58 protein-coding genes (1 of these 58 running past the window's edge) are annotated in these 57,671 nt (G+C 44.7%); 9 read left to right on the top strand and 49 right to left on the bottom strand.

Translation table 11 applies throughout. The features are described from left to right. From kdpB to EGI32_RS02935, 6 genes are all read right to left on the bottom strand, one after another. On the bottom strand, positions 1 to 457 hold the start of the coding sequence (gene kdpB, locus EGI32_RS02960) for a potassium-transporting ATPase subunit KdpB (protein ID WP_255153876.1). Its footprint begins 1,583 nt before the window's first position; 457 of the gene's 2,040 nt are visible here — the first part of the coding sequence; it begins with the start codon at positions 455 to 457; its stop codon lies beyond the left edge, outside the window. A gap of 114 nt (positions 458 to 571) precedes the next feature. After that, positions 572 to 2,281, bottom strand: a complete 1,710-nt coding sequence (kdpA, locus tag EGI32_RS02955) for a potassium-transporting ATPase subunit KdpA (RefSeq protein WP_255153875.1) — start codon at positions 2,279 to 2,281, stop codon at positions 572 to 574. Between the two features lie 18 nt (positions 2,282 to 2,299). Next, positions 2,300 to 2,389 carry a K(+)-transporting ATPase subunit F gene (gene kdpF / locus EGI32_RS02950; protein WP_255153874.1) on the bottom strand — a complete coding sequence of 30 codons (90 nt, stop codon included), beginning with the start codon at positions 2,387 to 2,389 and terminating at the stop codon, positions 2,300 to 2,302. A gap of 381 nt (positions 2,390 to 2,770) precedes the next feature. Further along, positions 2,771 to 4,108, bottom strand: a complete 1,338-nt coding sequence (locus EGI32_RS02945; RefSeq protein WP_255153873.1) for a sigma-54 dependent transcriptional regulator — start codon at positions 4,106 to 4,108, stop codon at positions 2,771 to 2,773. Positions 4,109 to 4,167: 59 nt separating this feature from the next. Next, entirely contained in the window at positions 4,168 to 4,725 is a 558-nt protein-coding gene (locus tag EGI32_RS02940; RefSeq protein ID WP_255153872.1) for a redoxin domain-containing protein, read from the bottom strand. 49 nt (positions 4,726 to 4,774) lie between these two features. Then, positions 4,775 to 5,905 (bottom strand): glycosyltransferase family 4 protein, encoded by a 1,131-nt coding sequence (locus tag EGI32_RS02935; protein ID WP_255153871.1) that lies wholly within the window; start codon positions 5,903 to 5,905, stop codon positions 4,775 to 4,777. 191 nt (positions 5,906 to 6,096) lie between these two features. On the opposite strand from EGI32_RS02935, the gene EGI32_RS02930 reads away from it, so the two are divergent. Beyond that, complete coding sequence (locus EGI32_RS02930) at positions 6,097 to 7,455, top strand: hypothetical protein (protein ID WP_255153870.1); 1,359 nt, start codon at positions 6,097 to 6,099, stop codon at positions 7,453 to 7,455. Between the two features lie 63 nt (positions 7,456 to 7,518). On the opposite strand, the gene EGI32_RS02925 is transcribed toward EGI32_RS02930, so the two are convergent. The 10 genes from EGI32_RS02925 to rfbB form a co-directional block, all read right to left on the bottom strand. Then, positions 7,519 to 8,520 carry a glycosyltransferase family 2 protein gene (locus EGI32_RS02925; RefSeq protein WP_255153869.1) on the bottom strand — a complete coding sequence of 334 codons (1,002 nt, stop codon included), beginning with the start codon at positions 8,518 to 8,520 and terminating at the stop codon, positions 7,519 to 7,521. A 200-nt stretch (positions 8,521 to 8,720) separates the two neighbouring features. Then, positions 8,721 to 9,881 carry a UDP-galactopyranose mutase gene (gene glf, locus EGI32_RS02920; protein ID WP_255153868.1) on the bottom strand — a complete coding sequence of 387 codons (1,161 nt, stop codon included), beginning with the start codon at positions 9,879 to 9,881 and terminating at the stop codon, positions 8,721 to 8,723. Between the two features lie 28 nt (positions 9,882 to 9,909). Beyond that, positions 9,910 to 11,142 carry a glycosyltransferase gene (locus EGI32_RS02915; protein WP_255153867.1) on the bottom strand — a complete coding sequence of 411 codons (1,233 nt, stop codon included), beginning with the start codon at positions 11,140 to 11,142 and terminating at the stop codon, positions 9,910 to 9,912. Positions 11,143 to 11,304: 162 nt separating this feature from the next. Continuing rightward, positions 11,305 to 13,215: an asparagine synthase (glutamine-hydrolyzing) gene (asnB, locus tag EGI32_RS02910; RefSeq protein ID WP_255153866.1), complete on the bottom strand. Its 1,911-nt coding sequence runs from the start codon at positions 13,213 to 13,215 to the stop codon at positions 11,305 to 11,307. Positions 13,216 to 13,316: 101 nt separating this feature from the next. Further along, positions 13,317 to 14,402: a glycosyltransferase family 4 protein gene (locus EGI32_RS02905; protein WP_255153865.1), complete on the bottom strand. Its 1,086-nt coding sequence runs from the start codon at positions 14,400 to 14,402 to the stop codon at positions 13,317 to 13,319. A 46-nt stretch (positions 14,403 to 14,448) separates the two neighbouring features. Continuing rightward, complete coding sequence (locus EGI32_RS02900) at positions 14,449 to 15,654, bottom strand: oligosaccharide flippase family protein (protein ID WP_255153864.1); 1,206 nt, start codon at positions 15,652 to 15,654, stop codon at positions 14,449 to 14,451. Positions 15,655 to 15,744: 90 nt separating this feature from the next. Then, on the bottom strand, positions 15,745 to 16,314 hold the full coding sequence (locus EGI32_RS02895) for an acyltransferase (protein ID WP_255153863.1): 570 nt from the start codon (positions 16,312 to 16,314) through the stop codon (positions 15,745 to 15,747). 14 nt (positions 16,315 to 16,328) lie between these two features. Then, entirely contained in the window at positions 16,329 to 17,189 is an 861-nt protein-coding gene (gene rfbA, locus EGI32_RS02890) for a glucose-1-phosphate thymidylyltransferase RfbA (RefSeq protein WP_255153862.1), read from the bottom strand. 40 nt (positions 17,190 to 17,229) lie between these two features. Next, complete coding sequence (locus EGI32_RS02885) at positions 17,230 to 17,601, bottom strand: four helix bundle protein (protein ID WP_255153861.1); 372 nt, start codon at positions 17,599 to 17,601, stop codon at positions 17,230 to 17,232. Positions 17,602 to 17,781: 180 nt separating this feature from the next. Beyond that, entirely contained in the window at positions 17,782 to 18,831 is a 1,050-nt protein-coding gene (gene rfbB / locus EGI32_RS02880; RefSeq protein ID WP_255153860.1) for a dTDP-glucose 4,6-dehydratase, read from the bottom strand. An 84-nt stretch (positions 18,832 to 18,915) separates the two neighbouring features. Between rfbB and EGI32_RS02875 the strand changes: the two genes are divergently transcribed. Continuing rightward, a complete protein-coding gene (locus EGI32_RS02875; protein WP_255153859.1) occupies positions 18,916 to 20,247 on the top strand; it encodes a hypothetical protein in 1,332 nt (443 codons plus the stop codon). Here EGI32_RS02875 and EGI32_RS02870 read toward each other — a convergent pair. From EGI32_RS02870 to EGI32_RS02795, 16 genes are all read right to left on the bottom strand, one after another. Further along, complete coding sequence (locus EGI32_RS02870; RefSeq protein ID WP_255153858.1) at positions 20,228 to 21,136, bottom strand: glycosyltransferase; 909 nt, start codon at positions 21,134 to 21,136, stop codon at positions 20,228 to 20,230. The two genes, EGI32_RS02875 and EGI32_RS02870, sit on opposite strands and share 20 nt — an antisense overlap. Before the next feature lie 82 nt (positions 21,137 to 21,218). Beyond that, the gene (gene asnB, locus EGI32_RS02865) at positions 21,219 to 23,114 is read right to left on the bottom strand and encodes an asparagine synthase (glutamine-hydrolyzing) (RefSeq protein WP_255153857.1); all 1,896 of its coding nucleotides are present in this window, start codon (positions 23,112 to 23,114) and stop codon (positions 21,219 to 21,221) included. Positions 23,115 to 23,117: 3 nt separating this feature from the next. Further along, entirely contained in the window at positions 23,118 to 24,194 is a 1,077-nt protein-coding gene (locus EGI32_RS02860; protein ID WP_255153856.1) for a glycosyltransferase, read from the bottom strand. An 18-nt stretch (positions 24,195 to 24,212) separates the two neighbouring features. Continuing rightward, positions 24,213 to 25,211, bottom strand: a complete 999-nt coding sequence (locus EGI32_RS02855) for a glycosyltransferase family 2 protein (protein WP_255153855.1) — start codon at positions 25,209 to 25,211, stop codon at positions 24,213 to 24,215. Positions 25,212 to 25,225: 14 nt separating this feature from the next. Next, positions 25,226 to 26,770: a lipopolysaccharide biosynthesis protein gene (locus tag EGI32_RS02850; RefSeq protein ID WP_255153854.1), complete on the bottom strand. Its 1,545-nt coding sequence runs from the start codon at positions 26,768 to 26,770 to the stop codon at positions 25,226 to 25,228. Between the two features lie 4 nt (positions 26,771 to 26,774). Then, a complete protein-coding gene (locus tag EGI32_RS02845; RefSeq protein WP_255153853.1) occupies positions 26,775 to 27,536 on the bottom strand; it encodes a cephalosporin hydroxylase family protein in 762 nt (253 codons plus the stop codon). Next, complete coding sequence (locus EGI32_RS02840; protein ID WP_255153852.1) at positions 27,529 to 28,332, bottom strand: NAD(P)-dependent oxidoreductase; 804 nt, start codon at positions 28,330 to 28,332, stop codon at positions 27,529 to 27,531. The genes EGI32_RS02845 and EGI32_RS02840 overlap by 8 nt, the downstream gene beginning before the upstream one ends. Before the next feature lie 3 nt (positions 28,333 to 28,335). Continuing rightward, positions 28,336 to 28,824: a DapH/DapD/GlmU-related protein gene (locus tag EGI32_RS02835; RefSeq protein ID WP_255153851.1), complete on the bottom strand. Its 489-nt coding sequence runs from the start codon at positions 28,822 to 28,824 to the stop codon at positions 28,336 to 28,338. A 1-nt stretch (position 28,825) separates the two neighbouring features. Beyond that, the gene (locus EGI32_RS02830; protein ID WP_255153850.1) at positions 28,826 to 30,052 is read right to left on the bottom strand and encodes a class I SAM-dependent methyltransferase; all 1,227 of its coding nucleotides are present in this window, start codon (positions 30,050 to 30,052) and stop codon (positions 28,826 to 28,828) included. Continuing rightward, the gene (rfbC, locus tag EGI32_RS02825; RefSeq protein WP_255153849.1) at positions 30,049 to 30,600 is read right to left on the bottom strand and encodes a dTDP-4-dehydrorhamnose 3,5-epimerase; all 552 of its coding nucleotides are present in this window, start codon (positions 30,598 to 30,600) and stop codon (positions 30,049 to 30,051) included. The genes EGI32_RS02830 and rfbC overlap by 4 nt, the downstream gene beginning before the upstream one ends. Next, entirely contained in the window at positions 30,600 to 31,667 is a 1,068-nt protein-coding gene (gene rfbG, locus EGI32_RS02820) for a CDP-glucose 4,6-dehydratase (protein ID WP_255153848.1), read from the bottom strand. The genes rfbC and rfbG overlap by 1 nt, the downstream gene beginning before the upstream one ends. 2 nt (positions 31,668 to 31,669) lie before the next feature. Beyond that, complete coding sequence (gene rfbF / locus EGI32_RS02815; protein WP_255153847.1) at positions 31,670 to 32,449, bottom strand: glucose-1-phosphate cytidylyltransferase; 780 nt, start codon at positions 32,447 to 32,449, stop codon at positions 31,670 to 31,672. A 103-nt stretch (positions 32,450 to 32,552) separates the two neighbouring features. Further along, on the bottom strand, positions 32,553 to 33,485 hold the full coding sequence (locus tag EGI32_RS02810) for a GDP-L-fucose synthase (protein ID WP_255153846.1): 933 nt from the start codon (positions 33,483 to 33,485) through the stop codon (positions 32,553 to 32,555). 6 nt (positions 33,486 to 33,491) lie between these two features. After that, complete coding sequence (gene gmd, locus EGI32_RS02805) at positions 33,492 to 34,598, bottom strand: GDP-mannose 4,6-dehydratase (RefSeq protein WP_255153845.1); 1,107 nt, start codon at positions 34,596 to 34,598, stop codon at positions 33,492 to 33,494. 231 nt (positions 34,599 to 34,829) lie between these two features. Continuing rightward, complete coding sequence (locus tag EGI32_RS02800; RefSeq protein ID WP_255153844.1) at positions 34,830 to 35,225, bottom strand: hypothetical protein; 396 nt, start codon at positions 35,223 to 35,225, stop codon at positions 34,830 to 34,832. 69 nt (positions 35,226 to 35,294) lie between these two features. Next, the gene (locus EGI32_RS02795; RefSeq protein ID WP_255153843.1) at positions 35,295 to 35,447 is read right to left on the bottom strand and encodes a hypothetical protein; all 153 of its coding nucleotides are present in this window, start codon (positions 35,445 to 35,447) and stop codon (positions 35,295 to 35,297) included. Between the two features lie 375 nt (positions 35,448 to 35,822). Here EGI32_RS02795 and EGI32_RS02790 point away from each other — a divergent pair, with 375 nt between their 5' ends. Further along, positions 35,823 to 37,736, top strand: a complete 1,914-nt coding sequence (locus tag EGI32_RS02790; protein WP_255153842.1) for an ABC-F family ATP-binding cassette domain-containing protein — start codon at positions 35,823 to 35,825, stop codon at positions 37,734 to 37,736. A 174-nt stretch (positions 37,737 to 37,910) separates the two neighbouring features. Next, positions 37,911 to 39,119, top strand: a complete 1,209-nt coding sequence (locus tag EGI32_RS02785; RefSeq protein ID WP_255153841.1) for an acyltransferase family protein — start codon at positions 37,911 to 37,913, stop codon at positions 39,117 to 39,119. 104 nt (positions 39,120 to 39,223) lie between these two features. Here EGI32_RS02785 and EGI32_RS02780 read toward each other — a convergent pair whose 3' ends face one another. Together EGI32_RS02780 and nagA are read right to left on the bottom strand one after the other, a co-directional pair. Further along, entirely contained in the window at positions 39,224 to 40,111 is an 888-nt protein-coding gene (locus EGI32_RS02780) for a DMT family transporter (RefSeq protein ID WP_255153840.1), read from the bottom strand. Positions 40,112 to 40,204: 93 nt separating this feature from the next. Further along, complete coding sequence (gene nagA, locus EGI32_RS02775) at positions 40,205 to 41,320, bottom strand: N-acetylglucosamine-6-phosphate deacetylase (RefSeq protein WP_255153839.1); 1,116 nt, start codon at positions 41,318 to 41,320, stop codon at positions 40,205 to 40,207. Positions 41,321 to 41,480: 160 nt separating this feature from the next. Here nagA and EGI32_RS02770 point away from each other — a divergent pair, with 160 nt between their 5' ends. After that, positions 41,481 to 42,101, top strand: coding sequence for an HAD family hydrolase (locus tag EGI32_RS02770; protein WP_255153838.1), 621 nt, complete (start codon positions 41,481 to 41,483; stop codon positions 42,099 to 42,101). On the opposite strand, the gene galK is transcribed toward EGI32_RS02770, so the two are convergent. Both galK and EGI32_RS02760 read right to left on the bottom strand, forming a co-directional pair. After that, complete coding sequence (galK, locus tag EGI32_RS02765; RefSeq protein WP_255153837.1) at positions 42,096 to 43,247, bottom strand: galactokinase; 1,152 nt, start codon at positions 43,245 to 43,247, stop codon at positions 42,096 to 42,098. The two genes, EGI32_RS02770 and galK, sit on opposite strands and share 6 nt — an antisense overlap. 3 nt (positions 43,248 to 43,250) lie before the next feature. Then, a complete protein-coding gene (locus EGI32_RS02760) occupies positions 43,251 to 44,207 on the bottom strand; it encodes an aldose 1-epimerase (RefSeq protein ID WP_255153836.1) in 957 nt (318 codons plus the stop codon). Positions 44,208 to 44,487: 280 nt separating this feature from the next. Between EGI32_RS02760 and EGI32_RS02755 the strand changes: the two genes are divergently transcribed. Beyond that, the gene (locus tag EGI32_RS02755; RefSeq protein WP_255153835.1) at positions 44,488 to 45,618 is read left to right on the top strand and encodes a glycoside hydrolase family 16 protein; all 1,131 of its coding nucleotides are present in this window, start codon (positions 44,488 to 44,490) and stop codon (positions 45,616 to 45,618) included. A 74-nt stretch (positions 45,619 to 45,692) separates the two neighbouring features. Here EGI32_RS02755 and EGI32_RS02750 read toward each other — a convergent pair whose 3' ends face one another. From EGI32_RS02750 to EGI32_RS02740, 3 genes are all read right to left on the bottom strand, one after another. Continuing rightward, positions 45,693 to 45,965, bottom strand: a complete 273-nt coding sequence (locus EGI32_RS02750; RefSeq protein WP_255153834.1) for a hypothetical protein — start codon at positions 45,963 to 45,965, stop codon at positions 45,693 to 45,695. A gap of 171 nt (positions 45,966 to 46,136) precedes the next feature. After that, positions 46,137 to 46,661, bottom strand: coding sequence for a hypothetical protein (locus EGI32_RS02745; protein WP_255153833.1), 525 nt, complete (start codon positions 46,659 to 46,661; stop codon positions 46,137 to 46,139). Between the two features lie 504 nt (positions 46,662 to 47,165). Further along, positions 47,166 to 47,567, bottom strand: a complete 402-nt coding sequence (locus tag EGI32_RS02740; protein WP_255153832.1) for a DUF1801 domain-containing protein — start codon at positions 47,565 to 47,567, stop codon at positions 47,166 to 47,168. Between the two features lie 61 nt (positions 47,568 to 47,628). Here EGI32_RS02740 and EGI32_RS02735 point away from each other — a divergent pair, with 61 nt between their 5' ends. Continuing rightward, complete coding sequence (locus tag EGI32_RS02735; protein WP_255153831.1) at positions 47,629 to 48,144, top strand: hypothetical protein; 516 nt, start codon at positions 47,629 to 47,631, stop codon at positions 48,142 to 48,144. 59 nt (positions 48,145 to 48,203) lie between these two features. Here the strand turns inward: EGI32_RS02735 and EGI32_RS02730 are convergent, their stop codons facing one another. Then, positions 48,204 to 48,968 carry an SDR family NAD(P)-dependent oxidoreductase gene (locus tag EGI32_RS02730; RefSeq protein WP_255153830.1) on the bottom strand — a complete coding sequence of 255 codons (765 nt, stop codon included), beginning with the start codon at positions 48,966 to 48,968 and terminating at the stop codon, positions 48,204 to 48,206. Positions 48,969 to 49,171: 203 nt separating this feature from the next. Between EGI32_RS02730 and EGI32_RS02725 the strand changes: the two genes are divergently transcribed. Further along, positions 49,172 to 49,537: an AraC family transcriptional regulator gene (locus tag EGI32_RS02725; RefSeq protein ID WP_255153829.1), complete on the top strand. Its 366-nt coding sequence runs from the start codon at positions 49,172 to 49,174 to the stop codon at positions 49,535 to 49,537. A 1-nt stretch (position 49,538) separates the two neighbouring features. Here EGI32_RS02725 and EGI32_RS02720 read toward each other — a convergent pair whose 3' ends face one another. The 7 genes from EGI32_RS02720 to EGI32_RS02690 all read right to left on the bottom strand — a co-directional run bounded on the left by EGI32_RS02720 (position 49,539) and on the right by EGI32_RS02690 (position 55,008). Further along, a complete protein-coding gene (locus EGI32_RS02720) occupies positions 49,539 to 51,215 on the bottom strand; it encodes an ATP-binding protein (protein WP_255153828.1) in 1,677 nt (558 codons plus the stop codon). Beyond that, positions 51,208 to 51,522: a circadian clock KaiB family protein gene (locus tag EGI32_RS02715; protein ID WP_255153827.1), complete on the bottom strand. Its 315-nt coding sequence runs from the start codon at positions 51,520 to 51,522 to the stop codon at positions 51,208 to 51,210. The genes EGI32_RS02720 and EGI32_RS02715 overlap by 8 nt, the downstream gene beginning before the upstream one ends. A 4-nt stretch (positions 51,523 to 51,526) precedes the next feature. Beyond that, the gene (locus tag EGI32_RS02710) at positions 51,527 to 51,808 is read right to left on the bottom strand and encodes a circadian clock KaiB family protein (protein ID WP_255153826.1); all 282 of its coding nucleotides are present in this window, start codon (positions 51,806 to 51,808) and stop codon (positions 51,527 to 51,529) included. Positions 51,809 to 51,813: 5 nt separating this feature from the next. Continuing rightward, positions 51,814 to 53,544, bottom strand: a complete 1,731-nt coding sequence (gene kaiC / locus EGI32_RS02705) for a circadian clock protein KaiC (RefSeq protein ID WP_255153825.1) — start codon at positions 53,542 to 53,544, stop codon at positions 51,814 to 51,816. A gap of 89 nt (positions 53,545 to 53,633) precedes the next feature. Then, on the bottom strand, positions 53,634 to 53,846 hold the full coding sequence (locus EGI32_RS02700; RefSeq protein ID WP_255153824.1) for a hypothetical protein: 213 nt from the start codon (positions 53,844 to 53,846) through the stop codon (positions 53,634 to 53,636). Positions 53,847 to 54,012: 166 nt separating this feature from the next. Continuing rightward, complete coding sequence (locus tag EGI32_RS02695) at positions 54,013 to 54,222, bottom strand: hypothetical protein (protein WP_255153823.1); 210 nt, start codon at positions 54,220 to 54,222, stop codon at positions 54,013 to 54,015. A 156-nt stretch (positions 54,223 to 54,378) separates the two neighbouring features. Then, a complete protein-coding gene (locus tag EGI32_RS02690) occupies positions 54,379 to 55,008 on the bottom strand; it encodes a DUF4142 domain-containing protein (protein ID WP_255153822.1) in 630 nt (209 codons plus the stop codon). A 265-nt stretch (positions 55,009 to 55,273) separates the two neighbouring features. Here EGI32_RS02690 and EGI32_RS02685 point away from each other — a divergent pair, with 265 nt between their 5' ends. Further along, positions 55,274 to 55,522 carry a DUF4342 domain-containing protein gene (locus EGI32_RS02685; protein WP_255153821.1) on the top strand — a complete coding sequence of 83 codons (249 nt, stop codon included), beginning with the start codon at positions 55,274 to 55,276 and terminating at the stop codon, positions 55,520 to 55,522. Positions 55,523 to 55,882: 360 nt separating this feature from the next. On the opposite strand, the gene EGI32_RS02680 is transcribed toward EGI32_RS02685, so the two are convergent. Both EGI32_RS02680 and EGI32_RS02675 read right to left on the bottom strand, forming a co-directional pair. Beyond that, on the bottom strand, positions 55,883 to 56,305 hold the full coding sequence (locus tag EGI32_RS02680; protein ID WP_255153820.1) for a DUF6799 domain-containing protein: 423 nt from the start codon (positions 56,303 to 56,305) through the stop codon (positions 55,883 to 55,885). Between the two features lie 183 nt (positions 56,306 to 56,488). Beyond that, on the bottom strand, positions 56,489 to 57,559 hold the full coding sequence (locus EGI32_RS02675; RefSeq protein ID WP_255153819.1) for an aldose epimerase family protein: 1,071 nt from the start codon (positions 57,557 to 57,559) through the stop codon (positions 56,489 to 56,491). Positions 57,560 to 57,671: the final 112 nt, after the last annotated feature.

Raw genomic sequence — 57,671 nt, 5'->3', positions numbered from 1 at the left:
CTATCCCTTGTATTATTTCGCCATCCATGGGTATCGTATCTCCTGCTTCGCATAAAAAGATATCGCCTTTAAGCAATTGAGAAGAAGATACCAGTGTGATCTCTTTACTACCGATCCCATCCGCCAGTTTTTTGGCGGGCGTATCTTCCCTTGTTTTGCGCAGGCTGTCGGCCTGTGCTTTTCCTCTTGCTTCCGCGATGGCTTCCGCAAAATTCGCGAACAGCAAAGTGAAAAATAAAATGATGAACACGGTGAGGTTGTAAGCAAGAGAGCCCTGCGAAGCCTCGCCCATGGCGATCCACATACAAACAGCCGCCATGATGAACGTACCGATGTATACGGTGAACATCACCGGATTTTTCAGCATGGTACGGGGGTTCAGTTTGATGAACGATTGTTTGAATGCCTGTTTTAAAAGCGTTTTTTCAAAAAGAGAAGTTGATTTATTTGTAGACATAATTTGTTTTTTTATTACACGAATTCCAGCGGATTACACGAATCAGCGAACCTTAGAACATGTTCACCCGCAGTTAAATCTTCAAAGGTTTCACTCTTGACTATTCACTATTCACTAACCCAGCCATTCTGCAATCGGGCCGAGCACCAGCGGCGGAAAATAAGACAGCGCTGTAATGATGATGATGATGGCAAACGTGAGTACACCAAACGTAAGCGAATCTGTTTTTAATGTTCCTGCCGTTTCGGGCACATATTTTTTCTTTGCCAGCAATCCGGCGATAGCTACCGGGCCAATAATGGGAAGAAATCTTCCGAAGATCATGGCCAGGCCTGTAGTGAGGTTCCAGAAAATATTATTATCGCCCAATCCTTCAAAACCGCTGCCGTTGTTGGCATTGGCGGAAGTGAACTCGTAAAACATTTCGGAAAAACCGTGGCTGCCGGGATTGTTGAGCCAGGCTTCGGGTTTCACCGCCCAATCCGCATGGCCATGGCTGGTAAAATAATAGGCTGCCAATGCTGTTCCGCCCTTGATGATGAAAGCCGATAATAAAGTGACGAGTGCCGCTATCTTCACTTCGCGGGCTTCTACTTTATGCCCGAAAAATTCCGGCGTACGTCCCACCATCAATCCACCGATGAAAACGGCGATGATGATGTAGATGTAATAGTTCAGTAGCCCTACTCCGCAGCCCCCGTAAAATGCATTGATGAGCATCGCCAGCATTTGCATGGCACCCGACATGGGCATGGTGCTGTCGTGCATGGCATTTACCGAACCGGTAGAGATAACAGTAGTCATGATGCTCCAGAAACCCGAGAATGCCGCACCGAACCTCACTTCTTTTCCCTCCATGGCTCCATTGGATTGCAGGATACCCATTTTATGCAAAGCCGGGCTACCACTCATTTCCCAGTTGATAGTAGGTACGGCAAGAATGAGTATGCCGATGGTCATGATACCAAATATCATCCAGGCGAACTTTTTCCTTTTGATGTAAAAGCCTAAAGCAAACAACAGTGCAATGGGTATCAGCATTTGCGCAGCGAGCTCCAGCATGCCGGTAAAATACCCTGGGTTTTCGAAAGGGTGTGCAGAGTTGGTGCCAAACCATCCGCCACCATTGGTTCCCAAATGTTTGATGGCGATCATTCCTGCTGCAGGCCCACGGGACACGTTCACCGTATCGCCCTGCAGCGTGGTGATGGTATCCTTGCCATCGAAGCTGGCCGGAGTTCCGTTGAAGGCAAGTACTATCGCTATCACTATGCTGATGGGCAACAGCACACGCGTTATTGCACGGGTAAAGATGCTCCAGAAGTTGCCGAGATTTTCTGTTGTTTTATGTTTCAACCCGTTGAAAAGCGCTACTGCACACGCTATACCCGTGGCGGCACTCACGAATTGTAAAAAAGTTATTACAAATAATTGAGTGAAATAAGTAACGCCGCTTTCACCGGAATAATGCTGCAGGTTGCAATTGACCACAAAACTGATAGCCGTGTTGAAACTCAGGTCGGGCGACATATCCGGGTTGCCATCAGGATTGAGCGGGAGATGCGATTGATTTAAAAAAAGAAAAAATGCATAGAATATCCAGAGGCAGTTGATGGACAACATGGCCATTAAAAACTGTTTCCAGTTCATCGGTTTATTAGCATCGATCCCTGCGATGCGATAGATGAATCTTTCTACCGGATTCATGAAATCCGTGATGGTACGTTCGCCGGCAAACATTTTCGCCATGTACTTTCCCAGCGGAAACGCCAGCAGTACAGTCAGTACGAATGTGAGGATGATGCCTGTTAGTTCAGTGTTCATATTATTACTCTTTGATAATTAAAATTTTTCAGGTTTCATCAATACATACAAGAGGTAGATGAAAATGATGATGGAAAGAATGAATAGTGTAAGTATCATGATGGTCATATTTTTTCAAAGAAGCCGATTGATTTAAAGAAAATGATAAAGCATCCGAGCAGTATCGAGGTGAAGAGGATGGTGTAAAGCATGTTTTTTCGTTTATACGGATATGCCAAAGGGAGAGCCAGTTTTATGGGAGAGCGATAAAAAAGTTGTGGAAGCCAATACTGGCAATGGTTTCAGGATTTTACAAGCAGATTTACCCATTGGCAAAAAAAGAAAGACCCTTCCAAAATGGAAGGGTTGATTTTCAAAAAGGGAAAGTTTTGTTGAACCACAGAGGAAGAGAGAACACGGAGGAACACGGAGGGGGAACACGCCCGCGGAATGTTCCTGTTATATCAAGCTCGGTGTTCCTCTGTGCTCTCCACTCTCTGTGGTTCAAACTCAGCGTAGTTTGTATTCTTCTATTTTCCTGTAAAGCGTAGTAAGGCCTATATCAAGCAGCCGGGCGGTTTCTGTTTTGTTGCCTTTTGTGTGGTTGAGTATACGTTGTATATGTAATTTTTCTACACTGGCAAGCGAGTAGGCAGACATACCTGAAGTTGTATTGGCAGCAATCTCAAAATCAGCGGGGAGGCTGGTAGTCGTCAGTTCATCTCCTTCATTCAATATCACAGCCCGCTCTATGATATTCTTCAGCTCGCGGATATTCCCTTTCCAGCTGTGCTGCTGCAATTGTTGTAAAAAATCTTTGCTGATAGCAGTGATGTTGTTCCCCGTTTTTTGAGCAAACAGTTCCAGGAAATATTGCGCCAGCAAGGGAATATCAGATTTTCTATCGCGGAGTGATGGCAGATGAATGGTAAAAACATTGAGCCTGTAAAAAAGATCTTCGCGGAATTTTTTATCCTCCACTTCCTGTTGCAGGCTGCGGTTGGTAGCGGCTATGATCCGCACATTCACTTTAGTGGTTTTGGTATCGCCTACTTTTATGAATTCATTTGTTTCCAGCACCCGCAACAGTTTGGCCTGCAGATCGAGGTGCATCTCTCCTACTTCATCTAGAAAGAGTGTGCCGGTATCGGCTTCTTCTATCAACCCTTTTTTGTCTTTTGCGGCGCCGGTAAATGCCCCGGCCGTATGGCCAAACAATTCACTTTCGAGCAGTTCTTTTCCAAAAGCACTGCAGTTGATGGCCATGAAAGGTTTACCCGCCCGCCTGCTGCCATTGTGTATGGCTTGTGCAAATACTTCTTTGCCGGTGCCGGTTTCGCCGAGCAGCAACACGGACGCATCGGTAGGCGCTACTTTCTTTGCAAGAGTTATCGCATCTTTTATCAGGGCGGATTCGCCTAGAATGTTTTCGTAACCGTATTTCTTACCCAGTTGTTTTTCCAGTTGTACCACCCTTTTTTGCAGCTGCACTTTTTCCATCGCCCTGCTTAGCAGCGGTACTATCTTATCGTTGTCGTCGCCCTTGGTAATATAGTCGAAAGCCCCGTTCTTCATAGCCTGCACAGCATCCGGTATATTGCCGTAGGCAGTAAGCAGGATGATCTCCACAGCAGGATGGCTGACCTTTACATTTTTTGCAAAATCCACCCCATTGCCATCCGGCAATTTTACATCGCATAATAAAATATCGAAAGAATGTTTATCCAGCAAGGCTTTACCGGCTCTGAGGGTAGCAGCTTCCTGTACCTCATACCCTTCCAGCCGGATGATGCGGGCCATGAGGCTTCGTAATCTTTCTTCATCATCAATGATCAATATACTGCTCAATGGAAACTATTTATTTTTCAAAAGTACATGGAAAAATTCATTGGGATGAAACTGAACGGTCACAGACCGGGTTCCTTAAGATATTCTACAGCACTTTCGGGCCTCGCCAATATCTTACCCGATCTGTCTACAACTACGTAAGCAGGATTGAAATTAATACCATACCTGCTGCTGAGTTCGCCCAGCCTGTCGGTAGAGATCTCGTTTTTCAAACGCGGATCATCCGTAGTGAGAAGATTGTATTGTTTCCAGTTTGGTACATCGTATTCAAGAAAAGCGAATGTGCCCTTATGTTCCTGCAGGGTGGGTTTCCAAAGCCAGTACTGGGTTAGTGAAATACTCAGGATTGAAACCTTTGCCGCTTTTCCTTTGATAAGCGCAGGAAACTGCTTCATCTCTTCGATGCATGGCGGGCATCCATTGTTCCAGAAATCGATGATGGTGATATCGGAGGCAGAAAAATCGAGGGTGATCTTATTGCCGGAAGAGTCTACAACGTTGTCGATGGAAAATTGTTCACCAATGTTCTTCACTTCAGCCTGCCGGATCTTCTTATCTTCCTTTGCTGCGCAGGATGCGAATACCATGACGACGAACACGCTGAAAAAATAGTTCACTGGTAAAAAAGTTGAGGGTTGGGAAATCCGGATTACATAAAGCAGGTGGTTATTTCTTCTTTTTCAATATCTCTTCAATCGCTTTGAAGTAAGCCGCAATCACGATATTTTTTCCAAATGACCGCTTGACTTTTTCCCGTGCTTTTTTTCCCATCACTTTACGTTCTTCGACGGAGAGCGAAGTCATTTTTTGCATCTTTTCCACCAGGTCTTCCACATCACGTACTTTAACGAGGTAGCCTGTTTCGCCATCATCGATGATATCGCGGCAACCGGTGGTATCGCAGGCGATCGTTGGTTTTTCCATGCTGGCTGCTTCCAGCAGCACATTGCTCATTCCTTCACGATAGGATGGAAGCACTATGCAATCCGCTTTGGCAATATAACTGCGTACATCATAAGATGCGCCGAGGTATGTGATAATACCATCTTCCACCCATTTCAAAATATCCCTTTCGGTGATAGTATTTTCTTTCAGGTTTTGCGAATAGTAAGGGCCGAGTGCCTGCACTTCTACATTGGGAAGCTTCGTTTTTAAAATTCTGCCGGCATCTACATATTCGGTGATGCCTTTGTCTTTGATGAGGCGGCCGATGTACAGGAAGACGAATTTTTTATGCGGTTTTCCCGAATCTTCCACAGGTGCATAATAATCATAATCCACACCCGATCCGGGGATCAGTTCCGTTACCTCCTGTTTTACAAATTTGTGCGCCAGGAAAACATCGCGGTCATCCTTATTTTGAAAAAAAACTTTGGCTGTTTTGAGCAAAACGAATTTATATAGAGTACGGGCAATGCGGTAAGTAAGGCTGCTGCTTTCTGCCAGCGGGCCAATGCCGGTAATATTCGTGATGGTTGGTATGCCCATGATGCGGGTGATAATATTGCCCCAGATGGCAGGCCGCATGGTAAATGTAAGACAGATATCTATTTTTCCGGATTTCAGCGCCGAGCGGATATTCCTGATGTAGCGGTAGATATCCCCAATATTGGTGTTACTCGTTTTAACGTCAATTACCGTGAACCCATTTTCAGCAGCAAGGGCGAGGTCTTTTTCGGAGCCGGTGGTTAAGATCGTAACATTATAGCCTTTCGTCATTAACTCATTGATCAGCTTTTTCCGTACCGTGTTCGCAGAAATAACGTGATTCTCAATAATTGCTATATTTCTTTTCATAAATGAGAATGTTTGCCTGCAGCCAGCAACCTATAAAATCTTTTTTTAATAAATTGTCTGGATGAAATACAACACACGATCTTTGAATATGGGCAAAATAAATCTTTATTATTGAATTGTGAAGGATATTTTACGATAAATTTGTCGTGAACAGCTATAGTTCATAACAAAACAACTTTGCAGCTCCACGAATGGGTTATTCTGATCTCATATTGTTTCCCATTTATACTTATCTCTTCCACCTGTTCTTTTCGTACCGCCGGAAAAAGATAAAAGATCCCATATTAAAAAAATATCACCTGATCGCTTTTTGGATAAAAGTGTTTGCAACAGTGGCTATGAGCGTGTTCAATGTATGGATATCGCCGGGCGATTCTACCACTTTGTATTATCCTGAAGGGCTCAACATTTACCATCTTTCGCTACAGGACCCTTCGCACCTGAAATGGTTGTTTGTGGCCGGAAAAGATTTTGATTTCAACCTGCTGGTGAGCAATTTCACCGAAGGGTATTTTGCCAGCGAAGCCAACTATTTTGTCATACGGCTGGTAGCCATCTTATCTTTTTTTACTTTTGGCACTTACAGCGTCATCAACCTGTTCTTTTCGATGATCGCCCTTAGCGGTATCTGGAAGCTTTTCGTTTTCTTTTACGAGCTGTATCCGAAGCTGCACAAACAAATATCGATCGCCATACTTTTTCTGCCAACGGTGGTATTCTGGAGTTGCGGCATCCTCAAAGACCCCATCTGCATGGGTGCGCTCGGATGGCTCACGTATGCGCTCAATGAAGTGATCTATAAAAAAACAAAAATAACCCAACACCTGCTCATAGCGATATTTTCGGCCTGGGTGCTTTCTGTAGTAAAACCTTATATCCTTTATTCGTTCCTGCCGTTTTTCTTGTTTTATATGATCCAGATGAACCTTCACCTGGTAAAAAGCGCCTTGTTCAAAGCCATCGCTTTTATTGTTATCATTGCTGTGGTGGGTATCGGTTTCCAATATCTTTCGGAAACGTTGCAGCGGGAAATGGGGAATTTTGCCTTGGAGAAATTATCTACTTCTGTAAAGTCGACACAAACAAATTTCATCGCTATGTCTGACCAGGCAGAATCTTCTTTCAGCCTTGGGGTAGAATATGACGGGAGTGTGGGCAGTTTGCTCAAAGTAGCGCCTGCGGCGATCAATGCTACTTTATTCAGGCCTTATTTGTGGGAATCAAAGAAAATATCCACGCTGCTTTCTTCGCTGGAAAGCCTGAGCCTGATGTTGTTTACGCTGTATGTATTGCTGAAATCGGGGCCGGTATTTTTCTTCAAGACCTTGTTCACCAGCCCGATGGTGCTGTTTTGTTTCTTTTATTCAATACTCTTCGCCCTTTTCATCGGCACCACCACGTTGAATTTTGGAACATTGGTGAGGTATAAGATCCCCTGCATGCCTTTCTATATCATCGCACTGATCCTGATCAATCAAAAACGGATCATCCTGGCGCAGCATAAGAAAATGCCCCCGGACAACAGACGATGGACAACAGACAACCGATGAACTACCTCCGATCACGGAAGTATTACCGCCGAAAACCGGCATCCAGCATCCGGCAACGGGCAACTAAACCCCGGCTGTCTTCCTTTCGCTATCCAGCGTAAAGATGCTGTGGATAGCCAAACGTGTATTGCGACCGTAGTTGTTCAATGATGAGAAGAAAGATCTTTTGCCATCCCTGTTGTTGAGCCTGGCTAAGATCGTATTGGGTGTAGCGGTAAAATCGTTCCTGAATGCATCTGCCAGCGGCCATGCCAGGAAGCTTAATTTTTTCAGTTTATCGGTTTTCTGAAAAACCATGATCATACCTGCAAATGCCAGCACGAATATCATGTAGTTGAAAGCAGCCACGAACTTGTTGGCAAATTTCACTTTATGTACATGGAAACGGTTCCTCACATAAAAGTACATCTTCCAGCCGGAAGTGAAATCCCAGTCCTGCTTGTAGCTGTACGCACTGGCCGGGTGATAATGTATGCTGGATGCAACGGTGTATACCGGGATGTTGTATTTTTTAGTGATACGGCAATAGTATTCCGATTCATCGCCCCACAAAAACAGTGAAGATTTTGGTATGCCTACTTTTGCCACGATCGAGCGGTGCAATAAAGTTCCGTTGAACGGATGGCCGATACCTTTGATCAATTCGCCTTCTACATCATCTATCGAAGCATAGTTGGCCGTATTCCACACAAATGATTTTTTGTCTTCTTTATTGATCACTGCACAATTGAGCAGGCAACGATCAGGGGTTTCTACATTCAATAATTTTTCAAGTGCATCCGATTTTGGATAACCATCATCATCCATGCACCATATCCACGAAAATTCATTTTTAAATGCCCAGGAGATCCCTGTATTGAATCCTCCACCCGAACCAACGTTCTCCTGCGTGATCACCGTAATGTCTGTCTGAGTTTTTAACCAGGCCTCCGTATTGTCCGTACTGCCGTTATTCACTACTAAAATAGCGTCCGGACGACGGGTTTGGGCCCTCAATGCGTTAATACATTCGGACAAGAGCACCTGGCGGTTGTAGGATACAACCACTGCAATCACTTTTTCCATGAGAAAGTGTTTTGGTTTTTTAAACAGAATAATTGGACAATATTATAAACGCAGCAATAACCTGCTTATTGCGTGGGGAAAGCAAAAAAATCAGGATTTTTAGATGACAAATGCCTGAGAACCAGTAAAAGGGGTGTCTTTACGCGATTGATAAGCCGTGTTTTTCCGTATAAAACGGAGGAAGGAAAAGCGAAGAATTACTACAACTCTTCTGTATTGGAAAATACAGGTATCGGTTGCCCGGTTTTTAATGCCTTCACAAAATTTTCTGCAAAACTTAGCGCTTCACCAATCACATGATGCATATCCATATAGCGGTAAGTGGCCAGTCTGCCCAAGAAAGACACCCCGGAAAGGCTTTCGGCTTTAGCCCGGTATTGTTTTAAAATCCCTTTGTCGTGCTGCAGCCTTTTTGGATAATAAGGCTCGTCTGCAGGGCCGGTCTCTTTACTGAACTCTTTGAAATAAACCGTTTTTTGATGTTTTTCCCAGGGGGTAAAATGTTTATGTTCCACCACCCTGGTGTAGGGAACTTCTTCGTCGCAATAATTCATTTGGGATAAACCCTGATGATCGCCTTCGGCATAAAATTTTTCAAAAGTGACCGTACGGTAACCCAGTCGGCCATACTCAAACTCAAAATAGGCATCGAGCGGGCCGGTATAAAAAACATGCGTGTATTGGCTGGTGTCCATGCCGGCCGTGAACTTTTTATTCAGCGTGAGGCTTATGGACGGGTGGTCGATCATTTTTTGCATGATGGCGGAATAACCATCCACCGGTATGCCGGTATATTCATTGGTGTGGTAATTATCGTCGTAGTTGAAACGTACCGGGATCCGTTTGATGATGGAAGCCGGAAGTTCCGTAGGCTCGCAACCCCATTGCTTTTTGGTATAGCCGTAAAAGAAAGCATCGTACAATTCGCGGCCGATGAAATGTAAGGCCTGCTCTTCAAAGTTCTGCGGATCTATGATCGTTTTATCCGCCAAGCCCTGCAGGAATTCTTTTGCTTCAGCAGGCGTAAATGTTTTACCAAAAAACTGGTTGATGGTAAACAGGCTCACCGGGAGGGAGTAAATCGCTCCTTTGCTGAGCGCCTTTACGCGATGAACATAATGTTTAAACTCACCAAAACTGTTCACGTAATCCCATATCTCCTTTTTATCCGTATTAAAGATATGGGGGCCATATTGATGCACCATGATGCCGGTTTGCTCGTCCCTTTCTGTGTGGCAGTTGCCGCCGGCATGCGGGCGCTCGTCCCAGATATCGACTTTACAATCTAATGCCTGCGTCAATTGATTGGCCAACACTGCACCGGAAAAACCTGAACCCACAATCAGAAAATGCAAAGACATCTGAAAAAATTAATAATGGTTTAAAAAATCAGTTAAGTATTTTTTGATATAGCTCCAGGTATTTAGCGGAAGCATTTTTCAATGAGTAAAATTCTTCGGCGCCCTGCCTGATGCGATCGCGATCAAATTTAGCCAATATCATCTTATCGATGATGTCATCAAAAGATGAAGTATCGAAATGATCGATCACAAATCCGCCCTCATATTTTTCTACAATTTCCTTCACATCGCCTACGCCGCTGTTGGTAATAACAGGGATGCCCATCGCCATCAATTCGCCATGCTTGGTAGGCGAAGATGATTGTTTTGAATAACAGGGTTTGATAAAAAACAAACTGTACCGGCTCAGCGAAAGCAGCGCCGGCACTTCTTTCCTGCTGGCATGAGTAGCGATGATCCTGTCTTCGGCCAGGCCATATTGCGCAGCGGTATCGATGATCGTTTTGTGATGATGCGGGGATATGAAAAGGAATTTTGCCGCGGGTATCTTTTCAGAAACACGTTTGCAAAACTGCATCATTTCCGCGGTCATGTACCAGCCGCCGATGGAGCCGAGGTAACTAATGATGAAATCGCCGGGCTGTATATTGAGCCTTTGTGCCTGCCAGTCTGCCTGTTGTGTATCTATACGTTTGCTATCGAACAGGTTAAGATCGGCACTGCAGGGTATTACTGCCAGCGGCGTCGATGCTTTGTATTCCGGCCATTGCCTGATTATTTTTTCAGCCACATAAGTAAGGCATACGATGCCATCGCTCTGCGCCACTTCTTCGGCTTCATTCTTTTTGAAGTAATTATAGATCATTCGGTACAGCGGATGGCCCTTCTTCCACATGCCGCCATCCACACGGCTATCGGCATAAAACTCCCGGATATCATTCAGGAATTTAACCCCCATTTTTTTCTTCATCCACAACCCCACCATCGATGGAATTCCCGGGCGGGTATGCACCATATCAATGGAATGTTTCTCGTGGATCTTCCGGGCTGTACGTTTCAGCTTACGGATATCCATCAGCGTAGACAATACCGGCGGGCGCCTGGTATAATCCACCGGCACCCATACAATATCATATCCGGAAAGCAATTGCTGCACCGAATGTTTATTTTTTTCAAACACCTGTTCTTTTTCGCAACTCAATAAGAAGATCGTGTAACCATGCTGACTGAGCCCCTGCAGATACGGTATTACCTGGCTCTGCCCGAGCGGATCGGTCATGCCATCGTAAGAGATAAAAAGAACCTTTTTAGGAGAAGACAAGGGACGTTAGTTTTGAAAATTATTATGTTTACTTGAAATTTTTACTGGTTGAAGATGCTGGTTACTGGATGCTGAATATTTTAGAGTTGAAATTCCGTTACAGACTTTAAACTTTTTAAGAATACCAGTATCAGGCATCCGGCATCGGAAATTAAGCAAAGCCTAATTTCCATTCATCCATTTATCATACCACATCTGGAACATCAGCAGGTACCACAATTTTTCCGCTCTTTCCACTTTTCCCTGGTAGAAAGACCTGCGGATCTTCTGCACTTCCCGGTTGTTGAAAATATTTTGCTTTTCGATAAATGTTTCGTCGAAATACTCATCCACAAAAGGTTTCAGGTCTTTCTGCAGCCATGATGCTATCGGTATACCGAAGCCCATCTTTGGCCTTTCCATGATTTCCTTTGGTAGATATTTATGAACGATCTCCTTGATGATGAATTTTTTGTTGCCGTTGTTGTACTTGTATTTCATCGGCAATTGTGCCGCCCATTCTATGATGCGCTGATCGAGAAATGGCTCCCTGCCTTCGAGGCTTACGCTCATGGTGGCCCTGTCTACTTTTTGCAGGATATCATCCAGCAGGTAAGTCTGGTAATCGATGGCCATATTGTATGCCAGCGGCGAATAACGTTCTTCATTCAACTCTTTGCTGTCGAAGGCCGTCGACAATACTGTTATTTTATTTTTGAAAAGAAAACCGATTTCGTCGGCGCTGATCTGCGTGGTGAGGCTCATCAGCATGTTTTCTTCCGAAGGATTTTTTAAAAGCATTTTCATCTTCTCATAACGGGTATGAAAAAGATATTTTTTATTCAGCACCGGGATAGAATTTGCCGGTATAAGTTCCATAGTGGCCGCGGCACTTTTGCGGATGAACTTAGGAATGCTTTGCAGGCGCTTACCATACTTCATCATGTAATCGTACCGGTTGTACCCCGCAAATATTTCATCGCCCGCATCTGCCGAGAGTGCCACGGTAACTTTTTCCCTCGCGATCCTGCTCACCAGTGTGGTGGGGATGGCGCTGCTGTCGGCAAAAGGTTCATCGTAATAATGCGGAAGCTGTGGCACAATTTCCAATGCTTCCTTTTGTGTGCAATAATACTCCGTATGATCGGTACCAAGGCGGGCGGCAATATCTTTGGCATAAGGCGCTTCATTCAATCCAACATCCGGAACACCAATGGTAAATGTTTTTATCTTTTCTGTATTGTTGGCCTGCAGCAATGCGGTCACACAACTGCTATCGTAACCGCCGCTCAGGAAAACCCCTACCGGTACATCACTTACCATGCGGTATTGAAATGCATTGGTCAATAATTTTTCCGTTTCGGTGATCGCTTCGGGAAGACCGATCTTCAGTTCAGGTTTATTGTACGCGTCGTAAAGGTTCCAGTATTGTTGGGTACGTACTTCTTTTTTTGTCAGATCGAATTCGAGAAAATGGCCCGGTTTCAATTTTGCCGTATCCTCGAAAATGCAATGGGGTGTTGGCACGTAGCCAAACTGCATATATGCCGCGGCAGCGTCGATGTTGATGGATTTTACAAAAGCCGGGTGTTTGATAATGGCTTTCAGCTCGGAAGCGAACATGAACAACCCATTTTTCTGATAATAAAAAAAAGGCTTCACACCTGCCCTGTCGCGGCAGGCGAATAATTTATTCGTCCGCCTGTCGAAAATGGCGAACGCGAACATGCCGATGAACTGATCCAGCGCTTTACTGCCCCATTCTTCATAGGCATGAAGGATCATTTCGGTATCGCTATGGGTGGTAAATGTGTGCCCCTTTGCGGCCAGCGTATCTTTTATTTCCTGGTAATTATATATCTCGCCATTAAAAATGATGCAATAATCCTTGTACCACATGGGCTGGCTGGCAGCATTGCTAAGGTCGATGATGGAAAGCCTGCGGTGGCCTAAACCAACCTGGTGGCCATCCTGCTGCATAAATTCGTAGCCGCCGCCGTCCGGACCCCGGTGCTCGAGCGTATCGGTACATTCCTGTAATATTTGTAAAGTTGAACTATTTGAAAAATCAATGAAACCTGCAATACCGCACATAAACCAGATTATTTTAGAAACGAAAATAACGAATTATTCCGCCTGAATTTATATCATATTAAAAAACCGGCGAATTCGATTTCCTGGAACGATTTACCCGGTCATTTATTGAGCAATTGCCCATATACTTTCAGCAATTGCTGAACATACTGCTTCTTTGTGTAATGTTCGTTCGCGATGGCTTTTCCCCTATCGGAATATTGCCGGAGTTTTTCTTTCTTATCGAGGATGGATCGAAAAGCGTTTGCCAACGATTTCGCATCGGTGGGATTGAAGAAGAAGGCATTATCTTTTGAAACTTCCCTCAACGTTCTGATATCAGACAACATCAGCGGAAGCCCAATCGCCATCGCTTCGGCGACAGATATACCAAAGCCTTCGTGCAGGGAACTCATGATGAATGCATCGTATTGCGGCATCACCTGATGGATGTCGCTGCGGCTGCCCATTTGTTTCACCGGAAGTTGATGCGTTTCTATCTGGCGTTTCTGCTCCCCGGTAAGATCGCCATTTCCATAAATATCTATGGTAAGCGGCAACGGCCCCGCAAGTTGCAAGGCATCGAGTATCACCTGGTAGTTCTTTACAGGTTTTATATTGCCTACGGCAACAATCTTCAGGTTAACGCCGGGAGTTTTGTAAGAACCCGCTTTTTCAAAAAAACTATCCATCACAAAATTAGGTATTACATATGCCGGGCCTTTGATACCGATAGCGGCATCAAAATCCATATACACTTCTTTTGTGGGAGAGATCAGTACCTGTTGTTTTTTATAAGTAAGCCGGTCGATCCACTTTGTATAAAAACTATACCACCTGTCTTTATAAACATGATCGCTCATGATGGTAGCCAGGCTGAAAACCAGCGGTGTTTTTTTGCCACAGGCAAGCCTTGCCACTACTACACTCCAGTACAGGAATGCGTGAACCAACGTTACATTCTCTTTCCGGATGATCTCTTTTAATTGGCGGGCAGCTTTAAAAACCCCGAACCTTGAGGACATATTCAGGCTGTAATGTTTTTCGCCTGTGAAATGATCTTTTGTAAAAACATTCCCGGGACGCAATGTGACCAGGATGATATTGTACTCCTGGCTGAGCTCTTTCAAAGGTGCGATCATCATGACTTCGGCGCCACCAATTGCCCCGAGCCAGTCGATCATGAATAAAGCTGTCTTTTTTTGCATGTTTCCTTAATTACCTTCCGGAAAATTAATATTTATTGCTTACGTGTTATCCAAAAAATTTCAGTTTCCAGCTGTAATACAAACTGGCTCCCAATACCAGCACATTGGTGATGACCTGTCCGAAACAAAGTGCCGTCATGCTGAAATAATGTACCATGCTGAAGTTCACCAGCAACGCCAGCAGGATGCTCATCACCGAAAACCATACGATGACCTTTTTTCGCTTATGAAAAATGATGTATTGCAGAAACAGGTTGGAAACCGACCAGATGAAACCACTTGCGCAAAGCACATAAAAATAATGTATATACTCCCAGTACGATGATTTCAATATGAACCTGTAGGCGAACCATGTAAAAGCGATCAGCAACATTGCTGTTCCAAGCATGGCCAGCATGTATTTTTTGTACAGCCCCTTTACATTTTGCCAGCCCTGTTTTTCTGCAAATTTTTTATAAAGTATTGGCTGAAGATATTGCATCAGCGAGGATGAAATGATAAAAAGTACACTCGCAAATACCGCCGCGATGGAATAAAAACCTGCCTGATCTTTTCCAAAATAAGCCATCACGAAAAATTTATCGGAAGTGCCGATAAAAAAAACCGCGGTTTGAAGCAGCAAGCCCGACAGTCCGAAAGACAATTCTTCTTTCAATAGTTTTTTATCAAACTTTCTTACGAGAAAACCATTTTTTATCGCGAAAAAGAAAAACAATATGGCGATCAGCGCAGCGGAAATCACATAACTCAAAGCACGGCTATACCAGTTTTGGTACACAAATACCACCAGGATGATGGCCAGCGTTATCTCTACTGTTATTTTCAGCAGCGACATGAAAGCGAATTGCCTCGCCTTATTGTTCATGCGTAGTAAGATGATGTATGCCTCGTAACAAAAATTCAGAAAAAGGCACAGTGGTATCAGCCAGACAAACTGGTACTGGAAGTGAAATGTGCGCAACAATGGTTCGCGAAAGATATAAAAAACGGGGACCAGCAATAAACTGAATACAATGGGAATAAGGAATCCCGTTGAAAAAACCCTGGCGTAGTCTTCTTTCGGCAGTTTGAAAAAATCGACAGAAATAGTGTACAGCACCCCCATGGAAATGATGGGGGTCAGAAAAACGATGCTGCTGTTGAATATGTTGAGGATGCCGATATCGCCTTCGCTCAGCACGTTGACAAAAAAAGGCAATGCTGCAAAAGAGATCACTTTGGCCAATGTACCCGCTGCTGTGTACAGGCCCACTTGTTTAAATGAATTTTTTTGTAGTAAAGTTTGCAGTTTTTGTAACAAGGCCTTGGTTGAATATATTCTGTGAACAGAAAAGATAAGATTTTATATTGATGGGGAGGATGCGACGGTTTTTAAAAATTTTGCGGGTATGCCGCCCCACACTTCCGATGCGGGAACATTTTTAGTAACTACTGCCGATGCGGCAATGATGGCATGGCTGCCGATGGTAACGCCTTTGAGCACAGTTGCTTTGGAAGCGATCCACACATTTTCATTGATCTCGATCGGCGCAACATGAAAATTATCCCTGGCGCCTGTTTCCTGCTGATGATCCTGATCGCGGACCACCACCATTTCTGCCAGCAGGCAACCCTGTTTAATGACCACTTTGCTTTTGGCGGTAATGACAGCATTGCGGCCGATAAAAACTCTTTCCATTTCGATGGTACCGGTTGCATCGGCCACTATTTGCGTGCCTGCCGAAATGGAGCAATCTTTTATGATGAGCCTGCCGCCTTTGATGCATTTTATCAGGCAGTTGGTTTCCACGGTTGAGCCAAAGTTGATGCTCAAGCCCGGGTAGAGCAGGTTCAGCTTGAGTATGCGTAAAAAATTAAGTATCCCCAGGTAAGAGCGATGAATGAATCGGAAAATGGAGGATAAAAAACTCATCCGCTTGTTGCGTTTTATTGAACGATTGTTTTTAAATATTCGCCATAGCCGCTTTTTTTCAGTTCTTCAGCGAGCCCTATCAGCTGTTCTTTACTGATGAAACCCATACGCCAGGCGATCTCTTCGGGGCAGCCGATCTTCAGGCCCTGCCTTTTTTCTATCACCCTTACATATTCACTGGCGTCGCTCAGAGAATCGAATGTGCCGGTATCGAGCCATGCGAATCCACGATCCAGAACGCCAACCTGCAGGGTTTTATTTTGCAGGTATATCTTATTTACATCGGTGATCTCGTATTCGCCACGGGCACTGGGCTTCAGTTCCTTTGCTATTTTAACCACTGAATTATCGTAAAAATACAACCCGGGTACTGCATATTGGCTCTTCGGCTTCTCTGGCTTTTCCTCAAGGCTCAACGCTTTGAAGTTCTCATCGAATTCCACCACTCCATACCTTTCCGGGTCGCTTACTGGGTAAGCAAAAATAACAGCCCCCCGGGGATCGGCTGCACTCTGCAGCAGTTTACTGAAACCGCTTCCATAGAAGATATTATCGCCCAATACCAGCGCCACGCTATCATTACCGATAAATTCTTCGCCAATCACAAATGCCTGCGCCAGCCCGTTTGGTATTTCCTGCTTTGCATATTGTATGTTACAGCCCCATTTGCTTCCATCGCCCAGCAACCGCATAAACTGCGCCTGGTCGTCGGGAGTGGTGATGATGAGTACGTCTTTTATTCCGGCCAGCATCAAGGTACTTAACGGATAGTAGATCATCGGTTTGTCGTATATAGGCATAAGCTGCTTACTGATTCCCATGGTAATGGGATAGAGCCTTGTTCCGGAGCCGCCTGCGAGGATGATACCTTTCATTGTGTGTTTAGAAAGTTTAGAAGTTTAGGGGCTAGATAGTTTAATGGGTTATGCTTTTTTGTTGCGCCCTTCTCAAAAATGCAATTAATAATGTTTGTTTTTCAATCAATTTTCTACCTTCTTCAAAATGTTCACCTGAAACAAAATGAAGATCGTTCGATATGATCAGTTGATTCAATAATTCTACTGCACTGCTGTATGCAATGGTACTAAAACGTGCCGGGCCCTTAGAAGTTTTTCGTGAAGTTCCCTCGGCAATATTAGAAGCGATTGAAATAGCAGCACGTTGCATCTGTGACATCAATCCGAATCTTTCAGCCGATGGAAATTTTTCAGTTATTTTATATACCCATCCAGCTAGTAAACGTGCATGTTGCCAGCATTCCAGCTTTTCGAATGAATATATTTTCATTGGAAAGTTTAAACATTTTAGATTTGATGACGATGATCAAATTTAAACCATTTATTTCCGTTCAATTCTTTAAATCGGTAAACTTTCTTTAGTATAACCGGAGAAAAGTTTAGATGCTCAATCGCCAACCTAAACTCATAAACCTCCTAAACTTCTAATCCCTAATCTCTAATCTCTAACCTACTTTTCGTATTGCTCCGCATAATACTCCTTATAGTGCCCGTTCACCACATCTTCCAGCCAACCCCTGTTATCCAGGTACCAATCGATCGTTTTTCCTAACCCTTCTTCAAACTGCAGCGAAGGGAGCCAGCCTAATTCATCTTTTAGTTTTGTGGCGTCGATGGCATAGCGCAGATCGTGGCCTGCACGGTCTTTTACGTAAGTGATCAATTGTTCGGATGTGCCTTCAGGCTTGCCAAGTTTGATATCCATCTGCCTGCACAATTCCCGGATAAGGTCAATATTGGTCCATTCGTTGTGCCCGCCGATATTATAGGTTTCACCGATCCTGCCTTTGTGGTAGATCAGGTCGATGGCACGGGCATGATCCTCTACAAACAGCCAGTCGCGAACATTTTCGCCTTTGCCGTAGATGGGAAGGGGTTTGTTGTTAATGATATTATTGATGCTGAGCGGTATCAGCTTTTCCGGGAAATGAAAAGGCCCGTAGTTGTTGCTGCAATTGGAAATTTTCACCGGCAGGTGATAGGTATGGTAAAACGCTCTCACAAAATGATCGGATGATGCTTTCGATGCTGAATACGGGCTTCGTGGATCGTAGGCGGTGTTTTCGTAAAAGAAACCTGTTTCGCCTAGTGAACCATATACCTCATCGGTAGAAATATGATAAAAGACCTTATTGCTGTAATCGCCTTTCCAGCTTTCCTTAGCTACCTGGAGCAGGGTGGCCGTTCCCAAAACATTGGTGCGCACGAATGCCAGCGGATCGGTGATGGAACGGTCGACATGGCTTTCGGCTGCGCAATGAAGCACTCCGGTAAACTGATGCTGCTCAAAAAGCTGCTGCAAAAGCGCCATATCGGTAATATCCCCTTTTACGAAAGTATAATTAGCCGCGTCTTTTATATCCTGCAGGTTATTGAGATTGCCGGCATAAGTAAGCGCATCAAGATTTACAATTTTATAACCCGGGTATTTATTTACAAAAAGCCTTGTAAGATGTGAACCGATGAAACCTGCCCCCCCGGTTATGAGTATTCTTTGCATAACTGAAATTATCTGTAAATTTACAAAAATAAAAACTCTACCTACCTTATTCAAGATTAATTTCATCAATATTTATCCTGGTTTATGCAGATAATGTCTTTTTGGGACTATGTGTTACTTCCTGTCTATTATTTCATCCTGAGCAGGCTGGTGCATATGTACAAAAGAAAATATCTCAGCCATTCCAAAGAACTTCAGTTTTATTTCACCTGGTGCTTCCGGCTAAAGATGTTGTGTGCCGTAACATTCGTATTACTTACCCAGTATTATTTCAAGATGGGCGATACGATGATGTATTTCGACGAAGGGGTCAACCTCCATAAATATTTCTTCAAGGACCCCGCCAACCTCCGGTTCTTATTTGCCCCCTGTACCGATTACTGGGATTATAAAGTATCGGTCGGCAATACGGATTACGAGGGTTATCTTTTAAACGAAGGCAATTTCATGCCGATGCGCCTCGTGGCATTCCTGAGTTTTTTCGCCTTCAGGAATTTTACTGCAATCACCCTTATTTTCAGTACGTTCTCCTTTTTCGGGTTATGGAAATTGTTTGAGGCTTTTGTGAAGTTATACCCGAAGCTGAAACGCAAGATGGCCCTTTCCTTTCTTTTTTTACCGAGTGTTATATTCTGGTGCAGCACCATCCTGAAAGATACCATTTGCATCACCTGTATCGGCATGATCCTATTCTCTTTTTTTGAGGTCATATACTGGGATAAAAAGGTCCGCGAACATTTATTCCGGCTCGTATTTTTCAGCTTCATCCTTTTTCTTACCAAGCCCTACATTGCCGTGGTGCTGATACCTTGCTGCTTTATTTTATTCATGTTGAATTATAAAGAGCACATCACCAACCCGCTGGCAAAAAAATTGTTCATCCCTTTTTTGCTGGTGCTGTTGTGGGGAGGCCTGTATTTAAGCAGTTCGGCACTGGAGACGGTGCTGGGAGATTTTACCTTTACGTCCATGACGGAGAGTATCGAGCGGAAACAAAAGAGTTTTGAACTGATCGCCAAAAACGATGGCGGCTCATTTTTCGAGATCGGGGAAATTGTACCTACGCCTATGGGATTGCTGAGCCTTGCTCCCAAGATCATTAATGCTGTTTTTTTCCGCCCATACCTTTGGGAAAGTTCCAACGCCATCATGTTGTTTTCGGCACTGGAGAGCCTGGCGTTACTGATGTTATTCATCTATACACTCCTTCGGGCGAAGTTCATTTATTTTTTCACCATCTTATTCACCAATAACGTGGTGATCTTCTGCTTTATATTCAGTGTGATCTTTGCATTTTTTGTAGGGATATCCACACCCAATTTCGGTTCGCTGGTAAGGTATAAAATCCCCTGCACCCCTTTCTTTTGCGCCATGCTGATGATCATCAGCAGCAAGATCAGGAAGTCAAAGAATTGATCATTTCAAGAACACGGCTGTTATCGATCACTTTTTCCCATTCATGTTTTTTCATGTCGGGGTTTACATAATTGAAGTTACGGATACCGGCGAGCGTGAAATTTTTAAACTCCTTGTCAAGGAAATAAAAAGATGCAGCCGATGCCTTTTCAAAATTGCGTACCCACTCGTACTCATTGGAAATCACTTTAAGTCCGCAGGCGCAATATTCGAGCAGTTTTGTAGAAGTCTGGATATTGAAGGGGTATATATCCGGGATATAGTTCAGCCCGTAGCTGCATTTTGCCAGCAACCCGGGTATCTTGAGGTAATCCACTTTACCGGTAAAGATGATGTCCGGATCATTTTTAAACATCCTGGATAAATAAGCCGGCGGTTCACCGATCATCAATATTCGGGATTCTTTCAGGTGTTCGCGGAAATGAAGCAGGAATTCGTCTACCCTCCGTATCTTATCCATGTTTCCCAGGTAGCAGAAATCGTATTCCTTAGGTGTATCCGCAGGCACTTCGAAGAATATCTCATTAACGCCCATATCCCTCAATCCGTAAGGGACATCGTCGCGGAAGTTCATTCTTTCCCGCACCTGGTCGTTCAAAAAAACGCGGATATCGGGCTTCCGGGTGATGATCTTTTTAAAGGAATCTTTGATTTTCGCGAAGGGCGGAATGGACAAGGAAGTGTAATCATGGATCTTGATCACATTTTTCTTTCGCGGCCTGGTATCGATGCCCATGAAGTGCCATTCGATGTGATATTCTGTTGTATCCAGTTCTTTGAGATCGGAAATATTGACGGTATTAAATCCCCTGGCCCGAAAGTAATCGGTATAAGCCTTTAGTTCCGGCAAATATGGGTTGTGGGGTAAAATGAAAGCTATTGTCCGCATGCGATTTATATGATTGTACCTGGGTAAGCATCCTGGTAGTACTATCTGTTTTTTTAAGTGTTAAAGAAGCGCAGGATATGGGTTAAAATCCGATCCATTTTTCATACCAGAGCTGAAACGTCAACATGTACCAAATCTTCCGCTCATTGATATTATTTTTTTTGTAAAAATTATCCAGCAGCATTTTTACCCGCTCCCAGTTAAATACCCCCTGCTTTTTTATCCGGTCCTCATTCAGGTATTCGAATACGAAGTCCTTCAGTTCATCGTTCAGCCATTTGGTTACCGGGATGGCAAACCCCATCTTAGGACGATCGGTAAGTTCTTTCGGGATATAGTTGGCAAGAATCTTTTTCAGCAGGTATTTCTTTTCGCCATTTTTTATCTTCAGTTCGCTGGGCAGCTGCGCTACAAATTCTATCAGCCGATGATCCAGGAATGGCTCACGCCCCTCGATACTCGCACTCATCGTTGCCCTGTCAACCTTCACCAGTATATCATCGATCAGGTAACTGTTAAAATCTTTCGCCAGCAGATTCGACAACATATCATTGAACAAAAACGGTTTGGGTTTAAACCCGAAGTCCAGTTCCCCCGGTTTCATGAGCCGCCTGATCTCCTTTTCGGTAAATACCTGCGAAAAGATCAGCCCGCTGTCATAAATATCTTTAGCTTTTAATAATTTAAAAAATTTATTTTTAATCGTTTCCGCATTCTTCACGGGAAGCGCCTTCGTTACCAGGTCGTGGCCGCTAAGTCTTTCAAAGGCATTAGCGACCCTTTTTACAGGTGCCGGTATGCGTTCAAAACGCCGGTGGCGGTTTACCATTGTTACATAATCTTCATACCCGCCAAAGAGTTCATCGCCACCATCCGCGCTCAATACTACCTTCACGCTTTTTGCCGCGATCCTGCTCACCAGTATGGTCGGTATAGCCGAGCTGTCGCCGAAGGGCTCATCGTACACACTTGATAATACCGGAACGATCTCAAGTGCATCCTGGGGCGTACAATAATACTCCGTATGGTTGGTCCCCAGGTATTTCGCTATTTTTTTGGCATGTACCGCTTCGTCGTATTTTTTTTCATTGAACCCGATCGTAATCGTATTCAATTTAGTAGCGCTTTCTTTTTGCAGCACGGCAGTAACAAGGCTGCTGTCCAGGCCGCCACTGAGAAAAACACCTACCGGCACATCGGCCAGCATCCGGTATTTAAAGGAAGAAACCAGCAGCCCGGTCGTTTGCTTAATGGCTTCCTCTTCAGAAATATCCAGTTTTTCTTTTGCAAAAAAATCATCGGCCGACCAGTACCGGTGTTCCGATACCAGCTTTGCCGGCAATGTTAATTTCAGGAATGAACCTGCATTGAGTTTATAAGTATCCGCAAAAATGCAATTGGGCGTTTGGATATACCCGATACCTAAAAATTCAGCGATAGCGGAAGGATTTAATTCCTTTGTAAAATCCGGGTGTTGATGAAAGGCCTTCAATTCGGAAGCGAATAACAACAGGCCGTTTTTCCAATGATAATAAAGGGGCTTCACGCCTACGCGGTCGCGTACAAGATATAATAGTTCTTCCGCCGTGTTGTAAGCCGCGAAGGAAAACATGCCGATCAGTTTGGTAAACGCGTGTTCGCCCCAGTGGTCGATGGCCGTTGCAAGCACTTCGGTGTCGGAGCTGGTAAGAAAGCTCCGTCCGGCTGTTTCCAGCTCAGCCTTCAATTCCAGGTAATTGTATATTTCTCCGTTGAAAACGATCTGCCAGTCTTTCAGGCGAAAAGGCTGGTTCCCGTTTGCGGAAAGATCGATGATGGATAACCTGCGGTGGCCCAGGCCTATATTACATTCTGAGGTCATCTGAAATTCATATCCCCCCGAATCGGGCCCCCGATGACTAAGGGTATCCGTCATCCGCACCAGATGCTCACGCTCCGTTCTTTTATTAAAATCTATGAACCCCGAAATTCCACACATGTACTACTGTATTATTTTATCAAACAAAATTTCATACGTCTGCATTATTTTTTTAATCCCGAACTTGTTGATAATGATAGATTTTATCAGCTCACTATCAAACTGAACAGTTTGCAGCCCGTTAAGCGCCTCTGTAAAATGGGCCGGCGTATTCCCTGTTATCAATATTCCTGTTTCGTAAGGTACGATCACTTCTTCATCCACACCGGGCACTTTGAATGCGATGACCGGTTTGCCTAAAATACCCGCTTCCAGCACGATATTAGGAAAACCTTCATTGTATGTACCCAGCAACACAAAATTACAATCCGCAATATACTCATTTGTATTGGCGACAGTGCCTTTAAATACCACTGAATCCGAAATTCCGAGGATGGCGGCTTTATGTTCCAGTTGCGCCTTTTCGGGGCCATCGCCCAGGATGATGAATTCGAAGGGATGGCTGTAAGAAGCCAGCGCTTCCAATACCCGCATATTTCCTTTCCCGGGATCGAGCCGGCCGATAGAAAGGAAGCGGATCTTACCCGTTTTAAAAAGTGCTGGTAAAGGCACCGGCAACTGTGGAACCGTTACTGGGTTAGAAACGATCTGCAGCTTTTCAGGCCGCACATGGTACATCTTTTCCAGGTCGGCAGCCATTTCCCGCGACTGGCAAATGATCCGGTTTACGTTGTTATATAATTTTTTTACAAGGAAATTATATAACCGCCGGAACGGGATATTCTTATTATTACCCGACAAAACCGACGTTTCCCTGCAAACAAAAGCAATTTTCGGGTGAAATATTTTCAGAAAGGCCATCAGGATATTGAGATCCTGCCCGTTTGAAAAAACGATATCGGGTTTTTCTTTTTTGAATACGGATTGGATGGGGAAAAAGATGCTTTTTACATGATCTTTTTGAAGGTCGATCACTTTTACCGCAGGGTTGGTGATAGGATAAAAAGCCTTTTTTGTATTCACGCATACAAGTACTACCTCAAATCCTGCAGGATCGAGGTTCTGGCAAATGAGTGATAAAACTTTTGATGCACCGCCACAATGCAGGTTGGGAACAATAAAAAGGACCTTCTTTTTCATCAGTTAAATATGCCGGATCTACCCCGCGAGTTTTTTTATGGCCTCATATTTTTTCGGGAAAACCCATTTCAGGGCAGGAAAAAGCAGTTTGTAATTCCTGTATACAAACGAATTAAGCGTAAGCTTTGGTGCATTGAATAAGGTGAAGTGCAATTTTTTTTCTTTTCGCACGTATTGCAAAAGTTGCCCGAATTCTTCCCGGCTTTTTAATAATACCGTCGAGTTCCTGTTCAGGTATTCGCTGTAGATTCGTTTCCGCCACTTTTCGAGATCTTTAACCTTATTGAGCTCCCGGGCATACCGGCAGGTATTTTCTATAAACTCGAGGTTATTCACGTGGGCCTCGTAGGTCATGAAGCCGGAGGCATTGGAATCGTGCTTTCTAAAAATGTATGAAGGTTGATTGATGAATGCGGCATTACCGTTCAGGATCAGTTTGAGGTTGGCCTCATAATCCAGCGACTGCGCTTTTGATCCGAATATATCCGCTTCTATCAATTGCCGGCGATCCATCAGTACAGCACCCCATCCGGGCAACAGCCATTCGGGGAATTTTTCGAAAAGCTCCATCCCAGGCATAAATTCTTTTTGAAATACATGCCCGGAATCATCCTCTTCTATTATGCCGCTATCGTTGAAAAGGGTAGCATTTTTTGCCGCTACCAATACTACATCGGGGTATTTATTGATGAGTTCAACCGCTTTGGAAATGAAGGAGGGGCAGCAGAGGTAATCATCGCTGCTGATATAACTCACATACTTTCCGGTAGCCCGATCCTCTGTAGCCAGCTTGAAGTTGGGGATCATCCCGATGTTCACTTCATTTACAAAATATTTTATGCGTGGATCAGGGAGATACTTCTGCAGGACCTCCCGGGTATTGTCCGTACTGTGATTATCGCTGATCACAATTTCGAGCCGGGGGTAATCTTGCGCAAGCGCCGATTGTATGGCCTGTTCAATATAATGCGCACGGTTATATGAAGTAATGATGATACTGATCAGCGGCTGTGTCATTAGCTAAAAATATTTTAGATTCCGTTTTGCGGCCGCCTTTTTTTCTGCAACATGAGCAGCAGGTTTTGCCTCAGGCTTTTGGTAAATAAAAGCGTGGCCCCTACGGTGATCATACCCACAACAGTCAATATGCCTAACTGTAACACATAGGGGCGGATGGCTCCAAACGGAATGAAATATCTTGCAAGGTAAACCATTGTGAAGGATACACCAAGCGGGATGATACAATCATATAAATACCAGTGCAGTTTTTCCCCTTTCAGCAGGCGGTTAAATATAAGGGAAGGGGTAATGGAAAAATACAGCACGTTTACTACCGCCCAGGATATGGCACCACCCAGCGCCCCGTAATTCAACGAAAAACAGATCGTAAGGGGTATCATGAGGCACAGAAAAAAGATATTCTGGTAAAATCCAAGCTTCGTCCAGCCATGGGCCAGGGTAAGCTGGTAAGGGATATTCAACAGTCCGTTGAACCCTGTACCTACGGCGTACACCGAGGCGACGAGCCAGGTGTTTTCTACCGTTTCCGCATTATGCGTCCAGATAAATATCAGTTCCTTGCTAAAAAAACAAAGTACAAAGGTTGCCGGCAATACCAGCACACTCACCAGCTGGCAGCCCTGGTGGAATATATTTTTCAGTTCTTCGCCCCTGTTGAGGCCTGTGAGCGCCGAAAACCGGGGAAAATAAGATTGAGAGAGCGGCCCGATGATCTGGTAAATCATTAAGCCAAGCGTACAGGCCACAGTATAATACCCGAATTGCTCCAGTGACAACACCTTGCTTAATATGATCTTATCCACCTGTGTAAGCAATACGGCGGTAAGGCTGATGCCTAACATCCCTGCGGCAAAACGCCAGATGTTCTTCAGTTCGCTTTTATCATAAACGGGGGCAGATGGCGAAGCCGGCAAAGAACGCCACAAGGATATTTTCATGGAGAAAGCCTGAAGTACAGACACAAAAAGTGTCCAGCAAAAAAAAGCAAGTATGCTCCGTGATATGAAAATAAGTACCAGCAGGGCGCCTGCGCTCTTCAACGTGGCAAAGAATACCCGGTTGAGGTTGAGCATTACCTGGCGTTGGAGCCCCAGTAACCCCCCGCTGTAAAAACTGGTCGGAAACTGGAACACCATCGACACGCTCAGCAGGATAAAAGCATAAGTAACCGTCTGCGTGCTTAATTCTTTGGGTTGTACCCAGTAATTTGCGAGCAGGGGCGACAGGCACAATGCGATGAAACCTGCGGCGAGTGCCATTATCCAATAAATATTCCCCAGCGTTTTTACAAGATTGCGCATCCGCTGCTCATTGCCTGGTGTAGCATTCATGCGTGCCATTTCCTTATTGAGGGTGGTACTTAACCCGCTGTCGAGCAGAGAAAGTACCACCTGCAGGCTGGCGAAAATGCCGATAAGACCATATCCTTCCGCACCTATATATTTCAGGTAAAGCGGCACAAATATGATCCCTATCAATGCGGACCATCCATTGCCCGCAAAATTGGCGATAATATTTGCTTTTAAAGAAGTAGTGTATAAGATCTTTTTGAGCAAAAGACTATTTTATTTTTTTGATATAACACGAAGGCCAGTAAGTGATACGTTCATCCACGATGCTTTCATTGAAAGGGAACGGAGGTTCTTCAATGATGAAGTCGGGGTTTTGCGCCACAAATTCAATAGCCGCGGCTTTAGGGTTGTTCCAATCCCAATCGTCGCCGGTACGGTCGAGCCCTTTCACCAGTTCCATGATACCATCGGTAGCCACAATGTATGAACCTACAGACACCATCGGCGCGTAAGCATTCAGTTCATCCAATACGTGTTGTTTGGTGTGGTTGGAATCGAGGATCACCAGTACGGTTTCACCTTCCTTTATCCTGCTTTTCACATCGCTTACTATTTCCGGCGCCGTGGAGCTGCCTTCCACCATCTGGATATAATCTTTGTATAAAAAATGTTCTTCTATCGCTTTCCTGTTGTGCGGCCTGATCTCGATGTCGATGCCGATGATCCTTCCTTTTTCCATTGCTTTGCAAAGTGATGCATAAAATATGAGCGATCCGCCATGGGCAATACCCGTTTCAACGATCACATCCGGCTTGAGGTTAAAAATGATCTCCTGGATACGGATCATGTCTTCAGGAAGCTGTATCACCGGGCGCCCCATCCAGGCAAAACTGTATACATACTTGGTTTCCCAGCCTGATTTTAACCAGATATCACTGATGATCTTAAACCCTTCTTTGGAACCCAACGGGTGGGTCACGTTGTTTTTTTCATCAATCACTAACTTGTTATCGGTATCGATCTTATACATTATTATTCTTTTTTAAAAGTGTGGGAATATATTCTTCAATATTTTTTGGACAAAAATCAAACTCTGTTCTTATACGCTTTACGCTGATCTCCGGAAAGATCACGTCCGGTGCGTTTTCCTTTACCGTAACGGAGAATGCAGTGTGTTTACTGAACAACGTTACCAGGTCGGCATTGGAAGTATTGATGCCGGAAGCTACGTTATATACCTGTTGTTTTCCGTTGACAGCGATTTTCAGCAACATATCCACGGCATCCTGGATATGCAGGTAATCCTTCGCAGACCGCAGCGAAGATTGAAAATGAAAACTTCCGCTCTGCCGGATCTCCCGCACCAACACCGTTAGAAAATTTTCGGATGCCAGGTCGTTGCCTACAATATTAGACAGGCGTGCGATCTTCACATTACGGCCGCTCGATAAACATAAACGCTCACCCGTAAGTTTTGTAAGCGTATATAACTCATCTGCCTCCCAGGGTTTTATCAGGATCGGTGAAGTTTCCTCCACTTTTTTTTCGGCAGAGTTGATATATACCCTTGTAGAGGACAAATAGGTAAGCGAGCGGAATTTTGCCTGCTGCAGCACTTCACTCAATACAGTGATGTGCGCATCTACGGTTTCAAAAGGCTTAGCCCTGAAATCCGCCGTCATTCCTATGCAATAGATAACATCGCCCAATTCTTTATCTGCCGGCAATTCATTTCTCCGGGGCGCGTACACTTCTTCGCCAGCCGCTTGCAGCTGCTGCAAAAGATGTGAACCGATATAACCTGTTGCGCCTAAAATTGTGATCATTGTTTAACTTCTGAATTTTACGAGTGTCAACGGGTTACCAACATATACCCCGTATTCTTCGGTAGTGCCGCTCACCACCGCAGCCGCCCCGATGACCGTTCCTTTCCTGATATGTGCGCCATCCAGGATGATCACCCCTGCGCCGATCCAGACATCGTCTTCTATGATAATTCCGCCCTTGCTTTCTTTAAACCGTTGCTCAAGGATGGTTTTATCCTTCGCCATGTATTGATGGTTGACGGGTGCAAATGTACAATTTGCAGCAATCAATACATGATCGCCGATCGTGATACCATTTCCTGAATAGAGTACGCATCCGGAATTGACGTAGGAATTATTGCCGATACGTATATCGCCTGCGCCGCCGGTGAATTTTATTTTAACGAATGAATCGATCATGACATTTTCTCCCACATACAACCGGCTGCCCCGGGAGGAAGTTTCTATGTCTGCCATAGAAGATATCTTTGCTGATGCCGATATTTCGTTCATGTTATATTATTTCGAGGGCCGGAACCGCTACTACGAATTTCCCTCCCCATTCTTGGATATATGCCAGCTGCGAAGTAATTTCTTCGCGGAGGTTCCAGGGTAGAATCACCACGTAATCCGGCCGTTCGTCTTTTATCTTTTGCTCGCTGAAGACCGGAATGTGTACACCGGGCAAATATTTGTTCTGTTTGTGTGGCGAAGCGTCTGTTACAAATTCCAGCAGGTCTTTTTTGATACCGGCAAAGTTGAGCAAAGTGTTCCCTTTTGCCGCGGCTCCATACCCCGCCACTTTTTTACCATCGTTCCTGGCGTCGATCAAAAACCTGGTAAAATCATTCTTCACTTTTTCCGCTTTTTCCTGGTAAGACAGGTATATATCCAGGTCGGCCAGCCCGAAATCCTTTTCCTTCTGCAGCATATTGGCTACATTATCCGAAACGATCTTTTGGGCATCTTCTGCATGTTTGGCAAATATGCGCAGGGAGCCGCCGTGAGTAGGCAGTTCTTCCACATCAAACAACTCAAGCCCGGCAGTTTCGAATATTTGTTTTACCGCGATAAGCGACAGGTAAGAAAAATGTTCGTGGTAAATGGTATCGAACTGGTTCTTGTCGATCAGCTGAAGCAAATGCGGAAATTCGAACGTGATGACCCCTTTGTCTTTCAGCAATATCTTCAGTCCGCCGGCAAAATCATTGATATCCGGAACATGCGCCAGTACGTTATTTCCCAGCAACAGGTCGGCTTTGATACCCTTCGCGGCCAGCGAGGTGGCGAGTCTTACGCCAAAAAAATCCACTACGGAATCTATCCCCTTTTCTTTGGCGGCATCGGCCGTATTTTTAGTAGGTTCTATCCCTAAAACAGGGATCCCCTGTTCTTTAAAATATTGAAGCAGGTAACCATCATTGCTGGCGATCTCGATCACCTGCGAGTCTTTATCGAAACCAAACCTGGCCGTCATCATTTCCGTGTATGCTTTGGCGTGAGCAAGCCAGCTGGTGGAAAAAGAGGAAAAGTAGGCGTAATCTGAATTGAAGATATCGTCGTGCTTGGCAAACTCATCGATCTGTACGAGAAAACATTTTTCGCATACCAACGTCTTGAGCGGGTAATATACTTCCGGCTCATTCAATTGTTGTTTTGAGAGAAACGAGTTAGAGGGCGGACTAAAGCCCAGGTCAGCAAATTCGTGTGTCAGTTCATTAGTACAGTACCTGCAATTCATACTTTTATGCCTTTAAAATTTTGATCTATCAGTTTATATTCCCGGTCCTTTTGGCTTACCAGCAGCGGATCGAGCGGCCATTGGATCGCCAGGGCCGGGTCATCGAATCTTATTCCTCCATCTGCGCCCGGCGTATACACTTCAGTGTGATGGTAGATAAGCGCCGAATTATCTTTCAGCACCTGGAAACCATGTGCAAAACCTTCCGGTATTAACACCGCCAACATATTCTCTTCGTTCAGTTCTATCCCTGCATACTGCAAAAAAGTAGGCGAACCTTCACGGAGGTCAACTGCCACATCGTACACCGCTCCCTGCACACAACGGATGAGCTTTGTTTCTGCAAAGGGTGGAACCTGGAAATGCATTCCACGGATCGTGCCTTTGCTTTTATTGAACGAATGATTGAATTGTACAAATTCTTTGTTGAACCCAATCTTAGCAAATTCATTCTTGCAGTACGTTCGGGCAAAAAAACCACGTTCGTCTTCCAGTTTCTTCAGGGAAACCGTGTAAAGCCCCGCTATATTGCCGGCGATCAATTCCATTACTGCGCATTTATTTTATCCATATACTGCTTCACCTGTTCCGCAGTGGAAACCTTTCCGGAGGTGTAATAATCTTTGTACCAGCTGATAGTTTTATCCACTGCTTCGGCGGTGTTCCAGGCCGGTTTCCAGCCGAGTCGGGCGATGGATTTGCTGTTGTTCAATATCAGCAATCCCGCTTCATGAAAATTATCCTGCGCCCGGCCGAATTCGATCCTCACTTCCTGCCAGCTTTGCCGGGCGATGGCGGCAATTTCTTCCACCGTCTTAGCTTCATGACTGTAGGGAGAAAAATTCCATGCTTCTGCAAACGCGGTTTCTTCGTTCAATAATTTTGCCCCCAGCAAAACATACCCATATAAACAATCCAGCACGTGCTGCCATGGACGTACCGACCGGGGGTTTCGTATCTGCACTTTTTGGTTTTTCGAAGTTGCTACCGCTATATCCGGCAACAGCCTGTCTTTGCTCCAGTCGCCGCCTCCGATCACGTTGCCCGCTCTCGCGGAGGCAAGTAAGAGGTGATGTTTTGTTTTATAATCGCTGATATTTAAAAAGGAATTACGGTAAGACCTTATCAATATTTCGCAACAGGCTTTCGACGAACTGTACATATCGTAGCCACCCAGTTCATCGGTTTCGATATAGGCTGTTTCCTGCTCTTTGTTGTCGTATACTTTATCGGTGGTGATGAGTACCACGGCCTTCACACTGCTGCATTTCCTGGCTGCTTCCAGCACGTTGAGCGTTCCGATCACGTTGGTTTGATACGTGTTCAACGGATCGGTGTAAGAGGTGCGTACCAGGGCCTGTGCGGCCAGATGGAAAATGATATCGGGCTGCGCCTTGTTTACCGCGGCTTCCAGTGTGCCTGTATCAAGGATATTTGCTTCGGTAAATGATTGTGCCTGCTGCAGCAAACCAAAATGGTTCGGCGTAGTATCGGGCGCGAGGGCATACCCTTCGTGCATTACGCCAAGATGGTCGAAAAAAGCCGCGAGCCAGGAGCCTTTGAAACCCGTATTTCCGGTAATGAAAACTTTTTTATGGTTGTATATTTCCAGCATTTTTAATCCCATATTTTCCATTGTGCTTTACCGCTGTTCCACATTTCTTCCAATTCTATCCTGTCGCGAAGCGCATCCATACACTTCCAGAAACCATGGTGCCGGTAGGCAGCCAGCTGGCCATCGCGGGCTATATTTGCCAGTGGTTCTTTTTCCCACTGCACATTTTCCATTTCGCCTTCGAGGTATTTAAAGACATCATTTTCCAGCACAAAAAATCCACCGTTGATCCACATTCCATCGCCATCCGGTTTTTCTTCAAAATGATTGACGATGCCTTCCTGATCGGTTTCCAGGTTCCCAAAACGGCCCGGTATCTTCACAGATGTAAGGGTAACGAGCTTGCCGGCATTGGAATGGAATTTTATAAGATCGTTGATATCCACGTTGCACACGCCATCTCCATAAGTGAGCATAAAGCGTTCGCCATTGAGGTATTTCCGGATCTTTTTGAGCCTGCCGGCGGTATTGGTGAGCAGGCCGGTATCTACTAAGGTTACTTTAAATGACTCGGTGTTGGAAAAATGTACGTCTATTTTGTTCTTCTCCAGTTCGATGGTCACATCGGAATTATAAAGGAAATAGTTGAGAAAATACTGCTTGATGAACTGCGCTTTATAGCCCAGGCATACCACAAAGTCGTTAAACCCGTGTTTCTCATATATTTTCATGATATGCCAGAGTATGGGCTTGCCGCCGATCTCTACCATAGGTTTTGGCCGGGCCTCTGTTTCTTCCATCAGCCTGGTTCCCAGGCCGCCAGCGAATATTACTACTTTCATTGATCTTTTTTTAAAAGGCAGGTTGCGGGAATATCGCTTCCCGGGTCATGAATGCCTGCCGCCCGTTGCCGGACCGTTTTTAATGTGGCAAAAGTAGGGGTAATTACACAAAAGAAGCGCTTTTGTATCCTTCATAAACGCTACGGATACCATCTTCGAGATCTATGCTGTATTTCCATCCCAGCGTAGAAAGTTTGCTTACATCCATCAGTTTGCGCATGGTGCCATCGGGCTTGCTTTTGTCAAACACGATATTCCCGGAAAAACCGGTGATCTTTTTGATCATCAATGCAAGGTCTCCGATCGACAGATCATGCCCGGTACCCACGTTCACATATCCTTCTTCTTCGAAATTATTCATCAGGAAAATACAGGCTTCGGCCATATCGTCCACATGAAGGAACTCCCGCAAAGGTGCGCCGCTTCCCCATACCGTCACCCCGGGATCTCCGTTGACGGTGGCAGTATGAAATTTACGCAGCAAAGCCGGTAATACATGAGAATTGCTGAGGTCGTAATTATCATTGGGCCCATACAGATTGGTAGGCATAGCGCTGATAAAATTGCAGCCATATTGCGCACGATACGCATCGCACAATTTAATGCCCGCTATTTTGGCAATAGCGTACGGTTCATTGGTAGGTTCCAGCAGGCCAGTCAGCAGGTATTCCTCTTTAAGCGGTTGCGGGGCATTTTTAGGATAAATGCAACTGCTGCCGAGAAAAAGTAATTTGGTCGCCTGGTTCACATAGGCAGCATGGATGACATTTGCTTCCATGATCAGGTTATCATAAATAAAATCGGCGCGATAAGTATTATTAGCCTGTATCCCCCCCACTTTTGCGGCAGCAAGAAAAATGTAAGCCGGTTTCTCTTTTTGAAACAATTCGTTTACCGCCTGCTGGTTGCGGAGGTCTACCTCATCTGACCTTTTCAGTAAAAAATTATTATATCCTTTTGCCTTTAGTGTCCGAAGGATTGCCGACCCGACCATCCCGTTGTGGCCCGCTATATATATCTTATCTGTTAAGTTCATGTTGTATTAACTGATCGTTTTATAATAACCGTTTTCTTTTAACATCAATTGCATGCGCATCAATTCCACATCGGCCGCTACCATCTCTTTCACTAATGCGGGTAAGGTGTATTTCGGCTCCCAACCAAGCCTGGTTTTGGCTTTTGTAGGATCCCCAATCAGCAGGTCTACTTCTGTAGGGCGGTAATAGTGCTTATCCACTGCCACTACCTCCTTGCCTATCGGCAACTGATATTTTTCTTCCGAACAGGAAACCACCACAGCGGTTTCGTTTTCACCTTCACCTTTGAATTCGAGGGTGATGCCTACTTCTTCAAATGCCATGCGCACAAAATCCCTCACCGGTGGAGTGATGCCGGTAGCGATCACATAATCTTCGGCTACATCCTGCTGCAGGATCCGCCACATCGCTTCCACGTAATCTTTTGCATGGCCCCAGTCGCGTTGTGCATTGAGGTTGCCCAGCCAGAGCTTTTCCTGCATGCCGAGCGCTATTTCCGCTACCGCACGGGTGATCTTACGGGTTACGAAAGTTTCGCCGCGTAGCGGGCTTTCGTGATTGAAAAGGATACCGTTGCAGGCATATATATTATACGCTTCGCGATAATTGACGGTAATCCAGAATGCATATTGCTTGGCCACGGCATACGGTGAGCGTGGGTAAAAGGGTGTTTTTTCCGACTGTGGCACTTCCTGCACCAATCCGTACAATTCGGACGTTGATGCCTGGTAGATCCTCGTTTTTCCTTCGAGCCTGAGGATACGGATGGCTTCCAGCAAACGCAAAGTTCCCAGCGCATCAGTATTGCCTACATATTCGGGTGTGTCGAAACTCACATGCACATGGCTCATGGCGCCGAGATTGTAGATCTCATCGGGCTGCACTTCCTGTATGATGCGGATGATGTTCGTAGAATCGGTGAGATCCCCGTAATGAAGTTTGAAACGGACATTTGTTTCGTGAGGATCCTGGTAAATATGATCAATACGCTGCGTATTGATCTGCGAAGAACGCCTTTTGATACCATGTACTTCATACCCCTTCGACAACAGCAGATCCGATAAATATGCCCCGTCTTGTCCTGTAACGCCAGTAATTAATGCAACTTTCATCAGTTATTTGTTTGCTTCAACAGCAGTTTTTAATTTATAAAAGTATTTCGTTTCTGATATATTTTCAGCCACTCTTCGTTCAGCACTCCTTTAAAATCGGCATAACCCGAACTTTTAAAAGTGCAATCCTCAAATACGGTATATCCTGCCAGTAAAGCCAGTTTACCCCAGGTTGCCGGCTTTTTAAAATAAGCGTTGAACCTGCATTTTTTGAACCGGGCATTTCCCGTACTATCCTGCGTTTTTTCCTGCCGGCTCCACATAAATAAGAGACGCTATGCAGGCATTAAAGGTACAATCCAACAACTGCACATTTTGGCCATAAATGCCCGTACCATAGTTCAGGATGTATATTTTCTGTCCCGGTATAGAATCTGTAAAAATACAGTTATTCAACTTAGTTCCGTCAGCTTCGGTAGCGGCATCATAATATAATAATGATGTTCCGGCAATAAAACTGTTCGACACCCTGAATTTCGGCGAAGCAGTATGGAAGGAGTAGTTGGTATTTCCGATGATCCTGCAACTGTCCAAAAGCACTTCCGATGCTGTGAGATAACCACTTGTGACGGCATATCCGCTGTTATTGGCGAATTCGCACGCTACAAAACTCCCTTTTTTGCACAACGCATCACGCTCCGGCTCAATATCTAATCCCGATGCGGGATTCGTTTCTATACGGCCTTTACCATTGTTTTAAAAAAAACATTTGTAAAAACGTACCTCTTCGCCTCCGCACCAGCTGAACCCGTTGCGCCCATTGTAATTGAAAGTGCAGTTGGAAAACGAAATACCCCTTACCGGGATCTTATCGCGGTCTTCAAGGATCATCGGGCCATCTCTTCCCAAATAATTAAAGCTGCAGTTTTGAACCTTTACCGCCTGACTGTTCAATATCAAAAGCCCGTCATGTACACGTTCGTAAGGTTTATTGCCTACTCCCCGGTGTCCGAGCAGGTTGATTTTCTGATTGTTACATTTTTACAACCTGTGCTCCCGCCAGGGAACTCATTATAACCAACACAACTGTCATTAATAATCCAATGCTCCTCATGGGCGAAAACGCGAATTTGCGCAAATCTAGTAAAAAAGTTTAGGGTTTAGAGATTAGGGTTTAGGAGAGGTTTAGGAGTTTACAGGGTTTAGAGGGTTCAAAGAACAGCGATACCTGGCAAACCATCTAAACTCTAAACCCTAATCTCTAATCTCGTAACTTTGCGTCCTATGCATTACGCTTCAGTAGAAAACCTGACCAAATCATTCGGGATCAGGACACTTTTCAGGAATATCACCATTAATATAGAAGAAGGCGATAAGATCGCGTTGGTTGCCCGCAACGGGAGCGGGAAAAGTACGCTCATGAAGATCATCGCCGGGCTGGATACCGCCGATAGCGGAACGGTGTGGATACATAAAGACATCAAAACCGTGATGTTGCAGCAGGACAATGACTTCGACCCTGCCAAAACCATCTGGGACAATGTACTTCGCCTCGATCACCCCGTGGTGAAAGTGGTAAAGGAATATGAGCTTTTTTTGGAGGAAGGTTCTGATGACCACGACAAACTGGGCGAGCTGATGGCAAAGATCGACGATCTCAATGCCTGGAGTTTTGAAAGCGACCTGAAACAGATATTGGGCAAACTCAACATCCATCACCTCAACGAAAAAGTGGGCAACCTCAGTGGCGGACAGAAAAAAAGGGTGGCCCTGGCACAGTCGCTCATTGAGGCACAACTGCACGAAGGAAGATGTTTACTCATACTCGATGAACCTACGAACCACCTGGATGTAGCCATGATAGAATGGCTGGAAGAATACCTGGATGCGGCCAAGATCACGTTGTTGCTGGTGACGCATGACCGTTACTTCCTGGATGCCGTGTGTAACGAAATTGTGGAGATCGACGAGGAAAAGGTATTCGTGTACAAAGGCAATTACGATTATTTCCTGGAGCAAAAAAGCCTGCGGCTGGAAGTGCAGCAGAGCGAATTGCAAAAAGATAAAAACATTTTCCGCAAGGAACTGGAATGGATGCGTAAGCAACCCAAAGCCCGCACCACCAAAAGCAAAAGCCGACAGGATGCGTTTGCCGAAGTGGAAGAGCGGGTGAAGCAACAAAAAGATGTGGCCGAAGTAAGCCTGCAGGTAAAAATGACCAGGCTTGGCGGAAAGATACTTGAGCTTAAAAAAGTGAATAAAAGCTTTGGCGACCTCGTCATCATGAAAGGGTTTGATTACACTTTCAAAAGAGGCGAACGCATTGGGGTGGTGGGAAAAAATGGTGTGGGCAAATCCACATTTTTAAAGATCGCCCTGCAGCAGGAATTGCCCGACAGTGGCAAGATCAACCACGGCGACACAGTGGTTTTCGGCAATTTCAGCCAGGAAGGCCTGGTCTACAAAACCGATAAACGTGCCATTGAATATGTAAAAGATATGGCCGAATATTTTCCGCTGGCAGATGGCACCAAGCTCTCGGCAAGCATGTTCATGGAAAAATTCGGGTTTACTGCCGAGCAGCAATTCACCATGCTCAGTAAATTGAGCGGTGGCGAAAAGCGCAGGCTTCACCTCATGAGTGTGTTGTTCGTCAACCCCAACTTCCTCGTACTCGATGAGCCTACCAATGACCTCGACCTGCAGACATTGCGGACGCTGGAAGAATTTTTACTCGAATACCCGGGTTGCATCCTCATCGTGAGCCACGATCGTTATTTCATGGATCGCATGGTGGATCATTTGTTCGCGTTTGAAGGAAATGGTGTCATCAGGGATTATCCCGGAAACTATACACAATACAGGGAAGCGATGAGCAAAGGTTTGCTGAAAGATATGGACCAGCAGATCATGAAATCAGCACCGGAAGAGAAAGCCACCGACGACAGACCACAGACCTCAGTAAGTACAACGAAGGGTGAGGCTCCGAAGAAACTTTCTTTTAAGGAAAAATTCGAATTTGAAACGCTGGAAAAAGAAATGCCCGCTTTACAGGAAGAAAAGAAAACACTGGAAGAAAAAATGAGTGGTAATCTGCCTTACGATGAATTGCAGAAAGCCGCAGACCGCATCAGTGAGATCATTCAACAACTGGATGAAAAAGAAATGAGGTGGCTGGAGCTGAGTGAGCGGATGTAGGAAGACGACGGACGACCGGCAATTGATTAAGCGATTGAAGACCATGAAAGCAGGTGTTAAGCTTTAAAAATATTTAAATACATTTATTTTCGATCTCCGCTAATCTGTGTAATTCGCTTTAATCCGTGTAATCAAAAATCCTTAAATTGTGTGGCACCCATTAACCCAGCCAGCATGAATAACCGATTTTACTCGCTCGATGTTTTTCGAGGCGCCACTGTAGCCCTGATGATATTGGTAAACAACCCCGGCAGCTGGGGGCATATCTACCCGCCGCTCGAACATGCAAACTGGCATGGCTGCACCCCCACCGATCTTGTTTTCCCGTTTTTTTTATTCGCCGTAGGCAACGCCATGGCTTTTGTGATCCCTAAGCTGGAAGCGGCAGGCGAAACTGTGTTCTGGAAAAAAGTCATCAAACGGACATTGCTGATCTTTCTCATCGGATTATTCCTCAACTGGTTCCCTTTCATCGTGGAAGTGATGCGCCCGGGTATCGACGGGCACCTGGTGCCACAAACGATCGCCAAAGGATTTACCTGGACAGACTATATTGATAAAAACGGGCAAATTGTTGAGATAACAAAAGGCGTGAGGATATTTGGCGTACTGCAGCGCATTGCACTCGCCTATTTCTTTGGTGCGGTGCTGATACATTTCTTCAAGGTGCGTGGTTCATTTGTGGCCAGTGCATTCATATTGCTGGCGTACTGGTTTCTTTGCCTGGCGGCAAATCCGGCAGATCCATTCAGCATCCATGGCTGGTTTGGCACTTCTGTAGACATTAAGCTGGTAGGGGAAAAACATATGTACCATGGCGAAGGAATCGCATTCGATCCTGAAGGTTCGATGAGTGTATTCGGCTCTGTCGTGCAGGTGATCTTCGGCTATCTCGTAGGGCAATATATTCTTGCCAAAGGCAAAACGCCTGAAATGCTCAACGGATTATTCATGACCGGATGCGTACTCATCTTTGCAGGCTTTTTCTGGGACATGACTTTCCCGATCAATAAAAAGATCTGGACCAGCAGTTTCACCGTATACACTACCGGCCTTGCGCTGATGGTGTTGAGCGTATTCATTTATGTGATAGAATTCAAAAACAAACGCGGTGCATGGAGCAGATTTTTTGATGTGTTCGGTAAAAATGCGTTGTTCATTTTTGTATTGAGCGGAATTTTACCAAGACTTATGGGACTGATAAAAGTGCCCATAAATGCAAATTATAAAGCATCGCCGTTTGAATGGTTTTATGCAAAATTGTGCAAGCCCGTTTTCAAAAACGAATTGAATGCCTCACTCATGTATGCCATCTGCTTCATCATCATGATGTGGTTCTTTGCATGGCTGCTCGACCGTAAGAAGATCTACATTAAGGTTTAAAGTTGAAGGTTGAAGGTTGAAGGTTGAAGGTTTACTCACGGCTTGATAGTTTGTTCTTTTTTTTAACAAATTTGCAAACCGAAAAGATTTTCAACCTTCAACCTTCAACCTTCAACCTTCAACCTTGTAACCTTGTATCGCTGTGCAATGTACAGGCCTGCGATCACCATCAGCACACCTCCTGCGGTGTAAAGGCTCAGCGGCTCTTTCAAAAAGATCCGTGCGAGCAAAAACCCGAATACCGGGCAGAGAAAAAGCCAGTAAGCTGCTTTCACCGCATCCTTTTTCAGCAGTATCATCCAGCATTGAACGGCGCCTATGGATACCGGGATGGCCAGCCAGAGGGTACCGGTCCAGAAATGCATATCGTACCGGTTCTTTGCCGGATCGTAGAAAAAAAACAGGAATGGTAACAGGAATAATCCGCCGATGATCGTTTGCCAGCCATTGATGGTAAGGATATCCATCCCCTTCCAATCTGTTTTGGAATAATAGATGGCCCCACCCGAATACGCCATCATGCTGATAAAAATAATGATGATACCATCGATGCTGGCATAACTGGTGCGCAACAATGGATACGCCGCGATGAATATCCCCAGCAGGCACAACAGCAAACTTAGTATACCCATACCCGTTATCTTTTGCCGGAAGAAGAAGGCCCCCATAAAACTGATCAGCACAGGATTCATACCTACTGCCAGCGTACCCAGCCCGGCAGATATCTTCTGCATGCCGATGACGTATAATCCGAGATAGATGCTCACGTTGAGCAGGCCATAGATCATGATCTTTGCCCATGTATCTTTTGGCGGCAAACTTTTGCGTAGAAAAAAATGGGCCGCTATCAGCATGATCATGCCGGCGATGAAGAACCGGCTCACCGCTATTACAAAAGGTTGTGCCGATTCCAATCCGATCTTGGTAGCCGTTGATGCGGATGCCCATAGAAAAGCGAATATGATACCGGTTAAAATAAAGTTCTTATTCATTACTAATACCTCCTTTGTCAGCATGATCCCGTTGAAGCTTACGTAAATGTAATGCCTCCGACAAGCTCAGGCTGACATACTTTTACAATTTCATCAGGCGATCAATGTTTCGTATTGTGAAAACTCATCGTTGAATACAACGAACCTTGCCTGGTAACCCGGCTTGATATAACCGATGTTATTTTCCATCCCGATCGCTTTTGCCGGATGAACGGTTGCCATTGCAATCGCTTTTACAAGACTGACTTCTAAATATTGCATCGCATTCTGCACGGCTTCTGCCATAGAGATAGCCGCTCCTGCAAGTTTTCCTTCTTTGTTGCGGTAAAAACCATCCATCAATGTAGCATCAAAATTTCCCCAGCTGAATGACTGTACTTTTCTTCCGAGAAATGCAGCATCACTGATAAGGAATAATTTATCTTCTTTTTGTTTTAAGGCAATTTTTGCGGCAGCATAATCACAATGTGCTCCATCGAGTATGATAGGCGCATACACATCCCCGTTAGTAAAGGTTGCCCCTACCAGTCCCGGTGCACGATGCTCCATCTGCGTCATGGCATTGTACAGGTGCGTCACCAGCCTGATACCTTTATCAAAATACCGCAACGCCTGTTCGCAGGTCATTTCGGAATGTCCGGCAGAAAGCACGATACCACTTTCTAGCAGCATATCCAGTTGTGCGTCGGTAAAACATTCGGGAGCTATGGTCATCACTTTGATCACATCACAACCGTATTTTATTATTTCTTCCAGCTCTGCATTGGTTGGTTTACGCACCAGTTCTTTTACATGCGCCCCTCGTTTTGCAGGATTGATGAAAGGCCCTTCGAGATGCATCCCCACCACTCCTTCGCCATGTGTATGCATAAAATGTTTTACAGTCTCAATGCCCTTCAGGATATTTTCCTGCGAAGAAGAAATGAGGCAGGGCAATACATGCGTAGTGCCATATTGCAGGCTCGCCTGGCAGATGTCGTGGATAGCGGCCTCGTTGAGATGCTCGCTGAAATACAGCTCGTGGCCCCCGTTTACCTGTATATCCAAAAAACCGGCAGCTATATTTTTCCCGCCGAGATCAATATGTTTTGAGTGTGGAGGTATTTCTTTTTGTATAGCAATGATGATATCCTGTTCGGTTACGATCACCGCATCCCTTATGATCTCTTCGCCGGTAAAGATGGTACAATTGCTGATTGCGGTTTGCATGCTGATAAAAATTTTTACAAAGAAACCGATTAATTAATAATGAATAATTAATAATGAATAATTCTACAGAATGGTAATTTTCATGTTGACAGAGAATCATTCCCCTTGAAACAATTATTAATTATTAATTATTAATTATTTTTAGTGTTCAAACTTTTACATGAAGAAAAAGACTTCCATCACCACCATCTTCACCGACCTCGGCGGCGTAATACTCACCAACGGCTGGGACCGGCATGCACGCCAGGAAGCGGTAACACTTTACGGGCTGGATGCTAAAGAAATGGAAGAGCGCCACCACCTTACGTTTGACACATATGAAGTGGGCAAGCTATCGCTCGATGAATACCTGGACAGGGTAGTGTTTTATAAGAGAAGGAAATTCAGCAGGGAGGAGTTCAGCAAATTCATGTACAGCAAATCGAGATCCTATCAGCCGATGATAGAACTGATGAAAAAGCTGAAAGCCAGATACGGACTTAAAATAGCCGTAGTAAACAATGAAGGCCGGGAACTGAACGATTACCGCATCAAAAAATTCAAGCTGGGCGAGTTCGTCGATTTTTTCATTTCGTCGAGTTTTGTGCATTTCCGTAAACCGGATGTAGATATTTTCAAGCTGGCGCTGGATGTGGCACAGGTGCCGGTGCGCAACATCGTATACCTCGACGACAGGGCGCTGTTTGTACAAGTGGCGGAAGGCCTGGGCATCCGCGGGATCGTTCATTCAGATTACGATAGCACGATTGAAAAATTAAAAGCACTCGGGCTGGAATTATAATTTACGGGTGCCGTCGTCCGTCTGTACCCTGTACGCTTCGGGCGCAATACCAAAAGCATCCTCGTACGCAATGGTGGAGTCATGAATGAATGTTTCCACCATTTCATTTTTTACAATATTGATGGTGCAGCCTCCAAAGCCTCCGCCCATCAGCCTTGCGCCAATCACTTCTTTTTTTGCCCGGGCAAGGCTCACCAGGAAATCAAGTTCCCTGCAACTCACTTCATATAATTCCGAAAGACCACGATGCGTTTCAAACATCAGTTCACCAAATGCCCTGATATCCTGCTGCTGCAATAATTGCGAAGCCCGTTCCGCCCTGTCTATTTCCTGCACCACATAAAGGCAACGCATAAACGCTTTTTCGCCCATCTGGTTTTTGTAATCGAAAACCTGCTGCCATGGTACAAGATCCCTGAAGCTATTGACATCGCCGGTTTGCGACATTACTGCCAAACCTTCGGCACACTGGCTTCGGCGCAAATTGTATTCCCCGGCCATCAGGCTATGATGTACTTTGCTGTTCAGCAATACAATGCTATATCCTTCTAACTGCAAAGGAAAATATACATGATGCATCCCCTGGCAATCGAGCAGGATCACCCGGTCTTTTTGGCCCATCATATTGGCAAACTGATCCATGATTCCGCATTGCACTCCGGGATAATGATGTTCGGCACGCTGACAAAGCAATGCGAGTTGCAACCTGTCCAAACCAACGCCCAGCAAGTCATTCAGCGCAAACGCCAATCCACCTTCTACCGCTGCAGAAGAACTCAATCCACTGCCACGAGGTATATCGCCGGCAAATACACAATCGAATCCTTTGAGCTCCACGCCAAGTAATTCAAATTCTTTCACCACCCCCAACACATAATCTTTCCAGGCACCCGCTTTGCCGACCGCCGAAATTTCTACAGAAAAAAACTCATCAAAATCGATCGAGTAAAAGCGGATAGTATCGCTGCCATTCAATGCTATCGCATAATAAATACCTTTATCAATGGCCGCAGGCATTACAAACCCATCGTTGTAATCTACGTGTTCGCCAATCAGGTTGATCCGCCCCGGCGAAAAATAAAGTGCCGGTTCCAGCCCCGATTGTTCCCTGAAAGTTTGTGCTACCTGTATCGCTAATGGGTTCATGGTTCAGATTAAAGAAGTGACCTTGTAAGCCGTTTTGAAAAAATAAGTTTCCCCGGGAATAAGTGTTACCAATCCTTCGTCGTTGTTGAATGCATCCGGAGCAGCACTAAGGTTTTCCACCGCTATCGACCGGCGATGATCAGGTGTAAAAAGCTGAAGGTAAGGATAACTCTGATGCGGATACACTTCTACCTGTATCCTTTTTACCGGCTCCCGCAAAACCAGCATTGGCTGGCATTCCGCAAAATTTACCGTAAAACAATCATCAAACTTCCGGCCGCCGATCTTTTCGAGTGAGCCAAATGTTTCGTAATGTTCTTTTTTGCCGGAAGGCAACATTTCTTCGTCAAATACAAGTTTGTCCTTACTTTGAAATTCGAGTTGAAGATCGTTGATGCTGCCGCCCAAAGTGAAATACGGGTGCCAGCCATCCATCACCGGAATGGAGCCCTGGTCTTTATTGATGATAGCAGTTGTGATGGTAAGGTAATTATCAAACCCTAATTCATAAGTCACCTGGCAATCGTAGCAAAACGGGTAACCGGGATCTTCACCACGGTAAGTGTATTCAATTTTCAACCCGGCTTTATCTTTTGCGGCGGTTTCTTTTATAACCATAAAACGTACATCGAACAACAATCCATGCATGGCATGTTTACCGAGATAAAATTTTTCTATCCTCAATTCCTGCCCTTCAAAATGGTAACCGCCGTCTTTCAACCTGCATGCAAATGGCGACAACTTAGCACTTTTGAATCCTTTGGAAGCCTGGTTGTTTTCATAATCCTCCAGGTCGTCATAATGATCGATCACATTGATCAACTCCCCTTCATGTTTTACCTCGAAGCCATGTAACATCCCGCCGCAAGCCGGAACGATGGTAACGGTAGTTCCCGAAGCATCTTCACGCAGGCATACCGCATCAAAGCCATTCAGTTGTTGGGTATAAATGGAAAACATAGTTGCTCATTTAAGGAAATAATGCGGATTAAATATACAAAAGATGTATGACGGATGATGTGTGATGTATGATTTGTTCGCATATTAAGCATTTCCAATTCTCCGGGATTTTTCCCACTCAAAGACATCATACGGCATGCATCATCCATCATACCTGCTGTTGTTACAAGAAATGATGTAGTGTTTCAGTCAATTGATGTAGTAATGATGTATCTGTTAACAAAAAAAAGGGACTGGTAAAATCTATATTTACGCTTTGATAACCATCGATTCTCTTGCTATGAAATTTTTGAATGCCTCTGTACTGGCTTTATGCCTGGCCGCAACCATTTTGTCATGCTCAAAATCGGGCGGCGACAATCCCACTCCTCCCTATGTACCACCGACAACCCCACCGGTGACCCCACCTGTAACCCCACCGGCAAATACACCTGTTGTTCCTCCGATCGTTTACTCAGGATATACCTTATTGTGGAATGATGAGTTCAATTCCACATCGATTGATGGTGCCAACTGGAATTTTGAAACAGGAACCGGTGTGAACGGGGATTTTGGAACGGGCCAGCTCGACAGGGCTACCAACCGGCCTGAAAATGCCACGATTGAAAACGGCGTGCTTAACTCCGGCGGCGGCTGCCTGGCTATTACGACAAGAAAAGAAACGTATCTCGATAGAAATTATACCAGCGCCAGGCTGACCACGCAAGACAAAGGATCATGGGGGCCGGGTACCAGGATAGAGGCCCGTGTATGGGCAAGGGATGTGCGTTACAAAGGCCAGGGGTTCGCTTTTTGGATGATGCCCGCAGAAAAACCAACCAACCAGCCCTATATCATGTGGCCGCAAGGTGGCGAGGTAGATATCATGGAATATGTGGGCGCTATACCCAAATACAATCTTGGTACGGTTCACTATGCATGGTCATGGGAAAATAATACTTATCAAAGCTGGAATCACGGGCATAAAGGCGGTTATTACTCCTATCAGGAAACACAGGTTCCGGCAGTGAACCCCGCGTATGGCGGATGGCCGGTAGCTGCTACGGAAACGAATGCCGGCAGCGGCGGTTTTCATATTTACCGGGTAGACTGGTATGCCAACAGGATGGAATTTGCTGTGGACGACCAGGTATACCACATCAATTATTTCAATGATGGAGAAGCCTTCAATAATGCGCCGGACGGACAGGATGCAGATGGGAATGTAACGATCGGCGGCAAGCGGGTGATGAAGTCTGAATACTCGCATCATTTTGCAGAATGGTCGCCATTCAGCCATAAGTTTTTTCTATTGCTAACTGCTGGTGTGGGTGGCAACGACAATATGACGTATGGTGGGGCTATTGTAAATGATGCACAATTTCCCTGCACCACTTATATAGATTGGGTAAGAGTGTACCAGAGGAATTGATAATTAAGAATTGACAATTACGAATTACGAATGATACAGTTCCTGGTACCGTAATTTATAATTGTCAATTGTAATTATTTAATAATGTTCCATGGTGTTTCAATCCCGGGATCATTGGGATCCCCAGGTTCAAGATTTTCTGCGGCTTTGCCGGTGTTGTCTGGTAATGGTGTAGATGATGCTGGCGGAGTTGCAGATTTTGTTCCTATATCTGTGCGCACATTGCGGATATCCTCTTCGGTCACTTCGTCATTGGGGTCGGTCAGCAACTGATGTATCCTTTCATCCGTTTGCTCATCTGAAAAAGGAGTATCGCTGTCTGTCTGAATTTTTTTAATGATTCCCATAACATTTGTTTTTATAGCATAACTATAAAGAAAACCGTACCAAAGGCTGTTTTTAACCAAAACATAACGGGTATAGGCAAAAAAATACGAATTACAAATGGATTCCCTCAAAATGGATCCACCTGTAATTCGTAATTTCTGATTTTCTTAGACTTGCCACAGGCAGAGTCCTTACTTTTTCCCGAACCTGATATTGTACGTAGCGGCAACGCCTACATTCTGTACGTCGTTAAAGGCTTTCTTAAGAAATACCTGGTTGTAAAAAGCATAGAAGTTCCAGCTGTAGTTATGGTAACCAACCTGTGGTTTCACATAAAATCCGCCATCTGTTCCGCTGTTTGTCAGGAAGCTATACCCTACATCAGTTCCGGCAAAAAAGCCTTCAGACTGTGGATAATAGCGTAGCAGCAAACCCGCAGGAATAATACCTCCATCTTCACCATTGTTTTTGGCAAAGAAGTGTGTATAACCCGAGGTAAGACCAATACCAAAGTTTTTTGTAGCCATCCATTGGCCACTCAATACTACGCCTGCTGCAAATGAACTTGCATCAGAGGTTTTGCCTACCGGTACAGAGGCTTCGAGGCCTGCTTTCAACCATGAGTTCTTGCTGGTCACTTCTTCTGTCGTTGTGCTTTGAGCAAAAGTCTGCGCTGAGGCAAACAATACTAAAGCAGCTGTCATTAACTTCTTCATATACGTTTGTTTTTCAGTACGTTTTCAAAAGGTATGCCAGTAACGTTAACAATGACTTAATTTCCTCCAATCTGTCATATAAAAAATAATCTAATGGATTGATTGTCAGGTTAAATAAAATAATTGGCCGGGCTGTTGAAAAAAAGGGCAATGTTTGAGTCAGGGAGGAGATTGTGGTATTTTATTGATATCGTGTTAATTAACCGCAGGAAATGAAGGTATGTCCTTATGGGTTGACTACCACGGGTTGACTACCACGGGTTGACTACCGCGGGTTGACTACCGCAGGTTGACTACCGCGGGTTGACTACCGGGAGTTGACTACCGCGGGTTGTGACGGGATCTGTACTAATTGGGCTGCACGTTTAAACCTGGTTAAACTGCACAAAAAAATTGTGCAGTAGTATCACTGCACAATTCTACTGCACAAATAAGTTTGTGCAGTTTTGTAATTTTTTAAAAAAAAATTTAAAACTGCACACTTTGTTTACATTTTACAGATGGTCAGTACGTAGCTGAAATAGACACTTTCACCATTTCTTCCAATACTTTCTCATCTGCATCAGCGAGTTTTTTCAGGTAGATGCAGCCCTTTCCGGTTTTATGTTTCCCTAGTTTTTCCAGCAAAACATCCCTTTTTTCCCCAAGATTCAGGTACAATACGATTGCCGTAGATCTTGATGCCAGCCCCGCAAGCGGTGCATCTCCTTCATGGCCGCTGTCATATTTATAATGGTAGCTTCCAAAACCAACAATTCCCGGCCCCCACATTTTCGGCGGGAAACCGGACGCTTTTTGCATCAATTTGATCAGTGCCGCAATATCGGTACGCCTTGCTTCATCGGCGATAGCCGCTACATAAGCAGGAACAGAAGCATTGGTTTCAGTCGTTTTGTTGCTAGCCATAATAGTGAATTTATATCAGTAATTTACAAATAAATCCATCATAGCTTTCCAAACCTGGTCAATGAAAATAGTTTTGTTCTTCCTGCTGTTATTAACTCCCTCCATTTCCTTTTGCCAGGAAAGTGTTTATTTAAAAATGGAGGCTCCTAAAGGGCATTGGAAAATCCCTTCAGGAGCCTCCCTGCAAAAAAAAAGCCAACACCTTGCCGCCCGACCTTCATTGCGGTGGCACTCCTTTATCCAGCTTAAAAGCAATGAAGCCTTTATGGTACATTCATTTTATGGCGGAGAAGTAATTGCATCATATCCGAAAGATGAGCAACCGTTTATTATCATTCAATCAGGAGAGTATTTTATCACTTATGTTGGCATTGAAAACCTGCTGCTTAAAAAAGGCGATGTGGTCATCAGGAACCAGTTGGTAAGAGTACAAAGTATTATGATGATTCTTATTTACTGGAAGTTTATTTGTGTTACAAAAGTAAATGCATCAATCCCGACGATTGGTTTGAACCCATTTGCAGTTCCGCCCCGGTTCAATAAAAATGCTTCCGGATCAAAGCATTTCCATCGCTGAAAACACTTCCTCCGAAAGCATTCTTAATTCTTAATTTTTAATTCTTAATTATTAATTGCCTACAGCATCATCCCCCCCGATACCTCGATCCTTTGCCCTGTGATCCATCTGGCATCATCGGTACAAAGAAAGGCGACCACACTGCCGATATCTGTTGGTAAACCAACACGGCCAAGTGCTGTTACGGAAGCTATCTGTTTGTTTAAGGCTTCGTTATCTCTCACCGCTCCCCCGTTGAAATCGGTTTCTATGGCGCCCGGCGCTACGATATTTGCACGGATACCACGTGCGGCGAGTTCTTTGGCCAGGTAACGGGTAAGCGTTTCTATGGCGCCCTTCATGGATGCATAAGCGGAGGAGCCAGGGAAAGAGAAACGGGCGAGGCCGCTCGAAATGTTGATGATGCCGCCCCCATCGGCAAGGATAGGCAATACTTTTTGTGTAAGAAAGAATGGCCCTTTGAAATGTATATCCACCAGGTCGTTAAATTGTTTTTCGGTGGTGTCTGCAAAAAGCGCATGCAAACCGGTACCTGCATTATTTACCAGGTAATTGATCCGGTCAGTCCCGAAATGATCTTTCAACGCGGCATTCAACGATGTGATGAACGCATCAAAATTTGAAGAATCGGACACGTTCAGCTGCAGTGCAGCAGCTTTGCGACCCAGCGCCGTAATTGACTGAACGACTGCATCTGCTTCGTCTTTCTTACTGTTGTAAGTGAGTATGACATCAAGGCCATTTTTTGCAAGGTTGATCGCCATATCTTTTCCAAGCCCGCGGCTGCCACCGGTTACCAGGGCGATGTTATTGGTTGTTGACATTTTTCGTATTTTATTTTTAAAACCTAAATTTTGATACTGCAAAGCTAGACCGGAGTCAGGCTTCAAAAAAGGTGAAGACTTCAGAATTTTTTGCCGGTAAGACGGGAAGACAAAAATTTATAAGAGGTTTATTTAAAACTTTCTTTCTTCCCGTCTTCCCGGCAAACCCTAAACGGCTGAAGGTTTTTGTCTAATTTTATGTCATGCCTAAAACGATATCGCGAAATGAAGAGATCAGAGATGAATTCCTGAAGCTCATGCAGCAACACCTGGATGAGTTATTTGCCGGCAGGACAGAAAAACGTTTTCATGCCGCTGATTTTGCTTCGCGGATGTACATATCACCCATACATCTCAGCAATACCATCCTGCTCACCACCGGCAGATCACCCTGCGATTTCATGGAAGAATCCATCCTTGCAGAAGCACAACGCCTGCTTCGCGACACGGATCTTTCCATCGCTGATGTTGGCTACAGGTTAGCCTACAACGACCCCAGTAATTTCACCAAATTTTTTAAAGGAATGTGCGGCCTGACGCCGATGCGATACAGGAAACAGGTAAAATAATTTATTCCGTATCCACCACCGGAAGGGTAAAACAAAAAGAAGAGCCCTGGTTCAGTTCACTTTCTACACGCATGGTTCCATCATGCTTGGCAACGATGGCCATCGAAATATAAAGCCCCAGCCCCATGCCCGGAAAAGTATTGTCGTGGGTATTTTCCGCCGCCCTGAAAAACCGGGTATATAACTTAGGCTGCTCCAGTTTTGAAATGCCGATACCAAAATCTTTTACGCAAAAGTCCACGCGGCCATTTTCTGCTTTCGTGTGCACCAATACCCTGTCTGCCGAAGGCGAATATTTTATCGCGTTGGAAATAAGGTTGATCATCACCTGCCCGATACGGTTTCGGTCGCCCCGGATGAACACATCTTTATCCAATTGTAATTGTATGAGATGCTTGTTGGTGGTGAGCTGCATTTCACTGCATATCTCTGTCGCCAGTTTATTGAAAGCAAATGTTTCTACATCAAACTGGAGCTGTCCCCCATTGAAACGCGTTGCATCCAGCAGATCGCTGATCAACCGTGTAAGCTTGTTGATCTGGTTGTTCATCGTGCCCAGGTATTCACTCACTACAGGTTCCGAATTACCTTTGAGGATAGCCATCAATAATTGTGTAAATCCTTTCAGGCTTGTAACAGGCGTCTTCAGCTCATGGCTGACCATGCTGATGAATTCATCCTTTTTTTCCATTTCTTTTTTCTGATAATCGATGTCGGTGGAAATGCCGAACCAGCTTACAATCTGCCCTTCTTCATTCCTGTATGGCACAGCGTTTCCGAAATGCCAGCGGTATGTATCGTCTTCCGCCCGTTTGAAACGATATTCCACCTGGTAAGTTTCGCCGGTGGTCAGTGCTTTGTTCCAGGCTTCCAGCGTATGCTGCACATCATCTTCATGCAATGCGTCAATCCAGTTTTTCTCACTTCCCGGGTGTTGCTCCATACCGGTATATTCGTACCAGCGTTTGTTGAAGTAACTCACCTGTCCATCAGGCTGCGCTGTCCAGGCAATTACGGGGATGTGGTCGGCGAGAAAACGGAAATGCTCTCTGCTGACAAGCAGTTCTTTGGTACGTTCTTTCACTTTCTCTTCCAGTTCATCATTCAACTGATCGGTGAAAGCCTTGGCTGCTTCCAGCTCTTCATTTTTCTGAAGCAGTTGTCGCTCATTTTCTTTTTGCAGCGAAAGATCTGTGAGTATGATGCTCAATGCTATGCCCTCATCCAGTTCAAGCGTAGTAAGCGAAAAAAGGAACGGAACCTGTGTGCCATCATTCCTGACAAGGATTATTTCTCCTTTATCATCGGCATCCCAGGCATCTGATAATATTTCTTCAAATAAAGACTTTTGTTCTGTCTTGATAAAATCTGTGAAGTGGGCACCTATAAGTTTAGACAAAGGCATCTGCATCACTTCTGAAAAACCAGTGTTGCAGTACACTATAAGCCCTTCGGAATTGAGCGTGATTGCGCTTTCATTCATCGTTTCTATAAAAACACGGTAGGTCTGATCTGCACTTTTCAACGTATACAACTGGGGCCCATTACCATCGTTCACTACAAATGCATCGATGGCACCGGTGCGGATAGCATCGATGGTATCTGTAGCTTCCTGCAGTTGCTGCCGCAACCCGGCTACCAGTGCTTCTAATTCGGTATTTGAATATTTATCAGTCATTTTCTTGCAGCCCCGGCAAAATACCGAGCCCTTTGAGTACTTTTTCTTTATCAGACATATCGCCCACAAGCCGCATCACCGGATGGGGGTGCATCTTGAGCAGCATGGGCAGTGCTACCAGTTGTTTATCATGCGCCAGTAAAGGTTGCCGGTATACATCTGTTATTTCAAGGTCATAATTATCTGGCAGGTGCGTTTCGCAGATTCGTTTTATATTGGCTATCGCCCTTACAGAGTTGGGTGAGGCTCCCGTTACGAATAACTGTAGCTTATACCTGCCCTGCGGATCGCTCTCCTGATCTTTCATGTGGTTAGTTTATAGGGACAATGTTTAATCCTACCAATACTTTTTCCTTGTCGGAAAGATCGCCGATGATCTTGCGGATGGGCTCAGGTACTTTTTTTACCAGTGTAGGCACAGCAAATATCTGGTCCCCTTCTGCAAGCTGCGGTTTAAGCAAAAGATCCACTACTTCTATTTTATATTGCCCTTTGAGGTATTCCTCGCAATATTTTTCCAGGTTACGCAATGCCGTAACCGATTTCGGGGTTTTACCCGCTATGTATAATTTAAGTTGCCATATCTCTTTCATGGATATCATTTTTTAGGGTTTCCAGAACCTCCTTTATTGCGGCGGGTCAGTGTCATTTGTTCACGGTTCTTTTTCATCACTTCTTTACGCAATTCGTCTTCAAGATATATCTTATTCAATTCATCTTTAACAGATTCAAATTCCGAGCGCAGGCTTTCTATCTGCGATTCCAGCTGCAGGCTTTTCCTGTCTATCTCCCTGTCTTTGCGCCCCTGCGAGAAACTCTTCAATGCCGTTTCCGCTTTTTCCATCAGCATACGCTCTTCCCTTGCAGAGCCCGTGAGTACCCCATCGGGGCCGAGGAAAACCTCTACCAGTTCAAGCCCTTTGCTACTGATCACAAATTCGCGTACCTGGTTGGAATGATTCATACCTCTCGATTTCATGATATACATTCCGCGGTTACGTTCGCCATTTAATTCGATATCTTTTACCATCAGCCAGGCATCTACCAGGGATGATACCCCTTCATCTGTCTGCTCGTTCACCGTATAATTAAGTGTTAACGCGGTAAACAGCACGTTAACCTGTTCTTTTTGTAAAAAATCGATCAGGCGCACCAGCATCGACTTGAGCTCACTCACGGTACCTACCGTTACCAGGTTGGTGATAGGATCGAGTATGACAGTGGAGGGCTTAAATTGACGAATCATTTTAAATATCACCAGCAGGTGCATTTCAAGGCCATGTGATGTTGGCCTCGACGCCTGAAAATTCAGCAACCCGCTTTTAATGTGTTTACTGAGATTCATTCCCAGCGATTTCATATTACGCATGATCTGGTCGGGCGATTCTTCAAACGCAAAGTAAATACAACGTTCGCCGCGGTTGCAGGCTTCATTGGCAAAACTTGTGGCAATGCTTGTTTTACCTGTACCTGCCGTACCCGAAACGAGCACGCTGCTTCCTTTGAAAAAACCTTTCCCTCCGAGCATTTCATCCAGCGACGGAATACCCGAAGACACCCGCTGGCTCGAGACTCTGCTTTCCAGCGTAAGCGAAGTGACTGGCAGTACCGAAATGCCATCCGCATCTATCAGGAATGGATATTCGTTGGTACCATGAACCGACCCACGATATTTTACCACCCGTAAACGCCGGGTTGAGATCTGGTTGGTTACACGATGATCGAGCACGATCACACAATCCGATACATACTCTTCCATACCCTGACGCGTGAGAAGGCCGTTCACGCCTTTTTCACCGGTGATAATGGCGGTAACGCCTTTTTCCTTGAGCCATTGGAAAAGCCTGCGCAATTCGGAACGTATGATACTTTCATTGGAGAGTCCGGAAAATAAATTTTCGATCGTATCCAGCACTACCCTTTTGGCTTTGATGCTGTCGATAGCATACCCCAGGCGAATGAAAAGCCCATCAAGATCGTATTCGCCGGTTTCCTGTATTTCGCTCCGGTCGATATGAACATGGTCGATGCGTAGTTTTTTGGTCGCTACCAGCCTTTTCAGGTCAAAACCAAGCGAAGTAACATTTGCTGCAAGCTCATCTGCTTTTTCTTCAAATGCCACAAACACACCGGGTTCATTGAATTGAGTAGCGCCCCGCACAATGAATTCGAGGGAGAATAAGGTCTTTCCGCAACCGGCATCCCCGCAAATCAATGTGGGCCTCCCTTTGGGGATGCCGCCATTGGTGATCTCATCTAGACCATCGATGCCTGTGGGCGTTTTTTGTAATAAGGGTAATTCTTTTTTTGATGATGGACTTATTGCCATAAACTAACTTTTACTGTTAAGGATCATATTTGCGGTAAGGGCTAAGCCTGTTATAAGCATAAATAAGCACCTGGACATTAATGCAACGCCTACCCTGCTTTACCTTTGTTGAATGAAACACTTTCTACCCAGGCCTTTATTTGAACAGGCGTCCTTCCCATTTTCTTTGCAAGCCTTTGAAGCAATGCTTCCGGATCAGCGGGATCATATTCCAGGTCCTCGTCGCTGAGTTCCACATTCACTTCCTTCAGCATTTCTTTTACTTCGGGCCATGGGGCTTCCAGTTTTAATACTTCACTCATATTTTTTGTTATTAGTAATAATTATCAATACATCATTGATAAAAAAATCATGCCATACAATACATTCAATCGTTAAATGCAAAAAGGTACGATACACTGTTTCCAATGCACGTACCTTCCATCATCAAAAAAACAACATCGCTGCTTACTCTATGATCTTTGCCCTTCAATGAGGGGGATCTTCTTTAGCCCCAGTGCGATCATCTTTAACTAATCCGTTTGTTGTAAGGCTTCTGTGGCGTTTAGCCCCCCATTGATGGGCATTTTTAACCTGATTATCTGCTACTATTTTATATTGTCCTTCGTTGGTAGAATACTGAAAGGGATTTTCCTTGTGACATTTTACAGGAACACCTGTATGATGGGATTTAGGCATAATTACCAGTTTTCAGATTGAACATTCATTGCCCTGCTGGCAAAAGATCCGGTGTTGCGTAAATTCTACAGAGAGTGTATTGATAGGCAACAAGCCACTAATAGCAAATTCTACCAATTATATGCGACGAATGCTGTGCCATTCACCCATTGCCCACTATTTCAACCTGCTTTTAATCGCTTTCGCTTTTGCAAGATGTGATTCGAGCGTAGGCAATGTTTTTGCCGCAAACGCTTTTACTTTTTCGTCGCTGTTATTCTTTGCCGCGTCTTTAAATGCAGCAATATCTTTTACATGATCGTCTACCATCATGGCCATGTATGCTTTGTCGAAATCATTGCCTGTCTTGGCTTTCAGCCCATTCACATGCCCTACATATTCTTCCGGCATAGTAGCCGGTATGTTGATGTTATCGGCCGCTGCAATAGAACTCAATTCCGCATTCGCTTTGGAATGATCTGTTTCCAGCATTTTGCCATAATCTTTCACTTCCTGGCTGGCAGCATTGGTTTGCGCAATCTTTCCCAGTTCCACTTCCATCATTCCGCCGCCGGCGGCTTTTGTCACAAATTCGTTTTCGGTTTTTGCTACACCGCCGTTGTTGGTATTGGCAGATTGCATGGAAGCCGTATCGGTGGTCATTTTTACATCGGTTGAAACGGCTGCATCTTTAGTTGTATCGGAACTACCATTTACACCTGTACTGTTAGGATTATTGTTGTTACAGCTTTGCATCAGCGTGATGGATATCAGCGATATTGCAAGCGTGAGAAGAAACTTTTTCATGATTGGTTGTTTGTCTGAATAATTTTGTGATCCGAACTGGTAGACCAAATGCTGCGCCAGTGTGCCAATATCTGCATAACTCTTATTATATTTTTTATTCACTGTAAATTAGCTGCTGTAGCGGTTTATATTGAAAAAACCTGTTGAAAATTTTCCTCAGGAAATGCGGTCAATTGTCAGCAATAGAGAAGCTTTTTGCGGGTAACGCGTAAAGAAGTAATTTGGTGAAAGCGAAATCTAAACAGAAACTCTAAACATATTTATCATGGCTATCAAAACAGAATCTTTTTCCATAGACGGCGAGCAGCTGTTGAAAAAAGTAAAGGAACTCATCGCCGAAGGCAATATCCGCAAGATCACCATCACCGATAGATCAGGAAAAGAACTGATGTCGTTTCCGCTGACTGTGGGTGTGGTAGGAGCCTTATTATTGCCGGTACTTGCCGCTGTGGGTGCCGTAGCGGCATTGCTGGCAGAATGTACCATAACGGTAGAGCGGGAAGTAGCGGAGTAAATTAATAGTAGACAATGGATAATTGATAATAAGACATTCGACCCGAAAGCAAAATATCTATTATCAATTGTCCACTGCCTGTTACTGTGAGAAAAATTCAAAACCGTTTAACTGAATTGCTGTACAAAGATGGGGTGGAAACTTGCCCCAGGCAATACTCAATTTATAGTAGATCAACCGCTGATTTAAAATGATTACGCGGATTTCGCAGATTATTTGTTAGATGTGAACTCTTAAAGCAAGCCGCCGGTTTACTTTAAGAGTTCTTCAACAATGTACTAATCTGCGAAATCCTTTTAATCTGTGATTAGAAGAGCCCGCGAAATATCCGCAGGCTCTCCCGATTTATAAACTCGTACATTACCTATTCGGTGGGGTTACAGGGTTGGTTGCCTGTGGCTTTACAGCCGGTGTTGGATTCGGCGGTGTATTGTCTACCGGTGGCTTTGCTCCGGGAATTGGCGCCGTAGTACCATTTGCATCAATGGATTCGCCATTGTTCAGCCGGTATGTTTTTCCTTCTTTTGTTTTTACGGTACCATCCATGGTTACCACTGTACCATTTCCAAAGATCACATCTTCCTTCATGTCACTTTCTTTGCCGTTTTTAAAAACGACGAGCCTTCCGTCTTTCATCACGATCTGATCTGGTTGTTGCGCCTGCATTTTCGGACTTGTAGTTACGGGCGGCTGATTATTCATTTTCTTTACGGGTGTATCCTGTGCGTAACCTATTGCGCATAGCATCATAGCCATCGCACTGGTCAGAATTATTCTTTTCATGTTTTCAGATTTAATATATGAACGATATATTTCCAAAAACAAAGGCCAAGCCAAAGGGGGAAAGCGTGAAAAACTTTTGGGCAGTACCTGCTGCTGTTTACGCGAAATTTTAACAGGGCGAAAAGTGAAACATAAGGCGCAACCAACTCTCTCCGTGATGGTTAAAATACCTTGTAAAAAAAGTCACCTTGTTGAAAAGTTAAAGACTGTTTTGCTGTAAAATTTTTCTCCTGCTTTTAGTACTGTACTGGGAAAATGATCGTGGCGGGGAGCGTTGGGGAAATGTTGGGTCTCGAGGCAAAATCCCGCCCGTGGCTGATATACCACCTTATTTTTACCCTGTACATCTTTCAGGAAATTACCCGTATAAAGATGCACGGAAGGCTCTGTGGTAAACACTTCCATAACGCGGCCTGTGGTTGGTTCGTATACTGCAGCGGCTTTTTTAAGTTGGTCGCTGTGTGTTGTTTCCAACACAAAACTGTGGTCATAGCCGTTGCTCAATTTCAGTTGTGCATCATCCGCATGAATATCTTTTCCGATTGGTTTGCTACTGGTAAAATCGAAGGGAGTACCTTTCACATCAGCAAGAATACCGGTTGGTACTTGTGTATCATTTACGGGTAAAAATTGTTCGGCGTTGATCTGTAGTTCATGTGCATCAATGGCATTCGCAGGATCGCCGGCAAGATTGAAATACGCATGCTGCGTGAGATTGATGATAGTGGTTTTGTCTGAAATGGCTTTGTATTCTACCGTCCAGCTATTATCATCACCCAATGTATAGATCACTTCCAGTTTTAATTCTCCGGGAAACCCTTCTTCCAGGTGCGGGCTCGTATAAGTAAATACGATCCCGCTTTTGCCCACCTGGTGAAATTCGCAGGCCCCGAATTGTTTTTTATTAAACCCTACTTTACCACCATGATGATGATAAGTGCCGTCTTTTGTAAAAAGTTTATAAGGATTGTTTTCTATCACAACTGTATCGCCGGAAATCCTGTTGGCATAACGGCCCACTACCGTGCCCATGTAAAATTCATCCTGCAGGTACTCTTCAGGCGTTTGATATCCCAGCAACACATCCTCCTTTTTACCAGTACGATCTGCTACGAACAGGGAAATGGCAGCTGCTCCAAAGTCCGACACTACCAGTTTTGTTCCCTGAATATTTTCTATTGTATACACCCGCATGCCACCCGCCCCGGGAATTTCCCTGGAGCCCGCAGGCTGATTGATTGAGTTTACGTCCACTTGATTTTTTTTGAGTATAAGCCGTCCTGTCCCTTACAAGTTCAAGATGACGGATATGAATCATTACATTTCAGCCATATTATCATCATCCTGAGCTAGTTGAAGGATTGCC

It is taken from the genome of Ferruginibacter sp. HRS2-29, assembly GCF_024343615.1.
Lineage (GTDB): Bacteria > Bacteroidota > Bacteroidia > Chitinophagales > Chitinophagaceae > Ferruginibacter.
Note: the sequence above shows the minus strand (reverse complement) of the source record. Positions and strands in the feature narration are given on the sequence as shown.

Coding starts and splice junctions, on each gene's coding strand:
- EGI32_RS02740 (WP_255153832.1), bottom strand. CDS start 47,567: ATGGCTAGCAACAAAACGACTGAAACCAATGCTTCTGTTCCTGCTTAT.
- EGI32_RS02695 (WP_255153823.1), bottom strand. CDS start 54,222: ATGCCTAAATCCCATCATACAGGTGTTCCTGTAAAATGTCACAAGGAA.
- kdpA (WP_255153875.1), bottom strand. CDS start 2,281: ATGAACACTGAACTAACAGGCATCATCCTCACATTCGTACTGACTGTA.
- rfbC (WP_255153849.1), bottom strand. CDS start 30,600: ATGGAATTGATCGCCGGCAATATAGCGGGGCTTTACACGGTTTCCCTG.
- rfbG (WP_255153848.1), bottom strand. CDS start 31,667: ATGCTGGAAATATACAACCATAAAAAAGTTTTCATTACCGGAAATACG.
- asnB (WP_255153857.1), bottom strand. CDS start 23,114: ATGTGTGGAATTTCGGGGTTCATAGATTTTAATAAAAGAACGGAGCGT.
- EGI32_RS02830 (WP_255153850.1), bottom strand. CDS start 30,052: ATGAATTGCAGGTACTGTACTAATGAACTGACACACGAATTTGCTGAC.
- EGI32_RS02855 (WP_255153855.1), bottom strand. CDS start 25,211: ATGACACAGCCGCTGATCAGTATCATCATTACTTCATATAACCGTGCG.
- asnB (WP_255153866.1), bottom strand. CDS start 13,215: ATGTGCGGTATTGCAGGTTTCATTGATTTTTCAAATAGTTCAACTTTA.
- glf (WP_255153868.1), bottom strand. CDS start 9,881: ATGTCTTTGCATTTTCTGATTGTGGGTTCAGGTTTTTCCGGTGCAGTG.
- EGI32_RS02730 (WP_255153830.1), bottom strand. CDS start 48,968: ATGTCAACAACCAATAACATCGCCCTGGTAACCGGTGGCAGCCGCGGG.
- EGI32_RS02905 (WP_255153865.1), bottom strand. CDS start 14,402: ATGCAAAAAAAGACAGCTTTATTCATGATCGACTGGCTCGGGGCAATT.
- EGI32_RS02810 (WP_255153846.1), bottom strand. CDS start 33,485: ATGAACTTAACAGATAAGATATATATAGCGGGCCACAACGGGATGGTC.
- rfbA (WP_255153862.1), bottom strand. CDS start 17,189: ATGAAAGGTATCATCCTCGCAGGCGGCTCCGGAACAAGGCTCTATCCC.
- kdpF (WP_255153874.1), bottom strand. CDS start 2,389: ATGACCATCATGATACTTACACTATTCATTCTTTCCATCATCATTTTC.
- rfbF (WP_255153847.1), bottom strand. CDS start 32,449: ATGAAAGTAGTAATATTCGCTGGCGGCCTGGGAACCAGGCTGATGGAA.
- EGI32_RS02885 (WP_255153861.1), bottom strand. CDS start 17,601: ATGAAAATATATTCATTCGAAAAGCTGGAATGCTGGCAACATGCACGT.
- EGI32_RS02925 (WP_255153869.1), bottom strand. CDS start 8,520: ATGGAAAAAGTGATTGCAGTGGTTGTATCCTACAACCGCCAGGTGCTC.
- EGI32_RS02745 (WP_255153833.1), bottom strand. CDS start 46,661: ATGAAGAAGTTAATGACAGCTGCTTTAGTATTGTTTGCCTCAGCGCAG.
- EGI32_RS02710 (WP_255153826.1), bottom strand. CDS start 51,808: ATGAAAGAGATATGGCAACTTAAATTATACATAGCGGGTAAAACCCCG.
- EGI32_RS02760 (WP_255153836.1), bottom strand. CDS start 44,207: ATGTTTTCCATTTATACCCAACAACTGAATGGCTTTGATGCGGTATGC.
- EGI32_RS02720 (WP_255153828.1), bottom strand. CDS start 51,215: ATGACTGATAAATATTCAAATACCGAATTAGAAGCACTGGTAGCCGGG.
- EGI32_RS02685 (WP_255153821.1), top strand. CDS start 55,274: ATGGCTATCAAAACAGAATCTTTTTCCATAGACGGCGAGCAGCTGTTG.
- kaiC (WP_255153825.1), bottom strand. CDS start 53,544: ATGGCAATAAGTCCATCATCAAAAAAAGAATTACCCTTATTACAAAAA.
- EGI32_RS02840 (WP_255153852.1), bottom strand. CDS start 28,332: ATGATCACAATTTTAGGCGCAACAGGTTATATCGGTTCACATCTTTTG.
- EGI32_RS02750 (WP_255153834.1), bottom strand. CDS start 45,965: ATGGGAATCATTAAAAAAATTCAGACAGACAGCGATACTCCTTTTTCA.
- EGI32_RS02845 (WP_255153853.1), bottom strand. CDS start 27,536: ATGTATAAGATCGATACCGATAACAAGTTAGTGATTGATGAAAAAAAC.
- gmd (WP_255153845.1), bottom strand. CDS start 34,598: ATGAAAGTTGCATTAATTACTGGCGTTACAGGACAAGACGGGGCATAT.
- nagA (WP_255153839.1), bottom strand. CDS start 41,320: ATGCAAACCGCAATCAGCAATTGTACCATCTTTACCGGCGAAGAGATC.
- galK (WP_255153837.1), bottom strand. CDS start 43,247: ATGAACCCATTAGCGATACAGGTAGCACAAACTTTCAGGGAACAATCG.
- EGI32_RS02860 (WP_255153856.1), bottom strand. CDS start 24,194: ATGAAAAAGAAGGTCCTTTTTATTGTTCCCAACCTGCATTGTGGCGGT.
- EGI32_RS02690 (WP_255153822.1), bottom strand. CDS start 55,008: ATGAAAAAGTTTCTTCTCACGCTTGCAATATCGCTGATATCCATCACG.
- EGI32_RS02770 (WP_255153838.1), top strand. CDS start 41,481: ATGAAGAAAAAGACTTCCATCACCACCATCTTCACCGACCTCGGCGGC.
- EGI32_RS02735 (WP_255153831.1), top strand. CDS start 47,629: ATGAAAATAGTTTTGTTCTTCCTGCTGTTATTAACTCCCTCCATTTCC.
- EGI32_RS02680 (WP_255153820.1), bottom strand. CDS start 56,305: ATGAAAAGAATAATTCTGACCAGTGCGATGGCTATGATGCTATGCGCA.
- EGI32_RS02725 (WP_255153829.1), top strand. CDS start 49,172: ATGCCTAAAACGATATCGCGAAATGAAGAGATCAGAGATGAATTCCTG.
- EGI32_RS02895 (WP_255153863.1), bottom strand. CDS start 16,314: ATGAGTTTTTTATCCTCCATTTTCCGATTCATTCATCGCTCTTACCTG.
- EGI32_RS02790 (WP_255153842.1), top strand. CDS start 35,823: ATGCATTACGCTTCAGTAGAAAACCTGACCAAATCATTCGGGATCAGG.
- EGI32_RS02875 (WP_255153859.1), top strand. CDS start 18,916: ATGCAGATAATGTCTTTTTGGGACTATGTGTTACTTCCTGTCTATTAT.
- EGI32_RS02930 (WP_255153870.1), top strand. CDS start 6,097: ATGGGTTATTCTGATCTCATATTGTTTCCCATTTATACTTATCTCTTC.
- EGI32_RS02785 (WP_255153841.1), top strand. CDS start 37,911: ATGAATAACCGATTTTACTCGCTCGATGTTTTTCGAGGCGCCACTGTA.
- EGI32_RS02755 (WP_255153835.1), top strand. CDS start 44,488: ATGAAATTTTTGAATGCCTCTGTACTGGCTTTATGCCTGGCCGCAACC.
- EGI32_RS02835 (WP_255153851.1), bottom strand. CDS start 28,824: ATGAACGAAATATCGGCATCAGCAAAGATATCTTCTATGGCAGACATA.
- EGI32_RS02870 (WP_255153858.1), bottom strand. CDS start 21,136: ATGCGGACAATAGCTTTCATTTTACCCCACAACCCATATTTGCCGGAA.
- EGI32_RS02700 (WP_255153824.1), bottom strand. CDS start 53,846: ATGAGTGAAGTATTAAAACTGGAAGCCCCATGGCCCGAAGTAAAAGAA.
- EGI32_RS02715 (WP_255153827.1), bottom strand. CDS start 51,522: ATGAAAGATCAGGAGAGCGATCCGCAGGGCAGGTATAAGCTACAGTTA.
- EGI32_RS02780 (WP_255153840.1), bottom strand. CDS start 40,111: ATGAATAAGAACTTTATTTTAACCGGTATCATATTCGCTTTTCTATGG.
- EGI32_RS02935 (WP_255153871.1), bottom strand. CDS start 5,905: ATGAAAAGAAATATAGCAATTATTGAGAATCACGTTATTTCTGCGAAC.
- rfbB (WP_255153860.1), bottom strand. CDS start 18,831: ATGCAAAGAATACTCATAACCGGGGGGGCAGGTTTCATCGGTTCACAT.